This window comes from Paenibacillus popilliae ATCC 14706 (assembly GCF_000315235.1).
GTDB lineage: Bacteria > Bacillota > Bacilli > Paenibacillales > Paenibacillaceae > Paenibacillus_B > Paenibacillus_B popilliae.
Window position 1 is genome coordinate 1 of the sequence record NZ_BALG01000026.1, and the last position, 55,738, is coordinate 55,738.

At 54.5% G+C, this 55,738-nt stretch carries 65 protein-coding genes and 1 pseudogene; 10 read left to right on the top strand and 56 right to left on the bottom strand.

The window, feature by feature from the left end; all coding sequences use genetic code 11:
• Positions 1 to 81 precede the first annotated feature (81 nt).
• From PPOP_RS02920 to PPOP_RS03135, 46 genes are all read right to left on the bottom strand, one after another.
• Positions 82 to 501: a hypothetical protein gene (locus PPOP_RS02920; RefSeq protein WP_006284546.1), complete on the bottom strand. Its 420-nt coding sequence runs from the start codon at positions 499 to 501 to the stop codon at positions 82 to 84.
• Positions 502 to 504: 3 nt separating this feature from the next.
• Positions 505 to 798 carry a hypothetical protein gene (locus tag PPOP_RS02925; protein ID WP_006284547.1) on the bottom strand — a complete coding sequence of 98 codons (294 nt, stop codon included), beginning with the start codon at positions 796 to 798 and terminating at the stop codon, positions 505 to 507.
• Complete coding sequence (locus tag PPOP_RS02930; protein WP_006284548.1) at positions 799 to 1,689, bottom strand: putative phage tail protein; 891 nt, start codon at positions 1,687 to 1,689, stop codon at positions 799 to 801.
• On the bottom strand, positions 1,686 to 2,801 hold the full coding sequence (locus PPOP_RS02935) for a baseplate J/gp47 family protein (protein ID WP_006284549.1): 1,116 nt from the start codon (positions 2,799 to 2,801) through the stop codon (positions 1,686 to 1,688). Before PPOP_RS02935 ends, PPOP_RS02930 begins: the two co-directional genes overlap by 4 nt.
• Entirely contained in the window at positions 2,794 to 3,237 is a 444-nt protein-coding gene (locus tag PPOP_RS02940) for a DUF2634 domain-containing protein (RefSeq protein ID WP_006284550.1), read from the bottom strand. The genes PPOP_RS02935 and PPOP_RS02940 overlap by 8 nt, the downstream gene beginning before the upstream one ends.
• A complete protein-coding gene (locus PPOP_RS02945; protein ID WP_006284551.1) occupies positions 3,230 to 3,655 on the bottom strand; it encodes a hypothetical protein in 426 nt (141 codons plus the stop codon). The genes PPOP_RS02940 and PPOP_RS02945 overlap by 8 nt, the downstream gene beginning before the upstream one ends.
• On the bottom strand, positions 3,652 to 4,644 hold the full coding sequence (locus PPOP_RS02950; RefSeq protein ID WP_006284552.1) for an XkdQ/YqbQ family protein: 993 nt from the start codon (positions 4,642 to 4,644) through the stop codon (positions 3,652 to 3,654). The genes PPOP_RS02945 and PPOP_RS02950 overlap by 4 nt, the downstream gene beginning before the upstream one ends.
• An 11-nt stretch (positions 4,645 to 4,655) precedes the next feature.
• A complete protein-coding gene (locus PPOP_RS02955; RefSeq protein WP_006284553.1) occupies positions 4,656 to 5,297 on the bottom strand; it encodes a LysM peptidoglycan-binding domain-containing protein in 642 nt (213 codons plus the stop codon).
• A gap of 12 nt (positions 5,298 to 5,309) precedes the next feature.
• Entirely contained in the window at positions 5,310 to 9,020 is a 3,711-nt protein-coding gene (locus PPOP_RS02960) for a tape measure protein (protein ID WP_006284554.1), read from the bottom strand.
• A 197-nt stretch (positions 9,021 to 9,217) separates the two neighbouring features.
• Positions 9,218 to 9,715, bottom strand: a complete 498-nt coding sequence (locus PPOP_RS02965; protein ID WP_006284555.1) for a phage tail assembly chaperone — start codon at positions 9,713 to 9,715, stop codon at positions 9,218 to 9,220.
• Between the two features lie 62 nt (positions 9,716 to 9,777).
• A complete protein-coding gene (locus tag PPOP_RS02970) occupies positions 9,778 to 10,224 on the bottom strand; it encodes a hypothetical protein (RefSeq protein WP_006284556.1) in 447 nt (148 codons plus the stop codon).
• Between the two features lie 16 nt (positions 10,225 to 10,240).
• The gene (locus PPOP_RS02975) at positions 10,241 to 11,662 is read right to left on the bottom strand and encodes a phage tail sheath subtilisin-like domain-containing protein (protein WP_006284557.1); all 1,422 of its coding nucleotides are present in this window, start codon (positions 11,660 to 11,662) and stop codon (positions 10,241 to 10,243) included.
• Between the two features lie 3 nt (positions 11,663 to 11,665).
• Positions 11,666 to 11,866: a YqzN/YkzM domain-containing protein gene (locus PPOP_RS02980; RefSeq protein ID WP_006284558.1), complete on the bottom strand. Its 201-nt coding sequence runs from the start codon at positions 11,864 to 11,866 to the stop codon at positions 11,666 to 11,668.
• Between the two features lie 2 nt (positions 11,867 to 11,868).
• Positions 11,869 to 12,693, bottom strand: coding sequence for a hypothetical protein (locus PPOP_RS02985; protein ID WP_006284559.1), 825 nt, complete (start codon positions 12,691 to 12,693; stop codon positions 11,869 to 11,871).
• Positions 12,693 to 13,139: a hypothetical protein gene (locus tag PPOP_RS02990; RefSeq protein WP_006284560.1), complete on the bottom strand. Its 447-nt coding sequence runs from the start codon at positions 13,137 to 13,139 to the stop codon at positions 12,693 to 12,695. Before PPOP_RS02990 ends, PPOP_RS02985 begins: the two co-directional genes overlap by 1 nt.
• 1 nt (position 13,140) lies before the next feature.
• Positions 13,141 to 13,530 (bottom strand): hypothetical protein, encoded by a 390-nt coding sequence (locus tag PPOP_RS02995; protein ID WP_042227226.1) that lies wholly within the window; start codon positions 13,528 to 13,530, stop codon positions 13,141 to 13,143.
• Positions 13,530 to 13,895: a hypothetical protein gene (locus PPOP_RS03000; protein ID WP_006284562.1), complete on the bottom strand. Its 366-nt coding sequence runs from the start codon at positions 13,893 to 13,895 to the stop codon at positions 13,530 to 13,532. The genes PPOP_RS02995 and PPOP_RS03000 overlap by 1 nt, the downstream gene beginning before the upstream one ends.
• A gap of 69 nt (positions 13,896 to 13,964) precedes the next feature.
• A complete protein-coding gene (locus PPOP_RS03005) occupies positions 13,965 to 14,996 on the bottom strand; it encodes a phage major capsid protein (protein WP_006284563.1) in 1,032 nt (343 codons plus the stop codon).
• Between the two features lie 6 nt (positions 14,997 to 15,002).
• Positions 15,003 to 15,428 carry a DUF2190 family protein gene (locus PPOP_RS03010; protein WP_006284564.1) on the bottom strand — a complete coding sequence of 142 codons (426 nt, stop codon included), beginning with the start codon at positions 15,426 to 15,428 and terminating at the stop codon, positions 15,003 to 15,005.
• 14 nt (positions 15,429 to 15,442) lie between these two features.
• Complete coding sequence (locus PPOP_RS03015) at positions 15,443 to 16,492, bottom strand: hypothetical protein (protein WP_006284565.1); 1,050 nt, start codon at positions 16,490 to 16,492, stop codon at positions 15,443 to 15,445.
• A gap of 135 nt (positions 16,493 to 16,627) precedes the next feature.
• Complete coding sequence (locus PPOP_RS03020) at positions 16,628 to 17,635, bottom strand: hypothetical protein (protein ID WP_006284566.1); 1,008 nt, start codon at positions 17,633 to 17,635, stop codon at positions 16,628 to 16,630.
• Positions 17,632 to 17,925 carry a hypothetical protein gene (locus tag PPOP_RS03025; protein WP_006284567.1) on the bottom strand — a complete coding sequence of 98 codons (294 nt, stop codon included), beginning with the start codon at positions 17,923 to 17,925 and terminating at the stop codon, positions 17,632 to 17,634. Before PPOP_RS03025 ends, PPOP_RS03020 begins: the two co-directional genes overlap by 4 nt.
• Positions 17,922 to 19,424: a hypothetical protein gene (locus tag PPOP_RS03030; RefSeq protein WP_006284568.1), complete on the bottom strand. Its 1,503-nt coding sequence runs from the start codon at positions 19,422 to 19,424 to the stop codon at positions 17,922 to 17,924. Before PPOP_RS03030 ends, PPOP_RS03025 begins: the two co-directional genes overlap by 4 nt.
• A complete protein-coding gene (gene terL, locus PPOP_RS03035) occupies positions 19,415 to 21,145 on the bottom strand; it encodes a phage terminase large subunit (protein WP_042227230.1) in 1,731 nt (576 codons plus the stop codon). Before terL ends, PPOP_RS03030 begins: the two co-directional genes overlap by 10 nt.
• Positions 21,146 to 21,254: 109 nt before the next feature.
• Complete coding sequence (loaP, locus tag PPOP_RS03040; protein WP_006284570.1) at positions 21,255 to 21,755, bottom strand: antiterminator LoaP; 501 nt, start codon at positions 21,753 to 21,755, stop codon at positions 21,255 to 21,257.
• Positions 21,752 to 22,321 carry a phage protein Gp27 family protein gene (locus PPOP_RS03045; RefSeq protein WP_006284571.1) on the bottom strand — a complete coding sequence of 190 codons (570 nt, stop codon included), beginning with the start codon at positions 22,319 to 22,321 and terminating at the stop codon, positions 21,752 to 21,754. Before PPOP_RS03045 ends, loaP begins: the two co-directional genes overlap by 4 nt.
• Complete coding sequence (locus tag PPOP_RS03050) at positions 22,321 to 22,644, bottom strand: hypothetical protein (RefSeq protein WP_006284572.1); 324 nt, start codon at positions 22,642 to 22,644, stop codon at positions 22,321 to 22,323. The genes PPOP_RS03045 and PPOP_RS03050 overlap by 1 nt, the downstream gene beginning before the upstream one ends.
• A complete protein-coding gene (locus PPOP_RS03055; protein WP_006284573.1) occupies positions 22,631 to 22,906 on the bottom strand; it encodes a hypothetical protein in 276 nt (91 codons plus the stop codon). Before PPOP_RS03055 ends, PPOP_RS03050 begins: the two co-directional genes overlap by 14 nt.
• Before the next feature lie 3 nt (positions 22,907 to 22,909).
• Positions 22,910 to 23,365 carry a hypothetical protein gene (locus PPOP_RS03060; RefSeq protein WP_006284574.1) on the bottom strand — a complete coding sequence of 152 codons (456 nt, stop codon included), beginning with the start codon at positions 23,363 to 23,365 and terminating at the stop codon, positions 22,910 to 22,912.
• Positions 23,366 to 23,399: 34 nt separating this feature from the next.
• Complete coding sequence (locus PPOP_RS03065; RefSeq protein WP_006284575.1) at positions 23,400 to 24,137, bottom strand: glycoside hydrolase family 73 protein; 738 nt, start codon at positions 24,135 to 24,137, stop codon at positions 23,400 to 23,402.
• Positions 24,138 to 24,405: 268 nt separating this feature from the next.
• Positions 24,406 to 24,576, bottom strand: coding sequence for a hypothetical protein (locus PPOP_RS22505; RefSeq protein ID WP_159101805.1), 171 nt, complete (start codon positions 24,574 to 24,576; stop codon positions 24,406 to 24,408).
• Between the two features lie 111 nt (positions 24,577 to 24,687).
• On the bottom strand, positions 24,688 to 25,026 hold the full coding sequence (locus PPOP_RS03075) for a Mor transcription activator family protein (RefSeq protein WP_006284577.1): 339 nt from the start codon (positions 25,024 to 25,026) through the stop codon (positions 24,688 to 24,690).
• A 27-nt stretch (positions 25,027 to 25,053) separates the two neighbouring features.
• The gene (locus tag PPOP_RS03080; RefSeq protein WP_006284578.1) at positions 25,054 to 25,800 is read right to left on the bottom strand and encodes a peptidoglycan recognition protein family protein; all 747 of its coding nucleotides are present in this window, start codon (positions 25,798 to 25,800) and stop codon (positions 25,054 to 25,056) included.
• Positions 25,801 to 25,975: 175 nt separating this feature from the next.
• Positions 25,976 to 26,929, bottom strand: a complete 954-nt coding sequence (locus tag PPOP_RS03085) for an SUMF1/EgtB/PvdO family nonheme iron enzyme (RefSeq protein WP_006284579.1) — start codon at positions 26,927 to 26,929, stop codon at positions 25,976 to 25,978.
• A 2-nt stretch (positions 26,930 to 26,931) separates the two neighbouring features.
• Positions 26,932 to 27,264, bottom strand: coding sequence for a hypothetical protein (locus PPOP_RS03090; protein WP_042227235.1), 333 nt, complete (start codon positions 27,262 to 27,264; stop codon positions 26,932 to 26,934).
• Positions 27,261 to 28,100, bottom strand: a complete 840-nt coding sequence (locus PPOP_RS03095; RefSeq protein WP_234399656.1) for a DnaA ATPase domain-containing protein — start codon at positions 28,098 to 28,100, stop codon at positions 27,261 to 27,263. Before PPOP_RS03095 ends, PPOP_RS03090 begins: the two co-directional genes overlap by 4 nt.
• Entirely contained in the window at positions 28,000 to 28,380 is a 381-nt protein-coding gene (locus PPOP_RS23805) for a hypothetical protein (protein ID WP_006284581.1), read from the bottom strand. The genes PPOP_RS03095 and PPOP_RS23805 overlap by 101 nt, the downstream gene beginning before the upstream one ends.
• Positions 28,364 to 28,537, bottom strand: coding sequence for a hypothetical protein (locus tag PPOP_RS23265; RefSeq protein ID WP_199898934.1), 174 nt, complete (start codon positions 28,535 to 28,537; stop codon positions 28,364 to 28,366). The genes PPOP_RS23805 and PPOP_RS23265 overlap by 17 nt, the downstream gene beginning before the upstream one ends.
• Positions 28,530 to 28,961 carry a regulatory protein GemA gene (locus tag PPOP_RS03100; protein ID WP_006284582.1) on the bottom strand — a complete coding sequence of 144 codons (432 nt, stop codon included), beginning with the start codon at positions 28,959 to 28,961 and terminating at the stop codon, positions 28,530 to 28,532. Before PPOP_RS03100 ends, PPOP_RS23265 begins: the two co-directional genes overlap by 8 nt.
• Positions 28,958 to 29,599 (bottom strand): hypothetical protein, encoded by a 642-nt coding sequence (locus tag PPOP_RS03105; RefSeq protein ID WP_006284583.1) that lies wholly within the window; start codon positions 29,597 to 29,599, stop codon positions 28,958 to 28,960. Before PPOP_RS03105 ends, PPOP_RS03100 begins: the two co-directional genes overlap by 4 nt.
• Positions 29,596 to 29,886: an AbrB/MazE/SpoVT family DNA-binding domain-containing protein gene (locus tag PPOP_RS03110; protein WP_006284584.1), complete on the bottom strand. Its 291-nt coding sequence runs from the start codon at positions 29,884 to 29,886 to the stop codon at positions 29,596 to 29,598. The genes PPOP_RS03105 and PPOP_RS03110 overlap by 4 nt, the downstream gene beginning before the upstream one ends.
• A gap of 263 nt (positions 29,887 to 30,149) precedes the next feature.
• Entirely contained in the window at positions 30,150 to 30,593 is a 444-nt protein-coding gene (locus PPOP_RS03115) for a hypothetical protein (RefSeq protein ID WP_006284585.1), read from the bottom strand.
• 15 nt (positions 30,594 to 30,608) lie between these two features.
• Positions 30,609 to 31,556 (bottom strand): AAA family ATPase, encoded by a 948-nt coding sequence (locus PPOP_RS03120; protein WP_006284586.1) that lies wholly within the window; start codon positions 31,554 to 31,556, stop codon positions 30,609 to 30,611.
• A 14-nt stretch (positions 31,557 to 31,570) separates the two neighbouring features.
• Positions 31,571 to 33,637 (bottom strand): Mu transposase C-terminal domain-containing protein, encoded by a 2,067-nt coding sequence (locus PPOP_RS03125; protein ID WP_234399657.1) that lies wholly within the window; start codon positions 33,635 to 33,637, stop codon positions 31,571 to 31,573.
• Between the two features lie 169 nt (positions 33,638 to 33,806).
• On the bottom strand, positions 33,807 to 34,022 hold the full coding sequence (locus tag PPOP_RS03130; protein WP_199898935.1) for a helix-turn-helix domain-containing protein: 216 nt from the start codon (positions 34,020 to 34,022) through the stop codon (positions 33,807 to 33,809).
• Positions 34,006 to 34,377: a hypothetical protein gene (locus PPOP_RS03135; protein WP_006284589.1), complete on the bottom strand. Its 372-nt coding sequence runs from the start codon at positions 34,375 to 34,377 to the stop codon at positions 34,006 to 34,008. Before PPOP_RS03135 ends, PPOP_RS03130 begins: the two co-directional genes overlap by 17 nt.
• A 290-nt stretch (positions 34,378 to 34,667) precedes the next feature.
• Here PPOP_RS03135 and PPOP_RS03140 point away from each other — a divergent pair, with 290 nt between their 5' ends.
• On the top strand, positions 34,668 to 35,093 hold the full coding sequence (locus tag PPOP_RS03140) for a helix-turn-helix domain-containing protein (protein WP_006284590.1): 426 nt from the start codon (positions 34,668 to 34,670) through the stop codon (positions 35,091 to 35,093).
• Positions 35,094 to 35,261: 168 nt separating this feature from the next.
• Positions 35,262 to 35,480 carry a hypothetical protein gene (locus PPOP_RS03145; protein WP_042227243.1) on the top strand — a complete coding sequence of 73 codons (219 nt, stop codon included), beginning with the start codon at positions 35,262 to 35,264 and terminating at the stop codon, positions 35,478 to 35,480.
• 467 nt (positions 35,481 to 35,947) lie between these two features.
• Here PPOP_RS03145 and PPOP_RS03150 read toward each other — a convergent pair whose 3' ends face one another.
• Positions 35,948 to 36,190: a transposase gene (locus tag PPOP_RS03150; RefSeq protein ID WP_006284594.1), complete on the bottom strand. Its 243-nt coding sequence runs from the start codon at positions 36,188 to 36,190 to the stop codon at positions 35,948 to 35,950.
• A gap of 305 nt (positions 36,191 to 36,495) precedes the next feature.
• Positions 36,496 to 36,648 (bottom strand): annotated as a pseudogene (locus PPOP_RS25720) (SMI1/KNR4 family protein); the annotation flags it as partial.
• A 370-nt stretch (positions 36,649 to 37,018) separates the two neighbouring features.
• On the opposite strand from PPOP_RS25720, the gene PPOP_RS03155 reads away from it, so the two are divergent.
• A complete protein-coding gene (locus PPOP_RS03155; protein ID WP_006284597.1) occupies positions 37,019 to 37,315 on the top strand; it encodes a type II toxin-antitoxin system RelE/ParE family toxin in 297 nt (98 codons plus the stop codon).
• Between the two features lie 43 nt (positions 37,316 to 37,358).
• Here PPOP_RS03155 and rsmG read toward each other — a convergent pair whose 3' ends face one another.
• The 7 genes from rsmG to rpmH all read right to left on the bottom strand — a co-directional run bounded on the left by rsmG (position 37,359) and on the right by rpmH (position 44,008).
• Entirely contained in the window at positions 37,359 to 38,081 is a 723-nt protein-coding gene (rsmG, locus tag PPOP_RS03160) for a 16S rRNA (guanine(527)-N(7))-methyltransferase RsmG (RefSeq protein WP_006284599.1), read from the bottom strand.
• Between the two features lie 53 nt (positions 38,082 to 38,134).
• Positions 38,135 to 40,042 (bottom strand): tRNA uridine-5-carboxymethylaminomethyl(34) synthesis enzyme MnmG, encoded by a 1,908-nt coding sequence (mnmG, locus tag PPOP_RS03165; RefSeq protein ID WP_006284601.1) that lies wholly within the window; start codon positions 40,040 to 40,042, stop codon positions 38,135 to 38,137.
• A 37-nt stretch (positions 40,043 to 40,079) separates the two neighbouring features.
• Positions 40,080 to 41,456: a tRNA uridine-5-carboxymethylaminomethyl(34) synthesis GTPase MnmE gene (gene mnmE / locus PPOP_RS03170; protein WP_006284603.1), complete on the bottom strand. Its 1,377-nt coding sequence runs from the start codon at positions 41,454 to 41,456 to the stop codon at positions 40,080 to 40,082.
• A gap of 166 nt (positions 41,457 to 41,622) precedes the next feature.
• Positions 41,623 to 42,339: an RNA-binding cell elongation regulator Jag/EloR gene (jag, locus tag PPOP_RS03175; protein WP_006284605.1), complete on the bottom strand. Its 717-nt coding sequence runs from the start codon at positions 42,337 to 42,339 to the stop codon at positions 41,623 to 41,625.
• Positions 42,336 to 43,109: a YidC/Oxa1 family membrane protein insertase gene (locus PPOP_RS03180; protein ID WP_042227245.1), complete on the bottom strand. Its 774-nt coding sequence runs from the start codon at positions 43,107 to 43,109 to the stop codon at positions 42,336 to 42,338. The genes jag and PPOP_RS03180 overlap by 4 nt, the downstream gene beginning before the upstream one ends.
• 94 nt (positions 43,110 to 43,203) lie before the next feature.
• Entirely contained in the window at positions 43,204 to 43,545 is a 342-nt protein-coding gene (rnpA, locus tag PPOP_RS03185; RefSeq protein WP_006284607.1) for a ribonuclease P protein component, read from the bottom strand.
• Positions 43,546 to 43,873: 328 nt separating this feature from the next.
• On the bottom strand, positions 43,874 to 44,008 hold the full coding sequence (gene rpmH / locus PPOP_RS19955; protein ID WP_006284608.1) for a 50S ribosomal protein L34: 135 nt from the start codon (positions 44,006 to 44,008) through the stop codon (positions 43,874 to 43,876).
• Between the two features lie 786 nt (positions 44,009 to 44,794).
• Here rpmH and dnaA point away from each other — a divergent pair.
• The 6 genes from dnaA (at position 44,795) to gyrB (ending at position 51,186) form a co-directional block, all read left to right on the top strand.
• Positions 44,795 to 46,150 (top strand): chromosomal replication initiator protein DnaA, encoded by a 1,356-nt coding sequence (dnaA, locus tag PPOP_RS03190; protein WP_042227246.1) that lies wholly within the window; start codon positions 44,795 to 44,797, stop codon positions 46,148 to 46,150.
• Positions 46,151 to 46,357: 207 nt separating this feature from the next.
• On the top strand, positions 46,358 to 47,500 hold the full coding sequence (gene dnaN / locus PPOP_RS03195) for a DNA polymerase III subunit beta (RefSeq protein WP_006284610.1): 1,143 nt from the start codon (positions 46,358 to 46,360) through the stop codon (positions 47,498 to 47,500).
• Positions 47,501 to 47,554: 54 nt separating this feature from the next.
• Positions 47,555 to 47,779 (top strand): S4 domain-containing protein YaaA, encoded by a 225-nt coding sequence (yaaA, locus tag PPOP_RS03200; protein ID WP_006284611.1) that lies wholly within the window; start codon positions 47,555 to 47,557, stop codon positions 47,777 to 47,779.
• Positions 47,780 to 47,782: 3 nt separating this feature from the next.
• Entirely contained in the window at positions 47,783 to 48,895 is a 1,113-nt protein-coding gene (gene recF, locus PPOP_RS03205) for a DNA replication/repair protein RecF (protein ID WP_006284612.1), read from the top strand.
• A gap of 13 nt (positions 48,896 to 48,908) precedes the next feature.
• A complete protein-coding gene (gene remB, locus PPOP_RS03210) occupies positions 48,909 to 49,154 on the top strand; it encodes an extracellular matrix regulator RemB (RefSeq protein ID WP_042227249.1) in 246 nt (81 codons plus the stop codon).
• Positions 49,155 to 49,275: 121 nt separating this feature from the next.
• Positions 49,276 to 51,186 (top strand): DNA topoisomerase (ATP-hydrolyzing) subunit B, encoded by a 1,911-nt coding sequence (gene gyrB / locus PPOP_RS03215; protein WP_006284613.1) that lies wholly within the window; start codon positions 49,276 to 49,278, stop codon positions 51,184 to 51,186.
• Positions 51,187 to 51,263: 77 nt separating this feature from the next.
• Here the strand turns inward: gyrB and PPOP_RS03220 are convergent, their stop codons facing one another.
• Entirely contained in the window at positions 51,264 to 52,031 is a 768-nt protein-coding gene (locus PPOP_RS03220; RefSeq protein WP_006284614.1) for a YheC/YheD family protein, read from the bottom strand.
• 373 nt (positions 52,032 to 52,404) lie between these two features.
• Here PPOP_RS03220 and gyrA point away from each other — a divergent pair, with 373 nt between their 5' ends.
• Positions 52,405 to 54,942, top strand: a complete 2,538-nt coding sequence (gene gyrA, locus PPOP_RS03225; protein WP_006284615.1) for a DNA gyrase subunit A — start codon at positions 52,405 to 52,407, stop codon at positions 54,940 to 54,942.
• Positions 54,943 to 55,738: the final 796 nt, after the last annotated feature.

Consider the following 55,738-nt stretch of genomic DNA (forward strand, 5'->3'; position numbering starts at 1 on the left):
GGGTGGTGAGAACTTTCATTCTACACGAATCCGGCCATGAGCCTTTTGTTTTTTTATTTCCAGAAGGTGTCGCACTTCATTTTACAATCCGTCATATACAATCAAATCACCCACCCGCCCCAAATCATCCGAAACGGTTGGGGTCAGTATCACATCATAATTCGGTGTATTGATCTGCGGCAAACCTTTCGGATTGACTTCAACAAAGGGTTCGAACTCTCGGAAATACCCGTTTGTCTGGTTAGCTGTTATCGTGGCTTCACCCTGGAGAATGCGCTGTCTTTGCACTTTCTCCATTTCTTGCCGCAAAGCTCCAGCGAGCTGCAAGGCTGCTACTGCGGCCAGCCCAACATCGTAATGCGAGGTCAGTATGCCGCTTTCCATTCGGTTGAGATTGGTTTCGTTGACCGGCGTTCCGGGAACCAGGACATCACCCGTTTGCTGGTCGATGACCCTGTCTTCCCATTCGAGCGGCTCATATACTTCATCGCGTAATGACATGTTTTACACCTCCTGAATAACGAACTTGAATTCGAGTAGCAAGCCTTTGTCCGCGCTATGCGGCTGAGCATCGGTTCGTTCGGAGATCATCTCGCCGGACGCCCCCAGCAGACGCGAACGGGTGACGGTCCCGTAAGGTTCATTTGTCAAATAAATATGTTTTCGCACCGTTGCTCCCTCCAGGAAGGACCGGCGGATGCTGGCCGGGTAGGTCACGCCGTCGATCTCCACGTCCGCCGCCACGATCCGCTTGTCCAGATAGTCGGCAAATTCTTGCAAAATGATCGGATTTAGCATTTAGGCCACCTCTTCCCCGCAATGATAAACGCCGCAAGGGAAGGGGGATCTGTAGCCCGTTGCGACGCTGTGATCAGAATAAATGTCAAAATTCCGGCGTTGGCCGCTGGTTGTAATGCTCGGGCGTTCCCCGACCTTGAAGGTTCCAGCTCGGGAATAATCCGCAGCTCCGATGACCGGATGGGAAATAATCGTCGGTTTCGTCGCTTGCGAAACGCCGATGTTCTCGCGATCGCGTATAGGCCCACTATAAAGGACCCCGCTAGGATCATATAATCCTTTCCCTTGGATCAACCGGCTTTGGACGGCGATTCCTTCCTGGTAGATCAGGCCGGAGGTTGACCACCAAGGCCAGCGGCCAGCGTGAGCCGTTCCGGCTAGCAACTCCATCCTAATCCGATTACGCCGATAGTGATTGGCGTACACTGTGTACCCCGATTCCGGCAGCACCGGATCGATGCGGAAGGAGTAACCGACATGTGCCGGTTTGTGCTTTTCCAGCAAGGTGATCAGCGGCCCGAAGTCGTAGCTGTCTTCCTCTGAAACCAAGGTGAACGGGATAATCAAGCGCCCCCAGGCTAGGCTCAATGAAGGCTCGACCGTCTGGAGAATGCGAAGAAGGCTGTTCCTGCCTCGTCGCTTCTTCGCCATAATCAGCCTGCGGCGCAGTTCGAGGTCGAGATCTTCATTAACCGGCAACCCGAACTGTTCTTCGTAGTACCGCAGCCCCCAGGTCGCCCGCTCGATGAAGTATTGCTCCAGAATCTCGTCCAGCGTAAGGATCAGCCCGTCAATTTCCACTCCTTGCGTTTGATAAACGGCCTGCATAACCCTGTCCCGGTCATATTGCCCCGGCTGCAAATACGAATGCATGCGATCTTTAGCCGTCATGTATAGGTCACACTCCCAAGCTGGGCAAGCTCATTGACTTCCAGGAGGATGTCCTGCCTTGAGCCTTCCAGGAGGATGTCGCCGACGTTCTCTATACCGAGGGTATAGATGACGCTGGCCGCAGCTTCTTGTATTTTGATGACGCCGCCCGGATTGACCTGGAACAGATAGGCGTTCAGCGCAGCCTCCGCATTGACGCGGGCTTGTTCCAAGGTGTAGCCCGGCTTTGGCACCAGTCCGGGAATCGTGGCGTCGATATAGGTCGTTGTGGCCGCGTGAACCGTGACCTTGGCGCTGACAGGGGCAAGCCCTTCGCCGCGTCCGCGACTTAGCGGGTCGATATGCTCTTGAACGGCGTCAATGGTCGGCTGCGGAGCCGGTCGCCCATCCAAATCCAGTATGATGATGCGGACCGTTCCGACGCCTTGCCAAAGCGGTTCGACCAGGACGTTACCAACGCCCGATACCTGTTTGGCCCAGGCCACATAGTCCGAGATATTGCCGTCGCCTTCTTCTCGCCGGTTCTCTTCGAGGATACGCTGGCGCAGCGTTTCGTCTTCTTCTTCGTCCACGCCGCCATGTAGGGGATTGAGGTTCGTCACAGACCGTATGCCGGGCAGCGGCTCGGTTAAATGGCGAACCGCTCCTATCGGCACGTTGCCGATAAGGCCAACGTCAACCGCTTTTACAGCCACTCGCCCCTTGCCAGCATTGTCCAGCACCATAGCGGCCAGCGTTCGATATAGCTTGGCTGGCGTGGAATCCGTGCTTTCGGTACTAACGAGATAACCTTCAGGAACAGGGGAACCCGGATCGCCAGTGAACAGCACATCATCGCCGGACGTTCGAGCTGCCACCGCTGGGCGTCGCTCCAGTCCGTTCTCCTGCGCCTTGTAGGTCAGGTAGTCGCCGAATGTCGTCTGTACGAATGCGCGGCGCAGCACTTCCTTAGCCCATTCCGAAGCAAGCACCAATTCAATAGCAACCGGTGCGATGGCATCCCAGGGGATGGAACCTTCCGTTTTATCCAAATCAGCAGGCATCCGGTCAAGCATCCGCTGCCGGATCACTTCTTCGAGCTGATCTTTAAGGAAAGGGGGGAGGTCATCCATTCATTTTCACCTCCAACCGTTTAGGATCGCCGATCACCGGAATGGCCGTGAACGAAACCAGCAGCTCGTCGCCCGACCAGGTAAAGGCAAAATCTCGAACCGTATCCGTGCGCGGATCGACGATTAGCGCTTCCGTTATGGTTCGTTCCAGTTCCGATTCCGTAGCCTTTCGCGTTGGCTGCCGCCACGCCCCTTCACGCTCCGTCCCGAAATCCGGGCCATAGGCTAAATGAGTAAAGCGCAGCGTGGAGGCGGCTTTGATGCACCATTGCGCCCAGGCTGTCAGTCCATCGACCATGACGGCCCGCCCCGATCCGTCCATGACAACGCGCTTATTTTCAAAGTCATAAAGCCAGCTTTGCGGGTATTGGACTTGATTGTCGGCGGCGGCGTTCACCAAGGCCGGAACGTCGAAGGTAGGGAATAGATCAGGCATCCGCAGGCACCACCTTGCTGATTACGATAGGATCGTCCCGCACCCATAATACCAGGACGCGATCCCCCGGCTGAAGAGCAGGGGAGAAGCGCAGCTCCACGAAAGGGACATGCCCGCCGTCACCGCCTCCAGCAAAGTCCAGACGAGCCACCGGTGAATAGGCTGTCCCCGGCACATCCTCGCCAGCCGATCCGACGGGCGAAGCCGTCCGATAGATTCGAGATTCGGTCGGGAACTGCGCGTCCACTACCCATTCCGCCACCAGGTAGCCGCTGCGCGGAATGACCGGCCCGAACTGATCCAGCTTCAGGCCGTCGTCCGTGATGGTGCCCAAGTCCATCGCCGGGGCGGAGGCTGTCCGCTTCCCCGTCCGATTGTCAATCGCTTGTGCGAGTCGATTCACTCCTTTTCCGCTCATATCGTTTCCACCTCCATTGTCATGCTGTGCGTATCCGCATCATGCTGGATGCCCACGACAGCAAAATGACCTTCAATCGTCCCGACCGATGCGAAGATTTTATCCCCTCGCCGCAGGAATGGAAGGTCAGGAGCGGCGATTGTCCGCCGTTTTCGCGGAGCGCCGCGCTCGTTTAGAATCTCTTGCGCAGCCGCTTTTGCTGCTGCCGCCGTATCGTATTGCTCGTTATAGATCACGTCTTGCAGGATGCCGAATTCCGTCTTGCCGTCAAGCGTGGCGACAACCGGAGCGCGCCAGGCCTTGTCTTCTTTGCCAATTATTTTGACACGGGTAACGAGGTCTTCTATGTCCTGCTTATCCGTCATCCGGCGAACGATCTCCCCTTCAAAGCGGTATACTGTTTCGTTCTGCCCCTGGCGCAAGACGTTGATTTTTCCGCCACTCGCGCGAATAACGTATTTGCCGCCGCCGCGCTTTTGGACTTGCTCCAGCACCTTCCCGAGCATTGCCCCGAGGGTATCCCCGCGAAACACCTGTTTCGAGAGCGCCATGTCCGGCAAATCGTTTTGCCCGATAGGAATGTTCCAAGCTTTGGCGATGTCCTCGACAATGACGCGGGCCTTCGTGCCGTTCGGGTAATATCGGTCATCCTTGCTGCGCAAGAGATAGATCAGGATGTCGTATGCCTTCACGTTGAGAACACCGACAGAATCGTTTTCATATTCCCAGTCAAAGACGATCCCCTGATGGATTTCTTGCCAGCCCTCGCCCCAGTCGGCCCGCAGCAGCGTCCTGGCTCCCAGGGGGAGCTTTTGGTGCAGCCAGCCATCACCCAACCTTTGATTCAGGATGCGGAATTGCAAGCTTGCCGCCAGCTCGCCCGATTGCTCCGACCAACTCAAACTATTGGCGACATTGGGTAAGGAAAGCCGTTCTCCCTGGGGCAGAAGAACGGCAGTGTCGTACTTGACTTGCGCAATATTGATCATGCAGAACCACCCTAACCAGGCAGGCGCAACACTTGATCAGGTTTGATCTTGTTCGGATCAGGCCCGATTAGCGCCTTGTTCAGATTATAGATTTCCATATACCGCGCGCCGTTGTAGAGACGTTTCTTTGCGATTCCCCACAGCGTGTCGCCGCTGACAACGGTATGCGTCTTGGCTGATGCGGGCAAGGAACGGGAAGCCGAAAGAACTTTCGCTTCGGCTTTGGATTTAGCCTGTCCTTCAGGGTGGATCAGGATGTCCCTTGCCTGCACCAGCTCCAGCGAATAGCGCATATCCCCATGACCGCCCGACCAGGTGTGTTCAAACGTATGCATGAATACATCATGGTTGAATGGGGTTTCTGTCACCAGGAGCCGCAGTTTTGCGCCTGCGTTTCGCCAGCCGGACAGTTCCCCGGCAATGGCCCGAGGATCGCGCCACGACTTGACCAGCGAGGTATGCTTGCGCGTCGCTCCTGGCAGCAGACCGTCAAAGTTCATACGCACCAGCAGCGTACCTCGCGGCAAAGCATACTCACCCAGCTCGATGGCTTCGAACGTCTGAATGCGGGTGGTCGTGACGGCGGTTATGCGTTCCGGGTTCATCGGGAAATGCAGTCGTTTGCCGGTTTCATCTGTCAAATAGAAGTCCATGCTTCACCCCACCTATACACTGTTGTTCGTCGATTCATCAAGCCGCACGCCGATCTTCTCGGCGATCTCATCGGCGATCTCGTCGCCATGCTTACGGATTGCTTCGAGAACGCTTTGGCCGTCGCCACTTTCTACAGTAATGGAGAAATGAATGCCGCCCAGTTTGATGGTCAGTCCCGCCCCAGTTCCAGCCGGGGCCATTGGGGCGACCGGTGAAAACATAGGCGCTTCAGGCGCGCTTATGGCCCCGACGATGCCGCCAAAGGCGTAAGGGCGAACGCCCAGCATGCGCCCGGCGCGCTCCCAAAGCTCAAGCCCCCGATCCCGTTTGCCAGCCGAAAGGGGAATGATCGCTTCCGGGCCTGCCTCACCAACAAGGCCGATATGGGGAGTGGTGACAAAGCCACCTCGGGCGTATGCCCTGGCACCGGATGCCGCTTCCTGACCGGCTTCCTTGCCTTCCTGGAACGCGCGGGTTTCAGGTGCGCTTATGGCCCCGACGATGCCGCCGAAGGCGTAAGGGCGAACGCCCAGCATGCTTCCGACGCGTTCCCAAAGCTCAAGCCCCCGATCCCGTTTGCCAGCCGAAAGGGGAATGATCGCTTCCGGGCCTGCCTCGCCAACAAGGCCGATATGGGGGGGGGGGACAAAGCCACCTCGGGCGTATGCCCTGGCACCGGATGCCACTTGCTGACCGGCTTCCTTGCCCTCCTTGAACGCGCGGGTTTCAGGCGCGCTTATGGCCCCGACGATGCCGCCAAAGGCGTATGGGCGAACGCCTAGCATGCGCCCGGCGCGCTCCCAAAGCTCAAGCCCCCGATCCCGTTTGCCAGCCGAAAGGGGAATGATCGCTTCCGGGCCTGCCTCGCCAACAAGGCCAATATGGGGAGTGGTGACAAAGCCACCTCGAGCGTATGCCCTGGCACCGGATGCCGCTTCCTGACCGGCTTCCTTGCCTTCCTGGAACGCACCGCCGACTTTATCCCAAAACTTGCCCCAGCCGCCTTTAATGCTTTCCCAGGCGCTACTTGCCCTGCTTTTGACGTTGTCCCATTGGGATTGCCACCATTCACCATCGAACAGCGTGTCGTTGATGGCGTCACGCGTGCTGTTCCAGATGTCTTTCGTACTCTCCCAGGTGCTTGCCGCCCAGTCCTGCACCCCTTGCCACTTCTCGGCCCACCATTCACCGTTGAAGATCGTGGATTCGATGGCTGCAACGGCATTGTTCCAGGTTTCTTTCGTGTTCTCCCAGGAGGCGGCGGACCAGGCTTCGACCGCGCTCCATTTTTCATTCCACCATTCGCCGTTGAACAAGGTTTCGCCGATGTACCCAACCGCAAAGCCCACGCCTTTAGCAATGGCTTTCGGCCCGGTATCGGAAATCCAAGTCCAGGTCGCATTTGCGCCGTCTTTCAGCGACGGCCACAAGGTCGATTTGAACCACTGGGAAATGTCTTCGCCTTTGGAACCGATCCAGTCACCGATTGCACCGCCGCCCAGACCGCCTAGAATACCACCGATCAGGCCGCCGACTGCTGTTCCAATTCCAGGAACGACCGAGCCAATTGCCGCGCCACCAGCCGCTCCGGCTGCAAATCCACCCCACCCGCCGACTGCTCCGCCGATGGCGCGGTTCCGTTCGGCCCCCGGGGAGGCAGTCGCGATATTCGCCACGTCTAAGCCGATGGATAGCGGAAGCGCCAGCTTCCCCGCTGTTTGGGACAAGAGGCCAAGCCCCTTGCCGCCGCCTTTGAACAGGCTTTTCCACCAGCTTGTTTTCGGTGCGGAAGTCGGTCCGCCGAACGCTTTTTCCAACTCGTTGAAACGCTGAAGATGGCCGCTGTTTTTCATGAGAACCACTTCGTCGCGGCTATACGTCCGATCCAGCGGGATGTTGTCCCAGAACTTTTTGCCCGCCGGGCGATAATTGCCGGGAAGGTGTGCCGCCGGTCCTGCGGTCGTTGGGGCTGAGGTGGCACCCTTGGAGCCGCCGAACCAACGCTGATACCACGGAGCGCCCGCTGCTGTCTCGGCGGTTGTCGCCGCCCCGCCCTTAGAGCCGCTGAACCAGCGCTTATTCCAAGGTGAGCGCGTAGCCGTCTCGGCGGCGGTGGCCGTTGTCCGAGTGGCTGCTGCGGCTGCTGAACCGCCTTTGAGCCACTTGTTAACTGTCCGACCAGCTTTGAACGGTCCTTTCAGTATTTTTATAACTTTTCCAATCAACCAGGCGTCCATAGCCAACGCTAACGCCTGCCCCATCAGGCTGCTTGTTTCGCCACCAAGCCATGTCGGTTGCAAATTCAAAAATGCATCCTTAGCTTTGGCGGCGATCTTCCCCGCGTCAAATGCTTCGAGGAAGGCTTCGAGGAACGAACGTCCCGCTGTCGCGCCCGCTTGAATAAATGGCGATTCATTCAGATTGGCGTCGGGATCGGCAGCGCCGAGGGCGCTCATAATGAATCCGCCGAGCCCCCCGCCAATCGCAGCGCCAATTTTCCCGGAAATCTTTTCGACTTGAGCCTGGCCGGTGCCTTGCCACCATTTCATGAACAAATTATTCAGGTCGGTGAAGATGAACCGGATTTTACCGGCGAAATCCAGCCGGTTGAATTCCGGGTTATCCAAATATCGCTGCTGGATGTACTCAAAGGCATTCTCCAAGCGCCGCAAAACCCAGTTCGCGCCTTCCTTGGCGGTTTTCTCCAACGTAGCGCCCCAGCGCGCCAGCTTGTCGTCGTTATTCTCCAGCCACTCATTGACTTTTTGCAGCCGAGGGATAACAGCGCTTTGCAAGCCCTTTCCCCAGCGCATTAAAATCTGGATGCTGAACGCATCCTGAATTTGACCGGTCAGCCCGCGCGCGGTCAAATTGGCCGTCTTGCTCATCATGCCGTCAAATTCGCCCATCCCCTTGAGGATGTGCTGAATTGCCTGATCGGCAGGGAGCAGCCCTTGCTCGGACAATTTCCGCACTTCGGCAACGGACTTCCCCATACTTTCAGCGATGGATTTCCACGCCTGGACACCTGCATCCGTGAGCTGGTTCATATCCTCGGCGCTGACACGGCCCAGGGCGCGCATTTGCCCTAGCGCATAGACGATCCGTTCGATTGTGTCCGATCCGCCGCCCATCGCCGCCGCGACATCACCGATCCGGGTCAGCATGGGGATGATTTCTTCAGCACCGAACCCCCGGACAAGCAAAGCCTTCGCCTGTTCGATGACTTCTTTCTGGCCGAACGGCGTATCCTTGGCAAATCGTTGAACTTCCGCCATTAGCTTTTGTGCTTTGTCCACGCTATTGAGCATGGTTTCAAAACCAATCTGCGCCTGGGTGAAGTCGTCGCCCAGGCTAACCGGTATGATGATCCCGCCGATCCCGCCCGCGCCAAGGCCGAGCAGGCCGAGTGTTGAGGTCATCCCCCGGACAATTGCCCGCAAGGGGCGCGTTGCAAGGTCAAGCACCCGCACCGTAATGCGGTAGGTTCCGCTTCCCATGCGCCGGGCATAGCTTCCGACTTGTCGAATTACATTGGATGCCCGGTCCACCGCATGGATCGCAAGCTGCCACCGGCTGCGATTCATGCCGTCAAGTCGCTTCCTCGTTTTCTCCACCGTTTCATCAAAGCGACTGACTTTCTTCTCCGCATTGGATAGACCCGGTTCAGAATGATCCTCGACCGTTACCGGTATTTCAATGCGGTAAACTTCTTCAGCCACCAGCGATCACCCCTTTTTGCCTTGCTTTGTCAAGAATGCAGCTTGCTTGCGTTCTTCGGCCTCCGCTTCCAGCGCTATTTTTGTGGAGACAAGACAAAAAAGCCGCTCGCCTTCGGACAGCTTTAATATTTTGCTAGGGAGAATCCCTTGGCGCTGAAAGATATGGTGCAGGAGGGTTGCTTTTCCCCCTGCCTGAATCAGTTTTTTACGACTTCTTCGGCCTCTTCGCTTTCATCGTCAAGATCATACCCGGACAGGCGGTCGATCTGCTCGATCACCGCTTCTTTTTCTCCGGGCAGCAGTACCTTGTCAATGAGCTGCACACCACTGATGACATTGAGCTGCTCCCATGCCGCTTTGTTGTTCCAGACTTTTTTTTGATCTTCGGGAACTGTAGCTTCGTAAATCAGGAATGAGCGGTAACGAGCGGCGTCCGTGTCATCCGGCATCTTGATGCCGCCTAGGCGGCGATTTTTCTTGTACTTGGTGGCCTTGTCGCGGCAAGCGTTGTATTCCGCCTCGGACAGCGGTCGAATGCTGAAACGGAAGAACACTTTGCCTTTGCGGGCAATTTCAATGACCTTGCGTTCTTCTTCCGTGCTGGCCGCTGCATCGAGCAGGCCGCGCAGGATGTCTGGTTCATTGTCCAGCAGTTCCTCCGGCGTTGTACGGTTGTATTCGTTGTTTTCACTCATGGCAATATGCCTCCTGTTTATGGGTTTGGGGAAGCGCCCACGGATTCCCCAGGCGCAGTTTGTTACCTTGCGGCGCGAATAACACCGGTGAAGTTGAACACCGCGTCCGGTGCCTGGGAGCGCAGGCTGTCGGTCAGCTTCTTCAGCAGGATCGAATCCCGGATGACGGTTTCCGTAAACGTGAGTGTCATACTGTAGCTCTGCATGATCCCCCAGGTTTGTTTTTGCCCGGCAGGCTGATAGTCCGAGTTGGTGACGCTGATCTGCGCTTGCCAGGTGTTGACTTCAGCTAGGAACGTACCGTCGCCGTCGTACAGCTCGCCCGAGTAGCCCCGCGAAATATTGCGGAAGTCCAGGACGCCGTAATCGAGCATTTGTTGGATGTCCGGCGGGCTGTTCACCCGGAAGGACCATGCGCGCTGCACGATCTCCCCGACCTGGATGTTCGCCACGTCGATGGAGCCATCCGAGACGCAATCCCGGAAAATATACCTTGCATCTGTTGCCATCGCTGTTTAAGCCTCCTTATGCCGTTTGCGGCGTGAATTGGAACCCGAAATCCATGTACAGCTTTTCGATGCTGTCCAGGTCCACCAGGTCCGTGAACCGGAACCATGCCGAATCGCCTTGCGGCGGTTTGTCCGGGTCCACGATCAATTGACCGCCTTCCAGTCCACCCTCGCGGATCATCATTTGAATGATCCCGTTCGCAATCGTGATGACGAAGGCGCGGCCATCTGCATTGTTGTTCCATTTGCCGAGGTACGGGTGGAGCGTCAGGACAATCCGGTCGATCAGTTCGTACCGGGTTCGCGTCCGGCGGATTTTTTTCCAACCTTCGTCCTCGTCGGCCAGCAGCGTGACTTTGGTATTAATCCCATAGTCGATCTGCGCGAGGCCATCGGGGTTGAGCGAAAAGGTCAGCATGCCAGACCGGATTGCCTCTTTGTATTGCGCGTTTGTCAGCTCACCCACGATGCCAATCGAACCGGTCATCGGGACGTGAGTCATGCTGGCGTTGTAGGCGCCGGAGGCAATGACCCCGGCCACGCGGGCCGCAGCCTTCGCGCCTTTAATCGGGCCGCTGGCGGTATCGAAGCCGTTTCCGACATAGACGATAGCGAAGTCGTTGAACGCCTTGGCGTTGGTCTTGCGCGTGGCGAACGGGACGCTGGTCGATTCGCCGACCACGCCGATGATCCGCCCGCCGCCCTCGGACAACATGCGGCCCACGAACGACTGGAGGGAGGCGTGAACGCCTACGTCCTCGGAATCGGCCGTGACCGTGTCGAAGAATTTGCGCTCCAGCAGCTCGAAGGCGTCGGCGTAATCCTGGCCGGTGACAGCCGGATCGGCACCGCCGGTCAATGCGCCGTCAAGCAGCGCGTCAATCTCTCCGCTTCCTGCGGCCAGCTTCGTGCCCGTCAGGTATTGGCTGCTGGCGTTGACCGCAGCGACGAGCTGATCCGGCTCGTCCGAGCCTTTCGCAAACGTCAGTCGCTCAAGCTGGCGAGTGCTTTCGTGCAGCAGCAACTCGCGCAAGGAAGCGTCCTCCAGCGAATCCCGGATCGTCACGGTAAACGCCCGCGTCGTCGGGTATTTCGTTACCAGTCGTACTACCTTGACCGCCGTTGTGGCGGTATCGTCCAGCTCCAATTGTGCCGGGGTGCCGCCGGTTCCGACGCGCACGGCCAGCACCGTGCTGGCACCGCCGGAGAAGATTTCCCGGACGCATTCCGGCCCGGCGCCGCTGCCGAGCTTGCCGGATAGCTCTCCCGGCGTTTCCACCGTGGTGACCGCGCCGAGCGGTCCCCAGTTCGCTTTGACGGCGGCTGCGGACACGCCGACCGTTCCCGTGACGACGCGCGCGCCGCCCGCATTGTGCCAGCGGACGTAGACATCTGGTCTAATTTTCTGTTCGCCCAAAATAAATGTTTCGCCTGGCATTGGTTACACCTGCCTTTTCTTAAAGTCCTGAATCGCCTTCTCCGCTTCGGCGCGGGTCAGCGTGTCTTTCTCCACCCGGCGCAGCGCTCCGGCCAGCACGTCGGGGGAGACGTTAAACCCGGCGGCTGCGGCCATAATCTCGCGCTTGCTGTAGGCGGCTTCAGGCTTCGCTTTTTGTGATTTAGTTTCTTTGGCTCCCGCCATATCTAGGCACCTCCGTTAAGTGTGATCTGGTTCAGCGGCTGCGCTGCTGCGCTGGTCCGCAAGATGCCAAAGCGCACGTCCAGGGCAATTTGCCCCGTCCGAAAAGGGTCCAGCGTGCTATCAGCGGACACGCGCTGAATGATCATGCGCGATTGGTCCAGCATGGTGACGTGGCCATCGAAGGCGAGCTGCCGAACGGTTCGGTCCAGCCAGGTATTGCGCAACGGCACACGCGGAACGAGCATATGGCCGCGAACGGTCGCGTCGATCCACGCGCCCCAGGGCATCGTTTGTACGCTGCGGATCGCAGCGATCCGCCAGTACAGGGCGGGCGTTTCGTCCGATGGATTCCAGCATCGCGGGTCCGTCTGCATGTTCGGGAACCGCTCTGCCGTCCAGACCGATAAAGCCGATACGGGATCTGGCTCCACCGGTTCATGCAGCAGCCAGCCAAGCGAGAACACTTCAAACTGAATGCCTCGCGTGATCGCGTCGAATTTCTCGTCCAGCATGTCCGCGCTGGTGCTGCCAGTAAACCGGCACAAAACCGCCTCGCCAGTAACGCTATCCGTAAGCAGCCGGTGATCGAGCGCGTCAATCGTGGCCGAGACAAGGGCGTCCACATGCTTGAATTGTGTGTGTGCCACATACGGCCATACTTCGATCAGTGTACTGTTTCCCGCCCAGTCGTTTTCATCGGACTCGGAACCTTTAGTCATGACCAGGTAGGGCTTTTCTTCGTCCGCTGCCGCTGCATCCGTCTCGAAAACGCGCCCGTCGATTTCAGGGATATGGTCAATGAGCTGCTGACGGATCAGTCCGCGCATCACGTATCCCTCCAGACATCACGCACCGCCTTGCGCAGCGTCCCGATATGGCGCTGCACCGTCGGCTTGATGATTGGCCTTGGCTTCATCCCTTTGACGGACCTAGCAACCACATATTGACCGCCACCGACCGGGAAGCGGAGCGCCTTTTTGTGCTTCGGTCTAATCTCCCGGCGCTTTGGCCCGTACAAGCCGGTTCCGGTTTCAAGATAGCCGCCGGATCGCATCGTGTGCGCCAGGTATACGACGGCCATTCGGTCGTTTTTTCCGGACTGGCGGACATCCGCGCCGCCTTGGATGCCTTGCCGAGTGTGACCGGTGCGATCTTCCCAGGAAGCTCTCTGCCGAGCTTCACCTTCCATGATCTTGCCGATGTGCTTGGCGACAAGCAGCGTCGCCACTTTGCGGCGTTCAATCTTGGCTCGCACATCATCCAGGATCACCATATCACTTCACCCTCTCCAGCTCGGCAACGTACCCGCACACTTCGTTTTGCACGATCTGCGGGTGAACGGATGTGATCCGAAATTTCCCGTGCGGGTAGGAATCGAATTCCTGGGTGACATCCGGCCCGCTGCTGGGGAGGTTGACCATATAGTCGGCCAGCAGGGAATAGCTCTCGCTGACTTCCTTCCGGCCTGCCCGTTCGGAGACGGTTTCCGCCTTCAGCGGGCGCGATCCGACAAATACCCGGACTGTCAGTGGCCCGATCTGCGACTTGACTTCCTCAAATCCACCGCTCGCCTTCACGCGCTGCGTCACGCGAATGGTGATGTCCGTCGGGTTCTGGCGGATATTCCATCCGATATGTGCCTTTCTTACTGCTGCGTCGATCATCATAGCACCCCTGGTCGCTTCACATTCAGCAGGAACGAGCCTGCCGCGTTGGACGGGGGAGCTTGCACCATGCTGTCGAATGTCTCGGCCATTTTGAGCGCTGCGGCCAGCGCCTTGGATAGATCAACCCGTTCGTATTGCTCCGCACCCGTCTGATAGGATGCGATATCACCCAGCCGCTTTTGAATCCGTGCCGCCTTGCGCCGCCATCCCTCGGCGGCTGCGGCGTACAAGTTTGACGCCGACTGGATCAGCCGGTCCAGCCGGGCGTCGGTGAAGGCGGTGTCCTGATCGGTTCCTCCCTCGGGGATTTCCTCGTCGAGCAGCTCCCGCAGCTCTTCGCGTATGTCTGCCGTCGACGTCATGTGCAACCCTCCCACGCCAAAGAGAGCCGAGCGAACCCGGCTCCTTTGTCAATTATTTTGATAATAACGTTATTGCAGCGCGATCTCCTGAACGTTTTCCTCGACGGCGGCGAACGCGCCGCGATAGGCGTAACCGATCATCTGCGCTTGCACCAGGCGGGACAAATCACCTTGCGTCGTTTCGATCTGCAAATCCCGTTTCAGCAGCTCCTTGAATCCGCGCTTGCCGCGAATCAGGTACGCCTTGCCAGGCGCAACGCCCGCATAGGTATGTTCCTTCTTGCCGACGGTGACGGAATAGCCATCATAGTAAATGACTGTCGTGATGCCGCTGATCGCGGCGTAGGTTGTCCCGTTGTAGGTGAAGCCCTTCAGCGCCGTTTCAATCGCTGTCTGATCCGCGCTATTGGCAAGTAGGATGCTGCCTTGGCGCTTCGCGGTTCCTGCTGCGCTGCGGGCCGCGTCAAGCGTTCGCCAGATGGACACCCAGCGCTCTTCGCCTTCTTTTCCCTGGTACGCCGTTTTGTTCGCCGGTTTGTACGTGTACGAGACGATAGGGGAAAGGTGGATATGATTCAGCAGGGCGTTGTAGCCTTCGCCCATTCCCCGGTTCAGAATGTCAATTTCAAACGTCCGGTTGAAATCAACCATTTGCTTGGTGTATTCGAAGGCTGCGCTATACGTCACGATCCGAGCGGTCGGACCTTGTTCCGCGCGCAAGCTCCCGAACTTGACTTCCTGGCCTTCCAGGTGTTCGGCGAAGATAACCGCGCCGGACATCGCCCATTTTGCGTCCAGCAACTCCGGCAAGTTCGTATCTGAAATCAGTTCATAGATTTCCTTGTACAGCAAAGGTACCTTCTCGCGCCCCAGTTCCACATCAAGCGTCACTTTGCCCAGTAGCTCCTTGAAGCTTTCGGTGCTGCCCAGCGACAGCATTTCGCCCAGCGGCTTGGTCCAGCGAGGGATCGACATTTCCCCGTTGACGATCTTCTTGATCGACTCGAAGCGTTGGCCGTCCAGAACGAAAGGCACCCGGCTTTCGATGGTTCCCTGCCGACGTTTCGCCTTTTCACCTTCAAACGATATGACCTTAAACATAGTTCATTAACCCCCTTGTTCCGGCTGCGACTTGGCTTGCGGGCCGAGCAGGAACCAAATGACGTTGTTGGCATCTTTACCGCTGGAAACACGTCCGACAGGGCGGTTCCCTTCGGCGGTTTCCGTGAATTTCTTGGTCGTAGCGTTCCAGTAGATCGCCGTTCCCTTAGCGAACGCCTGACTGGTGCTGATCTGATCCGTTTCGTACTCGGCTTGCTCAATCGTCAGCACAATGTCTTTCGTTTCGCCTGCGCCGGTGACGGCGCTTTGCATCGCCAGGCCGAAGAAGCCGTCCAGCAAAGCCCATTCTCCGGCATTGACGGTCGTATTCTGCGGCACCGTCACCGTAATGGACTTGCCGTCGCCGACCTTTGCGCGCGCCAGCCCATGGACGGTCACTGGCACCGGATTGCCTTGGTATCTCGTATCCATCGCGTTTTCCCTCCTTAGATCGGCACGCTATCCGTTTGCACGGACGCGCTGCCAGGCTGCTGGCGGTTATCCTTGGCGGATCCGCCGATAAATGACGGCGTCCCGACTTTCATTTGGCTGATCATAGCCTTGATGGATTCATCAGCCAGCAGGCCGTCGATCTCGCCGACAATCGTTTCTTTCGTTTGGCCTTGCTTCGGTGTAATCATCTTCGCAATCAGGGTTTGCGCCATTTCACCGGACACTTTTTCCCGGACCTCGTCTTTCACTTCTTGACCGAGCGCGGCTTGCTGGCTTTCCTTGAGCGCCTTTCCGGCTTGCTCCACGCTTGCCAGCAGTTGTCCGTCCTCGGTCACGCCAAGCACTTGCTTCACCTTGGCGAGCAGCTCCAGCTTGGCGGCGGTGTCCGCGTCCAATGCGGCGATGATTTCTTGCAAGGTCGCCTCGCCAGCGGCCAGCTTGGCCTTGATCTGCGCGAGCAGTTCTTTCCAGTCCATGGCGTCGTTTCCTCCTTCGATGTCATCCATTTCTCCCAGAGCCACGATCCGCGTCGGCATGCCGGAGCGGTCGAGCGGCGTCCAGTCGATGGACAGCGGTTTGTAGTCGATCACCTGGGTTTCCCCGGAGACCGTTTGAAGCTTGGGCATTCCAAAAATGCTAACCTGTTTGATTCTTCCGGCGCGAATCCATCGTTTGAGGTCCTTTGCCGCTGCATCCACCACGCCCCGGAAGTAAGCCTTTGTCCCTTCCATGCGCGCCCCGACCCAGTGGGTGACGGGCGCTTCGAACGTGTTGGCGACCTCTTCGGCCTTTTGGTGTCCGAGAAAACCGGAAAGGGTGTCCCGGTTGACGTGTTCGACAATCGCCTGCAAGCTTTCGGGCTTGTAGTTCCAGCCTCGGGTCGATTTGCCCGCAGGAACTTCGACGACAACTTCCAACGGGTCCTCGTCGCCGGATTTGATCGCGTCAAGGTCAACGCCGGGGGCCAGCGGAATGTCTTGCGGCTGCATTTCGCCGGTAAGGGACGCCGGGAGCAAAATGAGCTTGTTTTTCGCCTTTGCCATCTCTTTTCCACCTCCTTATCAGGGTGGACCCGTCCAACAGGCCCGGAAACACCGTTATAACGCGTTATAACGGGGGTGTAAGCCGCCCAGCATAGATTCGAGCGGGCAAATCTTCCAACGCCTACAGACGGCACTCTAGGCCGTCCCCAGGTATTCGGTGGCGTACCAGTTATTTAGGTCCGGCTGACTGGCCGGATTGTCGATCCAGGACCGGAGCTGCCGTACGAAATCATCCACCGGCTGATGCACCTCAACGAGATAGGACAGCGTGTTCGGATGGGCCGGGTAGGGCGGGGGATCATCCAGCGGGTACACGCCCGGACCCAGTCCGACATCATGCCGCGCCAGCTCGTCGCAGACATCCCTCACCCGGTGCGCTGCCGACAAGCAAAATTTAATGCCGGTGCAGCTCGGCGACGCCCGAGCCGAGGCGATGTTGCCTTGCCCCAGGGCGGCGGTCGTTTCGGTCCGAGCTGTCCGCAGCGCCTGGTAACTCAAATCGTCTGGCACCCGGCCTTTCATGCGCTCCTGCATGCCCTCGTAATACTTGGACATGACATTCGCATCGCTGCGAACGTACCCTTCCAGAGCCCGGGCCGTTTCGATGGCATCACGTCCGCTGGCGATACCGTCCTGGATGATGTTGCGAATCACCTCCCCAGCGCCGTTGGATGTGTTCCAGATGCGATCCGACAGCTTCAGGCCGTAGCTGGTTCGTTCGATATGAGCGCGGACCGCTTCTTCATTGACCCTGACAAACATTCTTTCAATCCCGCTTTTGGTGACGCGGGGAATGGAAACCTTTTGCGTTATCAAATCAATGGTTACGGCTCGGTTATACCGGCTGCCGATTTCCACCGCCGCCGTGATATGGCCGTGCAGCGTCTCGGTCAGATTGTCCCGCAGCTCGTTAACCAGGAATCGGAGCTGGCCTTCAATGGCATCAAGCAGCCATTCCTCCGCCGGGCCGGAACCTCCGGGCCGGAGCGTGTCGGCGATCTCGTCAGCCAGCCGGGTGAACAGCTTGCGAACTTCCGGGTCTTGCCGCAGCCGCAGCTCTAGCCAGGCTTGCCGGGCCTTGAGCGCCTCGGGTGCATATTCGCCGGTGATCCGTTTGATCTGATTGATCTCGTCGGGCTTCATTCCCGTTTCGCCCCTTGTCGGGCCTGCGCCTCAAACAGCGCCTTGTTGCCGGTCGCCAGGGCGAAGTCCATCAGGGCGTCGCTTTTCTTGGCGATCCAGTCAGCGGCAGGCTCCAGGTCGCATTCCGGCGACCAGTATTCCTTTTGCTCAGATGGCACCCGGATGAAGTAGGGCGTCCCGAAAAAGCCGCGCGGTTCGATCATGGTCACATAGGCAAGCGAACCGACGGGCAGGGCGTAACCCAACGTGTCGGACACAATCATGACCGGCTGCATCAGATGGTATTTCATGCGGCACCGCCTTTCTTCAGCTCTTTTTTGATCGCGTCGATCTCCCCAAGGCCCAGCGCGCCGTCAGCTAGGCGCTCGCGCTCCACCTGGTTCATAAGGATCCGCTGCCGCTCGGTGTCGGCGTCTGGATCGTCGGAATCATACTCCCGCATGGTCGGGATGTAGGTCCGCAGGAATTCGGCGGCAGAATCGGCGCTCAAGAACCGGCCTTGAATGGCCGTGTTCAGCCCTTGCGTCAGGGCGTTGATTGTGTCGGCCAGCTCCTTCTCGTCGCGTGGGTCGATCTCTTCCCATTCCAGCGAGGTTTCGAACGTTTCGAATTCCTGTCCGGTGTCCGCTTTAACCATCGCCAGCACCATGCGGGCAAGATGCTGCCAGTTGCTTGCGAAGTCGGCTCGCTTGCGGCTGATGTTGCGGACGAATACCGGCATTTGCTCCTGGACGCTGGACAAGCTACTGGGCGTGTGTACACCCAACACAAACTCCGGCGTCTCCGACACGGCCACAATGCAATAGAAAATCAGCTTCAGCAGGCTGGCCGCGTCACCGGTGGAGCTTTTTACCTCAATGAAGCTCGCGTCCTCGCCGTCGGTCATGATCAGAAATTCCTTGCCGTCCAGGGTAATGGTGCGCCCCTCCTGGGCGTACTTGGCCGGGTCCTCGATCCCGAAGTTATTGCGCAGGAATGCAGCCACGTCCTTGAGGTTGAATTTCAGGCGCGGGGTGGAGTGCATCTTGCTGCCTTGCAGCGCATGCAGCATGACATCGTGATAAGCCTTCAAGAACGGCTCGATGGCTTCCAGCTCGCTTTGCCCGAACAGGCGTGTTTCGTCCATTTCGTTGGCGAAATGCTCAATCGGAATGAAGCCCAGCAAGTTCGGTTCTTCATGCTCTGCCGGGAACCCAGGGATCGGATCGCCCTCCAGGCGAATCTTGCGCCGCTCGGCGCTGATCCATTGCGTGACCTTCGTATTCCGGCGGCTTCCGGTTTCGTCCGTCCATTCCATGTTCGATACCAGGACATATTCTTCGACCCGGCCCGTCATCGGATTGCGATTAATGGAATCAACTTCCTCGTTCGGGATGATCGTATACACCAGGCGCGATCCTGTTTCGGGGTACAGCGCGGCGTCCGTCGTTTCCCGCCTGATCCAGACGAAGCAATCACCTTCCAGCAGCGCCTTCTTATGCGTCCGATTCATCTTGGAGGTTTGACCGGCAAAGAAGGCATTGACGACTTCCTTCGCCGCGTCATCCTCCGAGCGGAAGGAAGGGACGCTCATAAAACCGGCTTTTACATTAATGATCGGGCGGCAGAAGCCAGCGCCTAGTTTGTACGACTCTGCGTCGTTGTCGTATAGGCTGCGGGTCAGGGCATAATCAACCCGGCGGCTGTCCAGCTTGTAGCTGGAGAAGCCCAGGCCGACCATTGCGCCAACCCGGCGGCGCAGCTTGGAGATTTCGCCAGTAGCTCGCCGCCACCATGTGCCTAACCCCATATTCTCAACCTCCTAAACACGCCAAGCAGCTTGTTGTCCAGAACGCCCGTGCTTTTCGCAATCGTCCGACAAGCCTCAAGGGCGTCTGGTCCGTCGTCATGTGCGCCCATTGGAAATTGTTTAAGCTGCTCTAGCAGCCGCTTGTGACGTGAATCAAATTTGATATATTTATTCTTCACATCCGGCTGGAGCGTCTGAATGCGCATCGTTTTATCGGTGTGCTGATTCACTTCCACGATAGGGAGATACAGCCCCAGCTCTGCCGATTTCTCAGCGATTTTTTCCTTGAGGAACCATTGGAATTGGTTCGTCTCGCAGCCCAGTTTCGTATAGCCCCGGCCATAGCTCATGCGCAGCCAGCGCTCTTTCTCCATGACATCGGTTATGATCGCGTCGGGGTGTCGCCGCTCAATGTCGGCGTCCAGCACGTACAAGTAACCGGTGCGCATATGCTTGGCAATCGTCAGGATGGTTGAGAAGTCGCTTTTTTTCGTCTTGCCAAGTGATGGATCGACGAAGCCGAAAAACTCGAATCCGACGGTGTAGTCCAGGGCCAGCGGGTTGTAGAAATCGAGCCATTCTTCATTGAACAGGCAATCCTCCGGGTTGATCGGTTCGTTCTGTTCTTCACTGTTAAAGCTTGCTTCGCCCTCGACCACTTTCATGACCATTAAATCGTAATAGGAGAGCTTGGCTTCCCACAGCACCCGAGTTCCGGCCAGCATATCCTCGCGCCGATCCTGGAAGAAGGCGAGGGCGTCTTGCTCCCGGCTCTCGTTGTCCAGGTCGGTCAGGATCAACTCCCACTCGTCCCACAGGTCTTTGCGCGAGCTGAAGGAGAGGACCGCTTTATATTTGCGCGTCTGATAGCCCGGATTGCGCAGGATGTTCGCCAGCAAGCTGTCATAGTGGAGGATCGTCCCGATATAGAAAATGTCCGTGTATGTGTCGCCGGACTTGGACACCGCCTTGAAGAACCAGCTTGACAGCTTCTTGCGCTGCTGCGGCGTCAGGACGTTCTCGTCGTTCTCGATGTCATCGAGCAGGATCAGGTCGGGACGCCAATTTTTATGTTTCCGGCCCCGAACCTTCTTGCCGCTGCCGATGGCCTCGATCTTGATCCCGGTGCTGGTCAGGATGACATCGTTCCGCCAAACCTTGCCCTTCAGCTCGCCGAAGTCCTCGCGGATCGCGGCGTTCTCTTCGAATTCATCCCGGATCAGTTCCAGGAAGCCCTCTGCCTGATCGGAGCTGTCGGAGAGCATCAACACATACCGCTTGTACTCGTAGAGCGTCGCGTGGGCGGCATCCTTGAACGTGACGTTCGTTGACTTGGCGTGACCACGTGGCGCGGCAATGGCTTGCTTGCTGCCCGGCTGCTGGTTGATCTTCTTGGCCGCTTCGGCATCCATCGGAACGACGCCCTTCAGGACACCCTTGGTCCAAAGTTCGTCCAGCTCGCGGTGAAACTCTGGCGTTTCCCGGTTAAAGTAGTGACCGAAATACGCTTTGCCGAAATACTCCAGGTCGAGCGCTCCGAGCTTCCGCCGCAAACCTTGCTTCCCGGTCAGCGGCTTGCCGTCCCGAAACTGCTTGCGCAGCTCCAGGCGCTCGGGCGATTCGTCCCGATACAAATACACCTCCATGAGCTGCCGAGCGGCTTTCGTCTCCTGGAGGGCGGCGTTATCAGTTTTCTTGGCAAAATCTTTTAGAATACTCATGCGTCACCTCCGGCGGGCATGCTTCGCCACCCGGTCGCCTTGCTCGGCGCTGGTTGGCTATCACATGTGTTCCCGGTGATCCCCGGCCCTGCCGTAACAAGGTGCCGCTTCATTCCGGTGCCTGTTCAATCATTTCGATGCTAAAATCAATTTCCTTCGGTTCCCCGAACAACGTCATCCGCACCCGCGCCCGGCTTTTTCGCCGATCCACGCGAACGATCTGACCTTCCATGCTTTTTAGTGGTCCGTCGATGACCGTGATTCGGTCGCCGTCGTTGACCTTGGACACCCCGATCAGCTCGCTGTCCTCACACCATTTGAGGACGTGGGCCATTTCCTTGACCGGCACAGGGGCGGGGTCCGGTCTGCCCAGGACTTCGATCACACTGTCCGGGCCGATCATTTTGTAATAGCTTTCATTGTCCAGCAATGTGTAGGCGAACACGTACCCCGGAAACAAAAGGCGAGACACTTCCTTGATCTTTCCCTGGTGCCGTTCCTTCAGCGTCCGCCGAGGGATCAGTGTTCGAATGTGCGGCGCGGTGCGGGCAAGCTTCTTCTGCACGTTCAGCTCTTCGCCGGTCAGGACGTGGAGGACGTACCAGTTCATTCCTCGTCCGCCTCCAGTCGTTCGGCCACGCGATTGGCGACTTGGCTCAGCCGTTCGCACAGCTCCGGCTCGATGCCCTCCAACTCCGCGTAAACCTCTTTCTTGAATTCATCCAGCGCAACCTTCGTTTTCTCGGCCAGGTCGGCCTTGATCTTGTCCTTGTAAATCTGCGTCCGGGACAGGGACACCATGACGCGGGCCGCTTTGTCCAGCGGCATTTCGTCCCATTCCTCTTGCGCGGCAGCGAACTTCTTCGTCAGCTCACCGGCCATGATCTGCAAGCCGCCCTCGGTGTAATCCGCGTCTGGGTTTTGCTTGATCAACTGGATCAGCGCCTTGGTCTGTTCCTGCGCCTCCTGGAGCCGCTGCGTTGCCCGGCCTACACGGAGCGCATAGCGCCCGACGGAGCTTTTCGAAACCTCGAAGCCCTGGTCATACAGGAATTCAGCAATCTCGTTATAGGTGTACTTGGTGTCCAGCAGCATGGCGTCCGCCTGGTCCTTGAGGTGGACCGGCAATTCGTCCACCTTGGAGCGCACACGCCGCTTCTTGTGCTGATCTCCCATTAGATCGCCACTCCCGGATCGTCGGGAACGGAACCTTCCAGGAGGTCAATACCTTCCACCGTCAAACGGATCACGGCATCATTGGCGTAGGCGTTATAGGAATTCACCCGTTCATTCGTGAATTCGGCGTACCCTTTTCCGACCAGGTAATCCAGGTGCTTCGATATGTCCGGGCTGATGATGACGCCATCGTTCACCATCACGTTTACAAGCTGTCGGCACAACAACGAATTGTTGTGCCCTTTCGCCAGGCTCCGCATGATATATCCGCGCACTGCTTTGTTATGCTGCGCACCCCGATGGGCTTGTTCATCCATTACCATGACGGACACCTCCGATCAAACTGTCTTGAATTTTGTCCAGCTTCTTGTCAACGTTGTTCATCGTCCTGATAAAGTCTTCCCTCGTCGTATAGATGAAAGGAAGATCGGACCGAAGGTCGTCCAGCTCCTTTTCGAGAGCGGAAACCCGTTGGGCGTTTTCTTTGATTTGCCCCTTAATCTCGGACATGGACGTTTTGAGAAAATATCCGATGGCACCAATCCCCAGCATGGTGATCGTTTGCAGCGCCCAATTCAAGTCCATCCGTTAACCCTCCCGCAGCTCCAGCGCCTCGGCAATGGCTGCGTTCTGCTTCAGCTCCAGTACCTTCGCTTCGATTGTGGTCTTGATATACTTGTCCAGGTCGCCAAGCGTGGACTTGAGCGCGTCGAGATAGTCCGGCTCCATCGTGCGCACGATTTCGTCATAGGCTTGCTTGGCGAGGGCGGCAAGCTCTTCCTGGGCCGCCTGTCCGTTCTTCACGGCGCGTCGCAGCTCCTTGGCCGTTGTCTGTTCGATGGTCTTGACCGTCTTCGTCGCCACGTCATCCAGCCGAGTGATTGCCGCCTGGGCAAGCGCTCGCTGATCGTCATTGGAGATTTTCGCCGCTTCGGCGGAAACCTTGGCCGTCGCCTTGCGGATGTAGTACAGGGTGTAGGACGACAACAGCGTCAACGCTGCCATCACCAGGCTGGATAGGATGTCTTGCGCCATTTCTTGCATGCGATCATCCCTTTGTGAAAAATTTGAAAAAATGTCAACCTAAACGATGATTCCCTTTTTCCTTGCGATACTGGATCGTAAGGGTGCGCCAAAAGTCGTAGCTGCCGGTTTTAGGGTTCATGTGCGGGTAGTAGTATTCCGCCGCCTCCTGCGCCCATTCCGGGGCCGGAATGTCCCGCTGGTTCTCCAGCTTCTCGATGCGCTCGGCCTGCTTCTCGATATGATCAACTTGCTTCTTGACGGTTTCCTGCAATTCCTCGAATGCTTTCTTTTCAGCTGCTGTCATGGGTTGAACTTCCTCCTTGATGTCATATTGATATAGATTCCAGTCGTCCATGAGACGGATCAACTTGTCGGCATAGGCCGGGTCGGTGGCGTAACCGGCTGCGGCCACTTCGTGCGCTGCCGTCTGCCCATCCGCGCCCAGGACTTTGTGATAAAGCTTCCGGTTCCAGCTCACGCCGTTCTGGATGAGCGCCGAGTGGTCGGCGACCGATTCGCCCCAGTTGTTATATTTGCGGAATTTTGCATCAATCGTAATCCACTTTCCGCCAGAATACTCCTTTGTAGCCATGTACACGAATCCCGCTGTGCCGCTGCCCTTAATCCCGAATAGGTTATTCGCCTTGACGGTCAGGCCGCTGTTGCCGTCGGCAGATTCGAGTATCCCTTGTGCGATGGTTATCGATGCAGGAACCTTGGTGATGTACATATCCGCGATGGCGTAAGGGGCCAGTTTGCGGATGAATTCAGCTCGCGTTAATTTTTCCACTTTCCGATCCCTCCTTGGTGAATGTAAAGCCGTACATGATCAGGATTTGCCGATCCGTCGGGACGCCCTCGAAGAATTCCGAATTTGCGGAAATTAGCGTGTCCCGGATCAGGCCGACCAGGCGCTTGATGCTTAAGCTGGCGGACAATCTCCGTGTACGCTTGCTGGGCAAGCTGTGTCAGTTCATCTTTGGATGTCCATCCTTCCTTGACGGACTGGCGCAGTTCCCACGCAATGGTCTGTTCAAAAGACTGGACAGTTTTCGTCGCTACGTCATCCAGGGGGTCGAGAGCCGCCTGCGCCTGCGCGCGTTTTGACTCCGCATCAATCTTAGATGCTTCCGCCGCAAGCTTGGCGCTCGCCCGACGTATGTAGACACTAAAGTCAATCCCGCCAGCGCCACATTCAATAACATCTCATTAATTGCGTCTTGCATCATGTAAGAGCCTCCTTTTTGGCAATAAAAAAACCAGTAGGGCCTAAGCCTCTACTGGTAGAATAGCGCAGTTTTTTTGTTAGTTCTGGAAGGGGTTCCCCGACTTTTCGACCCTCATTTCAGTACATCATCGTCGAAAAGCTGGAGCTGATTTTCATCCCGTCGAGCTATTCGTCGAGCTATGGGATGGACACCCTCACATATCTCCCTAATACGCCGCTCACTCAGATTATACTTGCGAGCAAGCTGCCGATGATTATATCCGTCGTACTCCTCTATGATGCGTCTATCCCGCGCCGGGCGGAGAAAGAAGTCTAAGGTAGGGATGTATACATGATCCCCGCCGCTCTGCTGAGCAAGCTTGATTAAGTTAACAGTTCCGATCAATTTCGCATACTTTCGGTATGGTTCTGGGAGCATATCTGGCGTAAGCTCTTCGATCCAGTCCAACATCCGGTGATCGCCTCCTCAAGCAGATAATCAAGAATGACCATGCTCATTATGCTGAATGACCTTTTTCCGGTATTGGATGGTTAGCAGCCGCCAAAAATCATAGCTGCCTTTCTTGTTTGACATCTCCTTCTCGTAATAGTCCGCTGCTTCCTTTGCCCATGTTGGAGGATCAATTTCTTGTTGTCCTTCCAATTCCTTCAGACGTTTATTTTGTTCCTCTACCGTTTTCTTCAGCTTGTCAACCGCACCCAAAACTTCTCTTGTCGTCTGTTCTTCATTCTTACTCGTATACGACTTGACCATCCCAATGAATGAGCACCATCCTGTCCATTTGCCTCCATCGTACATAAGGCGTGGGCAAATTTTTCCGCTCCAATCGAAATGGCGCCGAAGTCGTTCAACTCCCCAACCCCTTTCCAGGAGCATCTTGGCGACGAGATGGGCGGCGTTGTGCAATGTTTGCTGATATTTCCCGGATTCGCATATTTCAATTGCGATAGATGTCCGATTGCCGCTTGCAGCGTTGCTGCCATCACCCGCATGCCATGCATTTTCGTTGAGGGGTATACATTCAATAGCTTCGTGCTCGTCCACCACAATGTGGTAGGATGCTGTCCGATTATTTTCCGGATTCGTCAGCCACCCCCGTTCGTTCTTGGCACTGCTTCCGGAATTTCCTGTATTATGAATGGTGATGGTCGTCGGCGTCATGTCAAGCCCAGACCGACGATTGCATGATGTTGTTTTGGGGATGTGATCAAGACGATAGTTCATGTGTCAATACCTCCTGCGAATATAGGCTTTTCAACTTGCTCTCGATATCCTTCCAGCCCTGGGCAGTGATCACCCGCGTCGTGACTTTCCTTTCGCTTTCGTTTCTTGCATATCGAGTTTCGCTCCTTTCGAGGGCGCGCTGTCACGCGCCCCAGCAGATGCCAGCATTCAGATTTCAGATTCCCGGCACAAAAGCGGAGCGGAAGCCAATGTACGAAAACGAGTTCGACCGCGCGTTGTCCAGGCCGAGCGCGAAAACCCCGGCATAGGAGCCAGCGTTCCAAGTGCCGCCGCGAATCGGGAGTCGTTCGCTTTCCTCGGCATCCATCCAGAACCCGTCCGTCAGCGGATCGTCGTTAGTAGGGAAGAGCGCGAGGGCTTGCACCAAGAACGGAACTTCGGCGTCAGTCGTCAGCTCGGAGAAAAAGCAGCCGCCATATCCTCCGGCAATTCCGACAGTCAGTTGAATCTCGTCGTCCACTTCGGCATATTTCACGCTGTAGCCGTCCGACGCGATGGCCGTCCATTCCTCGCTAGTGGGCGACTGATCCGGCTGCAAGGCGACATCGTTGCCGGGGATCACCTGGATTGTACCTTCAGCCAGGCGCAGTCCGGACACCCACTCCCATACATTGCCGTTCAGGTCATAGACGCCTTCAGGCGTTCCGTCATGCGACCAGGAGGCCGGTCCGCTGCCGGTTAGCACCTTGCGCCCGTCGAACGCTTCGCCGCACTCGTCATCGTGCGAATGGTCGCCGCCCCAGTTGTTGTTGCCGCGCGGCAGCGTTCCGTTCTTCTTGGCCCACAGGGCGATAGCGGCCCATTCGGCGTTGCTGATCAGGTGCCAGCCCGGCCCCTTGCTCTCGCATGCCTCCCGCGCCTGGTCATAGTCCACGTTGACGGCAGGCTGCTGGAAGGGGAGGCTGTAGGCTTTGCCTCCTACGATGATGTTCTGATACTTGCACACCCAAATTTCCGGCACTTCCTTACCGCCGACGATAAAGGCCGGGTGTGGGGTGTCCGGCGCGCCGTTGATCACGTCCGACAAGTTGAATTTCGGGATGCGAACCATCATGCTGGGCTTGCCTGCGTTATCAAAAATCATGTCATTATTCCATTTAATGGTCATTTTCAGTTCCTCCGTTTGTCATTTATTTTGAGAATTTGGGGCGAATCGAATGTCAATGCGCCGAGCTTCTGAATCGTTTGTTCGCCTTGGTCGGCTCCCGGGTGGCAACGCCCGAACGGCGAGCAGTTCGGCGAATCGCTTCTTTGCGAGCATGGTTTCGCCTCTTTGTCACTGGATCGGTAGACGATCAGGACATGGCAGCGAAGGTTCATGCTCCAGCGGAGCGCCCGGCGATCCAGGCGCAGCCGGTTGCACAGTTCGTACAGCAGATAGCGGCGCTCGGCGGTAACATGAGTTGCTCCTGCCGAATCGGTTATGACATTGTGCCGCCTCATAGATGCAGCTCCTTGAAGCGATAATCCAGCGCCAGTGGGTCCTCGCCGTCGTCCAGCAGCATCTTTCCCAGGAAATCCCTTCCCTTTGTGCTTTTGGTTTTCTCGAACAGCCTGCCCGCCGTCGCCTTGGAAAGAAAGCCAATCAGTTGATGAAAGTATTCGCTGGTGTACACGATAGGTAGCTGCTTGCGGTATCGGTAATCGACAATGCCGTAAAATTCCTTGATCCAAGTGTCTTTTTGACTTTCCTTGCAAATGTCGTCTACGACCAGCAAATCGCAGTTGTAAATCTTCTGTCGGATTCCCTCCACCATGTATGCCTCGTCCGCGCTACTGTAGTAGGCGAACCACTCGGTAAAGCTTTGCACCCAGTTGAAAAACAGGGGGTGAACGCCCAGTTCGATCAGTGGGGCGACTGTGGCCGTAACCAGGTGCGTTTTCCCGCTGCCGGAAGTGCCGAGCAGGCCGAACCACGGAACGCCCTTCAGTCCTTGGCTGCGCTTGATCCGGGCGACCAGGCCGTCCGAATATTCGCGCGCCAGCTCGTAGGCATCGACGACGCGCTTGTCCGCGCCATCCAGGATGAAATTGTCGAACGTCTTGTACAACGCATCCTCGCTCATATTCGTGGACTTCATAAGCCGTTTCAGCTTCTTGCGCTCCGTGCATTCGCACCGATACCCAATGTTTCGGGCGGGGTCGAAGATGACCCCTTCGTCCTGGCACTTCGGGCAATCATAGACCGACAAGGCGTCGGCGGAAGGCTTCTTCGGCGTTGGCGTCTCGTTTTTGGCCCTGTCCCTGTCCGCTTTTACCCGTTTGGGCGGCGACGGCATGACTTCTTTCAGGCTTTGCATGGGTAGCCCCCCCTTTCATGCGCTTCCTGTTTCGCATGATGCCCCTGGTATAATCCTCCCGGTGGGTCGGATAACCCTCGATATGGATTCCCAATGCTTCGATAACGATTTCCGGTTCAAACTTCGTCCAATACTCATATTCGCGCTGCTTCACGCCGTCCGAAACCTTACCTGTACTGCGAGTGAACCGGATCGTCTCCCAGTACGCTTCGATCACTTGATGCTGGGCCGGTGTATACCGTTCAAGTGCATCCGTCATCGGATTTGCCTCCTTTCAAATCTCTTGGATCGTTTTGCCGCCACAGATAGAGCCGGGAGAACAGCTCCATTTCCCGCGTCCACCTGGTCGCAGGGACATCCTTCAGGCGTTCATATAAAACCCGGTAGTCTATGACCTTGGATTCGGATTCAGCCATGATTCCGGTTCTGCTCCGAGCGCAGAACGCCTTTCAGGGATTCAATCAGCGCCCTGGCTTGGCCGAACTGGAGCCACTCCAGCCGGGCGATGCCAGCGCAATATTTCTTCGTGAACGCCTGAAGGCGCTTCGGGTTGTCCGACCAGCCCAATTCACGCTCCAGCGTTCGGATTTTGTGGAGCTGCTCGGGCGTTGTCATGCCAGGGCGGCGCGCTTGCGTCGTCGGCTGCTTGCCACCCAGCCGGTTCATTTCTTCGATCAGACGGTTTGCTTGTTGGACCGTCAGGGAGGATGTTCTACGCTGGCCGGTCAGGCGCTCGACCAGGTCGCGCAGCAGTGTTTCGTCAAAGCCCAATTCTCCGGCCAGCGCCCAAATTTTGCGGTTTTGTTCGGGAGTCCGCTTCTCCGATCCCGACCGGCTCATTTCTCGTACTCCAGGCCGACGCCGACTTGATCCTCGACATATACGGACTTGCGCACCCGCAGGAGCTGCTCGGGCGTCAGGTCAGAGAAAAAGCGGTCGATCAGCTCTGCGTTTTTGATATGACGGATCGCGTCCAGCTCTTCCTCGCATTCGCCGGTGACGCCCACGCTTTCCAGGACCCTTTTGTCCTTGATGTAATCGCCCTTGAGCTTCTTTTTCACCAACTTGACCGCCGCAGCGTCCAGTCCTAGCCCTTGCAGCACACTGTCCAACATTTGGCCGTCGGTGGCAAAGTCGCCTTTGAACAAGGCGATCAGCGCTTCCTTGAACCGCGCTTCTACTGCGTATTTGATTTCTTCCTTGCGAACGATCTTCGCTTTGGCCTTTTCGCCCATGACATCGACCAGGGCGGTGTAATCGTCGATCTCGAACTTTTCCTTTTGGGCGATGTTGAAATGCCCGTTGCTACCGAAAATTTGCAGCCATTTCAGGTTTTTGTTGTCCATGACTTCGACCGCTGCCGCCTGCAATTCGGCTTTGATCGCGTCGAGCAGCTTTCCGGCTTCCTTGATCTTCCTTTCAAGCTGGATGCCTTCGTCCACCAGCTCGGCCAGTCCAGCCAGGCGTTCGTTCGTCATTCCGCAGCGCCTCCTTGCAGTGCCCCGGCCATTCGAGCCTCGGAGGCTTGGGCATCCATGTTTTCCGTGCACGTCGCGCAGACAAAGCGACCGTAATAGACAATCAGTTCCTTTCCAGACTGGCAGAAGAGGCAGCTTCCTTCCGTGCGTTGCAGCAGGATCATGCCGTCTTCGCTATTGACGATGATCTTGAACCGCTCGCCACCCGCCAGGCCGTACTCCCGGCGAAGCGCCGCCGGAAGGGTGACGGAGCCACTTTTGCTGACTTTCTTGTTGAATTCTTTCATTCGTTTTTTCCTCCTTGCTTGATGATAGAATGGTGTTGACAAAAACTAATGAAGAAGGCGAATCCGGTTGAAGAGTGAGAGCGAAGCATCAAGGTTAGCCGAGTATTTTCTGAGCGCCTTTTTCAGCTAGAGCGCAGCCTCGAAAGTCAGCGCCTACTCGTCTAAATATTCCATGTCCCGAACCTTGTCCGAGCAAAGAAGCATGTATCTGGAGCAATCAGAGGAGGCGATTTCCCGGCTGGAAGCACACGGCCACGATATGATCACAGTGGGCGCATTTGGTTTCCGGCTGCGGTTCGGGTGATTCCGACGATTGCGGCAAATCGGGAAACAAATCCGGCTGTTCGGGCAGCACCTTGAACACCTTCTCTTCGCCGCTTGAACGCCTGGTCAAGCAGTTTCTCCGCTTCCTCCAGCGGTTCGGCCAAGAAGCACTCCCACAGAAAGTCGTCCGATAGCACCATCGAACGGCGCGCCAGCTCGGTCAGGCCGATCTGGCTGGACAGCTCGGAGAACTCCAGCAGCGAAACCGATATGCAAGCCGCCTCTAGGGGCCTGAATTCATACAGCCCGATAGGGTCCAGCCCGTTGGCCATCCGCTCGTAAGCCGCTACTGACGGCTGGGAAGCGTCCAGGGCGCGCAAGCGCAAGGCTGCGCGCGCCAGTTCAACCTCTGATGTTACCAGCTCCATTTTAATTTTGGTCATGGTTTAAGCCTCCTTTTACAGCATCATCATGCTGCTGGCCTTCAGGATCGTGTCCAGCGTGATGGTTTCGTCTCCGTCCGAGCGATGGACACGCAGCACGTTGTCGAGCGTCCGGGCCAACAAGCGGAAGCAGCCCGTTTTGCTGTTCGTTCCGCGCGCGATCATTTCTTCCAGGGCGTCCGGCTCGAACGGGAAGCCCTCCAGGTAGTCGCGGACTTCCTTTTCGGTCAGGCCGACTAATGCTGTCCGGGCGTCCACGCGATTGGCGAAGCGCTCCAGATAGCCCTTGATCAAGGATTCCAGCTTCGGTTCCCCGGCGATAACCAGCCCGACGCGGGCGTCGCCATAGATGGAGCGGAGGATTTCCATTTTCTTTTGCGTGTACTTGTTGATCAGCTTGTCCGCCTCGTCCACGATCAGCAGATACCCTTTGTTTACCTCGAAAAATTGAATGATGCCCTGTTTCTTGCGGTAGATGCTGCCGGGGGTTGCCGGGATGCCGAGCGCTGTTTCGATGGCATCGACCAAATCCTTGCAGCCCATCGAATCATCGCATTCGATATACGCCACGCGCGGCATTTTTGCGTAATGCTTGAGCGTGTAGCTCTTGCCGTAGCCGGTGCGTCCGGTGACAATGCCGAGCTGGCCGTGATCCTGGCATTCGGAGCAAAGGCCCAGGATGTCGCGGGCGTCGCGCCCGTCAAAAAATTTCGGCGCTGCCCGCGGCATGGCTACCGTGGCCGCTGCCTGATCGTGTTCATTCAAAAACTTCACGACCGCCGGTTCCAGCTTGGTGGTTTCGGCATCGTACTTGCCCGACAGGAAGCGGGACAGGGTCGGTCTGGATACGCCCATGATCTTTGCCAGTTCCGTGATGGTATCGTTCGTCCGGTTCTTGTAGTCGTTCATGCGGGCGACGATGTCCGTTTTGATCGTATACAGCTTCGTTGCTTCCATAGCCATCTATAATCCCTCCGTTAGCCGAGTTCCTTCAGCTTCGCCAAAGCCTGCTCGGCGCGCTTTTGGTAATAATCGTTTTCCACAGCAGCAGGGCGGGCCTTTTTGCTGCGAACTTCTTCCTTGTATTGCTTATCCTGCGGCAGCGCCACCACTTTGGACGCCTTGCCTTTTGCGGGCTGCTGCCCTTGGATGAACATGCCTGCGATGTTGTCCTGGGCGGCGATATGCTGCCCGATCCGTTCTTCCAGTGGCGTGGTCAGCTCCTTCAGGCGTTGCTTGTCCGCCTTGAGCTGCTGATTTTGCGCCCGCTTGTGTTCCTCCAGCGCTTTTTGCGGAGCGCGCGGCGCGATTTGGAGCAGTTCTTGGCTTTCGGCTTCACAAATCTTGTCGCCGGTGATTCGGTCGTACACAAACAGCCGGGTAACGTCGTTCGCGTCCCACTTGATGTTGACATAGTCGTCGATGTAGGCATCCAGTTCCGGCGCACGGTACTCGTAGCCGAACCGGCGAATGCCGACCTGATAGACGCGCACCTTCTCTTCGGCCTGCATCAGCCAGGTGGCGGCGACCGATCTTGGCGGAACCGCCGTGAAGTAGCGCTCCGCATTCTTGAATACTTCCAGCGGCGTATGCCACGGCTCGCCCTGGCTTTTCAGCCCGCTATGCTTCCGGGTGTGATATTCCTCGTCGCGCCATTTGCGCCACAGGGTGCAAAGCTCGTCCATCGTAATCAGCTCGCCGCGCTCCAGCATGCCCGGAATGTCCTTCTTGATCTTGCTGGATGTGCGCGATGCGGTCAGGGTGCCGGTGTAACTAAGCAGCCACTTCTCGAACCGGTTGACCAGCGTTAGGAAGAACCGTTCAATCGCCGCCTTGCCCCAAGGTTGATAAGGCAGGGATCGGAAATCGTCATGGATGCCGATGGAGCGATAGAAGCCAATTGCTTCGCTGTCCAAGCTGATCCGCTCGGTCCGCTTGCGGCCCGTCAGCGTCTCGGCGGTGAAGTCTTTACCGTTGTCAATCTTGATCCATTGCGGAACGCCTCCGACTTCGTTGTAAACCATATTGATCATGGACTGCTTGATCACTTGTGCGCTTGGCGTGTGACAAATGATGTCCCCGACAATGCAGCGGCTTCGCGTGTCGATCCAAGCAACCAAGATCGGCTTGATCGCGGTTTTCTTTCCGTTCGGATGGGTGTATTCGACCCACACGTCGAAGGTGTGTCCGTCGCCCTGCACCAGCCCCATGACCGGCACCGACTGCATGTCTTGCAGCGCCTTGCGCATCTTCTTGTTTCGGTACATCCGTTCGCCCTTTTCAGCGAGGTAGTGCGCGTTCTTGTATCGCTTAACTTCCATTAAGTAGCCTATGTAACGCGCCACCGTCGGATAGGACGGGTAATACCAGCTATTGGCCGAGGCCACTTGCGCCAGCTTGGTGTATAGCATGTCGATGGTGCCCTGGTTCTCTGCGAACCGCTTATCAAACCAAAGGTTTTCGATCCAGACTTTCATCGCTTCCGAGAGCGACGGGAACGTATAGGTTTCCTTCGGCTTGCGGCATAGCGCCAGCACCTTCAGATAGTCGTAACTTTTGCCGTCCTGCTTACCTAGCTTGAGCGCCCAGGCGCTTGCTTCGAGATAGGCTTGCGAATGGCGGTATAGCGTCCGCTGGCTTATGCCGAGCTGGGCGGCGAATTCTTCTGCAAACTCCGTCCGGTCACGATCAGCGTAGTCGAGAAATTCCTGAATGCTCTTCGCCAGCTCAACCGCTTCATAGTACCTTTTTCCAAATTTTTTGATATAGCCATCCAGGTCGGTGCCGATGTACCACGGTACATCTTCCGAGCTGGTTCGTACTTCGATCACAACGTCCCCTCCCTCGATGCACTGCGCTTCCTTGTAGGCTCTTCGCGCCTTTTTAGAGAGAGAAGAGAGAGAAATGAGAATCCGAGGCTTGCCACCACTTAAAACCGGCTCTTTTCTCACGTTGAATAGAGCTGGGTTTCGTTGAACCTTTTTCTTGATAGCTTCATAGCTGATTCCCTCGTAACCGGCAGCGTCTTCTATTGAGACAAACACGTCTGTCAAGTGGTTTCCCCCTCCTTTCCAATCAACATTGCGCATGTTATAATAAGGGGGAATAGCTTTTTGCTATTCAGAGGACTAGGAGCGGGTACTCTTGCGGGAGGTGCGCTCCTTTTTTGATGTCCTCCTTCTCCTACACATCCTTTATTGCATCTGCTCGCTTTCATGCTGATACCCTCAATTTTTCCAGGTCCAACTCCAACACCCTGGCTATTTTCGGCAGATAATTTCTGCCTGAACGAGCGCCAAACAAGATTGAATTCAAATACTGCTCACTTGTTCCGATTTGCTGGGCTAACTGCCGGTGTGTTATTCCAACTTCGATCAGGCGTTTTTTAACCATCTTGCCGATCGGCGTCAGCTCACGCTTCTTTCTCAAGGCGTTTACCCCTTTCCTCTTCGCCAGGCTCTTCCAGTGCCTCTTTGCTAATCTCATCAAATTGGCGTTGCAATTCCTGCAAATGCTCTTCCAGCTCGACCAAATACATCATCTTGCTGTTGGCACGGGCCAAGAAGTATTTAATCTCAATCTCTAACTGGAGGCGTTCTTTGCGTATCTGTTCAAGCTGCTGCTCGTTTGTCTCCCGATAGGAATCTGACAGAATACTGAAAGACTCCTTGCTGAAGAAATTTAAGCGGTCAACAATGGCTGATACATGCGAAAAACCTTCCTTGTACATGGACATCACTCGTTCGTCTTGTACAAGATTGTGACCACCCTTTTTAACGATCACCTTGTTCACCTCCCACTTGCACGAAGTTGAGTTTGAATCGTTATTGCTGTTCAGTTTTCAAAGAGCATACGGCCTGCCACTGTGCAAGGCGGCGGCTATTTTGTTGCGCCTGTTGCGGGTTCGTAATGTGTGGTAAAATCAGGGGTGTTGGTGTAGTTCTAAATCCTACTTCTATCTTACTGATTAAAATCAATGAAGTCAATACTTTTGCTAATTAAAATCAATATTTTGTATTGATTTTCTTGTTTCCGTTTGCGTCGCATTGATTAAAATCAATGAGGAGGGTATAAATGGGTACAATCGGTCAACGTATCAAGCGTTTGAGAGACGAGAAAGGGCTGTCTATGGACGCCTTCGGAAAGGCGATAGGGACAGATTCGGCAAATGTAAGTAATTGGGAAAAAGATAGACGGGTTCCGGGCGGAAAGTTCCTGATCGAAATGTCCAATTATTGTGGAGTGTCCACAGATTGGATTTTGAAAGGGGAGAGCAGGAGTGATGTCGAGGAAAACCGTTATGACATCAGCCCCGAAGAGTACGACCTGATCGTGAAGTTGCGGGCATTGGACTTTGACAACCAGGCGGAGGCCGTCGAGATCATCGAGCGGAAATATGCCCGTTTGCACAAAAATAGTCAACCAGGACAGAAGCGTTCGACGAACTCGCAGCATGGCGCGAACGGCGAAGGAGCCGCCGCAAGAAGTGAGACGGCATAATTTTGCGTCCAAAATGATTTAGTTTTATATCTTTTTTTTTGCAGTGCCTTGTTTCGGAGTTGGCTGTTTGAGTTCAACGGAAGCAATGCTTTTTTTCTGATCGCAAACAGTGAGGATGTATAGTAAAATTATGGTATACTAGTTTACCGCGTAAGGGGGTATAGGTCAATGTTGTTCATTCTCTTATTCATTCTGCTGGTCATTGTCATCGTTTTCCGTAATGAGATAAAGAATATGATTGCGTATGGTATTATCGTTGTTTTAGCGTTTGGTTTATGGCAAGTGGCATGGTGGGGAGCGTTAATAGTCGTAGCGTTTTTTCTTGTCCCATTCATCGGAGGTTTCTTGTTTGAACATTGGAAGGGGCGTAAACAAGCCGCAAAATGACGGTTTTTTTGTGCAGAATTGTGTCCCATTGATCGAGGTCGATTTCAGGCACTCCGAAATGCCGAAAACCCGCGCCATTACTGCAATGGGACCAATTCTGCAATGATCAAGCGACTTGTCCCATTCAATTCTGCAACTTTTTCACGGAATTCAAGAAGAAACGTTACTAAACTCCAAGGATGCCGTAACACCTAAAACCCTTTGAAAATGCGGATTTTTAGTTTTATTGTAACCTATGCGTCCATCTTTAACACTTTGTAACGCAACGTTCTAACGCGGCGGCGTTTTGGGCCCAACAACTTTGTCCTGTCAATTCTCGATGAAATCACGAAACGCCCAGAATGCCTTTTGTGTCAAGGGTTTCGGGCGTTTTTAGAACAAATCTATCAATTTTCTTTCCACGTTCTTCATTCTCAAGATATTTGTCACGGTCCTTCCTTGTCCATCCCACCTAAACCCGCATAGAATCAGGCTTTCCCGCCATTTCCCACACCTTTTTTGGTTGTACCGTGTTTGTCATTTATTCTGATAACGTACACTTTCCCTTTGGTCCGTGCCCGGTACGGCATGCAGCGACGCAGCACAAAGCCGTAATGCTGGGTAAACCGCGCGAATAACTTATTCCAGATCGCCTCACCGCTTTCGTCCTGCCGATCCACAACCGTTTTCATATTGTCGTACAGGCAGCATTGGTCGAATGATGGTTTCATTCGGCACTGGGTAGCCCCTCCAAAAAAGAAACCTCGAAAGACATAAAGCCAGTCAAGGTTAAGAAGATTCAATCTTTATATTTCATTGGCAAATATTGTTCAACGGCATACTCACTTCTTTCAAGTTTTCCCGTCCCCTTAAACGCTTACCCTTTTCAGGATTTTCACCCTACAGATTAAACTACGAAACTAAGAGTAATACCAAAATTTATCTCCCTGGATCTTAATAAATTTATCAAGCCAAAGCTCAAAATTCATTCCAAGTTCAATGCAATCGTCAAAACCCAATGTTTTTTCTTTTACCATCAAATAATCATTATTACTAAACTATAAAGCAGGGATTCCCCTCCATAATCGATATCATCGAATAATCTGCACCCATTACATACTTTCAAAAAGGTAAGGTAGTCTTCCGGTAGTACAAATTGGGTTTTCCTTGCAAAATCATGGATATCTTCATCAGTTGCAGGTGGATTGAAGGTACAATATCAGCCTAACCACAATACCCTTTTTATAAGCCCCTTTTTCTGGGTTTCTACTAATATATTCGTCTAGATCCTGGCTTATTTTACTACATCCACATCAGTAAGCTTTTTCTCCACCCTGTGCGAGAACAGATCGGTAATGATTATTTGGCGGATCTCCTATTGGAAGACTTGATCAAAGAAGGGCTTTCCGGTGAGCAACTACTGACAACATTCCGCGAAAGGCAAGCCGAACAATGTTGCCATTAAAAATGTAATTGCCGAATCCGGGGAAGCCGCTCGAAAATATAGAACGGACAACGATGAAACGGAAGAACTTTTTGGCGATATCATGGAGGATTAAATGCTTCCCGTTACGTATATAAGTCCTGCCAAAAGATATTTCAAAAAGCTCGTTGAGAAACCGTTAAAAAAAGCCTATCTTGATGCCATTACCACGATTCGGAGGGATCCTTTGATTGGAAACCCAAAAACAGGTGATATAACTGAGGTCTATGGGTATGATCTCTTTTATCAAGGCACCAACTACGAAATTGTGTATCGAATCGAGGAAAATGAGGAAGGTGAGCTGGTCGTCGTTATTTTAGCCGGTTCAAGAGAACATTTTTATGATGAATTGAAGCGCTATCTTAAAAAGTAAATATACGACAAAAAGAGCCGGCACAACCACCGACTCTTTCCTCTTATTGTATCGGCGCCTTCAACGGCATTCCCGGCTTGCGCGGGTACGCTTTTGGCGTCGATCCTTTTTTGGCAATCATGATGATATGGCGCTCCGACTGTTCCACCGGCAGGGTGAGCTTATGATCCGCCAGGAAGGAGCCCTGCAGCACCTGGAGGCTCTTCGCCGCCTCGGCAATCTCCTCGGCCGGATTCGTCCCCTTCATCGCGGCGAACAGGCCGCCCGCCTTCACGAACGGAAGACAGAATTCGTTCAGCACATTGAGGCGGGCTACGGCGCGAGCCGTCACCAGATCGAACCGATCCCGGTATTGCGGCTTGCGCGCCACTTCCTCCGCCCGGCCATGAATGCATTCGACCCCGGTCAGGCCCAGTTCTTGCACCAGATGATTCAAGAACTGAATCCGCTTGTTCAGCGAGTCCACAATCGTCAGTTGGACATGCGGAAAGAGAATGTGGAGCGGAATGCCCGGGAACCCTGCTCCCGAGCCGATATCGGCCATGGTGGCGACATCCTCCAGGTTGACATAGGCCGCCAGCAACAGCGAATCATAGAAATGCTTCTCATAAACTTTATCCCGCTCGGCAATCCCGGTCAGGTTCATCTTCTCGTTCCATTCGATTAGTATATGGAAATATTGCTCGAACTGCTCCCGCTGCCGTTCGGTGAGCGTCCATCCGTGCCCGGCCAGCCAGCCGGCAAACTGTTCTCGTACGGCGTCCATAAGCTTGAATCTCTCCGTCCCATATATGAAATCCCGCGCGCGGCGAGCAGGCTCTAGCCGTTGCGGACTTCCTCCTGCTTCACGGCCGTCACACGGTTGTAATGCTCGAGATAGACAAGCAGGATGGAAATATCCGCTGGCGTCACCCCGGAGATCCGGGACGCCTGACCGATCGAGATCGGCCGCACCTTTTCCAGACGCTGCTTCGCCTCGGACGCGATGCCCTGCACATCCTGATAGTCGATAGCGGCCGGAATCCGCTTCTTCTCCATCTTCTGCAGCCGCTCCACATGCTGGAGCTGCTTCTCGATATAGCCGGCATACTTAATCTGAATCTCGACCTGCTCCTTCATCTCGTCATCCAGCTCATACGGAGATGGGAACAGCTTTTCCACTTGAGCGTAGGCCACTTCAGGACGACGCAGCAGCGTAATCGCATCGCAGCCGTTCACCAGCGGAGCCGAGCCCGCTTCGGCGAGCAGCGCTTGGACCGCTTCATCCGGCTTCACCTTCGTCGCACGCAGCCGTTCCATCTCCTGCTCCACGAGCTCCATCTTGCGTTGGAAGGCCGTATAGCGCTCTTCGCTAATCAAGCCGATCTCATAGCCGAGAGGCGTAAGGCGAATATCCGCATTGTCATGGCGGAGCAGCAGACGGTATTCGGCCCGCGACGTCAACAGACGGTATGGCTCCATCGTTCCCTTCGTCACGAGATCGTCAATCAAGACGCCAATATAGCCTTGGGAACGATCCAGAATGACCGGCGCCTTGCCTTGGATTTTGCGCGCCGCATTTATTCCGGACATAATGCCCTGCGCCGCCGCTTCTTCATACCCAGACGTTCCATTGATTTGTCCGGCCGTGTACAGGTTCTCGACCCGCTTCGTCTCCAATGTTGGCCACAGCTGCGTCGGCACGACCGCATCGTATTCGATGGCATAGCCGGTGCGCATCATTTCCGCTTTTTCCAAGCCCGGAACCGAACGGATGATTTGCAGTTGAACGTCCTCCGGCAGGCTGGTAGACAACCCTTGAACATAATATTCGGACGTATTTTTCCCCTCCGGCTCCAGGAAAATCTGATGCTTCGGCTTGTCGGCGAAGCGGACGATTTTGTCCTCGATGGATGGGCAATAGCGGGGTCCGGTCCCCTCGATGACGCCGGAGAACATCGGCGCCCGGTGCAGGTTTTCGTTGATAATCCGGTGCGTCCCCTCCGACGTGTAGGTCAGCCAGCACGGCAACTGCTCATTATCCGACGATTTGGTCTCATAGGAGAAGAACTTCGGATGCTCATCCCCCGGCTGAATCTCTGTCTTCGTGAAATCAATGAACTGCTTATGAATGCGCGGCGGCGTTCCAGTCTTGAACCGCACCATCTCGAAGCCCAGCTTGCCCAGGCTCTCCGACAGCTTGATCGATGGCTGTTGATTGTTCGGCCCGCTCTCGTACATCAGCTCGCCGATAATCATTTTGCCGCGCAAATACGTCCCGGTCGTCAGCACGACCGCCTGAGCCGCATAGCGGGCGCCGGATTGCGTCTCGACGCCGACGCATTTGCCATCCTCCACGAGCAGCTCCTCCACCATGCCCTGACGAAGGGTCAGATTCGGCGTCGATTCCACCGTTTCCTTCATCGCCTGCTGGTACAGCACCTTATCCGCCTGCGCGCGCAGCGCATGTACCGCCGGTCCTTTGCCTGTATTCAGCATGCGCATTTGAATAAATGTTTTGTCGATATTGCGGCCCATCTCGCCGCCCAAGGCGTCGATCTCGCGCACGACATGGCCTTTGGCCGGCCCCCCGATCGACGGGTTGCACGGCATGAAGGCCACCATATCCAGATTTATCGTCAACAGCAGCGTATGGCAGCCCATCCGCGCCGTCGCCAGCGCCGACTCGCAGCCGGCGTGTCCAGCGCCGATGACGATAACATCATAATGTCCCGCATCGAATGGCACCGTATCCCTCCTCTATTCCCCTCTTCGTCCCGCCTTCTTATTTGCCGAGGCAGAATTGAGAAAATATTTGATCAATCAGCGAATCGCCGGCGGCATCGCCGATAATTTCACCTAACTGCTCCCAGGCCGACCGCACATCGATCTGAATCAAATCGATCGGAATGCCTTGACGGGAAGCGTCTATCGCATCATCAAGCGCCTGGAACGCCTTCTTCAACAGCGCAATATGGCGCACATTGCTCACATACGTCGGATCTCCCGCTTCGATGCCGCCGCTGAAGAGCAGGGCCGAGATCGCCTGCTCCAAGGCGTCCACGCCCTCCTGCTCCTTCGCCGACATGCGGACAATGGCGTCTGCGCCGAACGTATTTTCCAGTTCGCTTATCTCGATAAGTTGAGGCAGATCCATTTTATTCACAATTACAATCACTTGTCTACCCACAAATTCCTTCATCCATTCCCGCTCATCCTCGTGCAGCGGCTCGTTGTGATTCACAACGAACAGGATCAGATCCGCCTCCAGCAGGGCGCTGCGGGAACGCTCCACGCCGAGGCGCTCGACGATATCCGTCGTCTCCCGGATACCGGCCGTGTCCAGCAAGCGAAGCGGTATGCCGTTAATAGTGACGAATTCCTCGATCACGTCGCGCGTCGTGCCGGGAATATCCGTGACAATCGCCTTATTCTCCCGGGCCAGCGTATTGAGCAGCGACGACTTCCCTACATTTGGGCGCCCGACAATCGCCGTAACAATGCCCTCTCTTACTATTTTCCCCTCGGACGCCATCTTTAACAACAGTTCTATCTCTTTTTTGACTTGGCCGCATTGCTCCTGGATGAAGGCGCTCGTCAACTCTTCCACGTCATGCTCCGGATAATCGATATTTACCTCAATATGGGCCAGCGTCTCGATGAGCGTGTGGCGCAGCACATTGATTTTCTTCGACAGATGGCCCTGCACCTGCTTCATCGCCACGGAGAAAGCCCGATCCGACTTCGAGCGGATCAGGTCGATGACCGCCTCCGCCTGCGACAAGTCAATGCGTCCGTTCAGGAAAGCCCGCTTCGTGAACTCCCCTGGCTCCGCAGCCCGAATCTGCTGCTCCAGCAGCAGATCCATGACTTTGCGAATCGAAATCATCCCTCCGTGCGTATTGATCTCGACAATATCCTCCTTCGTGAACGAGCGGGGCCCCCGCATCACGTTCACCAACACCTCCTCAACCCGCTCTCCGGTCTTCGGATCGACGATATGGCCGTAATGAATCGTATGCGTGTCCGCCTCGGTCAGCTTCATCTTAGATGGGAACAGCTTCTCCACTTCGCTTAGCGCACCTTCCCCGCTCACCCGAATCACCGCGATTCCACCCTCGCCCAGCGGCGTCGAGACGGCTGCAATCGTATCATACATCATGTGAACTCCCTCCTGTCTTCGCACATCCTTCTATCCTATACCTATACCGGACATCGAATTTTGTTAAAAAAAAGCAATGATTACCCCCGACATCGGCGCAATCATTGCATTCGTGCTTGAATTCCACGTCTATATAATAATGAATATTCCGATCATACCATACGGATTATTTCACGGAAATAACGATGCACCGATTCGGTTCCACGCCCTTGCTGGAGGTCTTCACTCTCGGATGATCCTGCAGCTTGGCATGAATGATCTTCCGCTCCTGCGGCGTCATCGGCTCCAGCACGACCTCCTGTCGGTTGCGAACCGCCTTGTTCGCCAACCGGTCGGCCAGCGCTTCCAGCGTTTTCTTCCGTCGCTCGCGAAACTGCTCTGCATCAAGAATTATTCGAAGGTGGTGCTTAGAATAACGGTTAGCGACCAGACCCGTCAAATATTGCAGCGAATCCAAGGTCTGGCCCCGGCGCCCGATGATGAGTCCGAGATCAGATCCGCTAAGGTCGAACAATACGGTGTCCTTGCGCTTGCGCACAGATACGTCCACTTCTAAACCCATCGCCCGGGTCGCGTTGATAATGAACCGTTTCGCCTCTTCGATTGGATCGGGGCCTTGCTCCGCAGCTTCTACCCCGGCTTCGGTGCCTGGCAGCGCCGCCTCTTCCTCCGCCTTCGCTCCCGCAGCAGGGCTCGGGGACGGCGGCTTCTCAAGCAGCGTCAGCTCCACGGTGGCCGGGCGCACCCCAATCCATCCGAACAATCCGCGCGAAGGCTTCTCCAATACGCGGACGGTGACGCGATCTTCCGCCACCTTCCATTGCGCCAATCCGTTTTTTATTGCATCTTCGATCGTTTTTCCCGATACAATCAGCGTGTTCATTTCGACGGACTAACCTCCTTATCATTATTGCGATAAAGGAAATAATTTTGAACGATCGTGAACAGGTTGCTATATATCCAGTAGAGCGGCAGCGCCGCCGGGAAGTTTATCGACATGACAAAAATCAAGATGGGGAACACGTACAGCATGAACTGCATCGGATTTGGCCCTTTTTGCTGTGCGCTCATCATCTTCGTCTGAATGAACGAGGTCAATGCAGCGACGATAGGCAGCACGTAGTACGGGTCGCTTTGTCCCAATTTGAGCCATAAAAACGTGTGCTCGCGAATTTCCGAGTTCATATAAATCGAGTTGTACAGCGCGATAAATACCGGCATCTGAATAATCATCGGCAAGCAGCCGGCCAGAGGGTTGACATTATGCTGCTGGAACAGCTTCATCGTCTCTTCTTGCTGCTTTTGCGGATTGTCGCCATACTTCTTCTTAATCTCGTTAAGCTTCGGCTGCAGCTTCTGCATCTCCTTGGAGCTGCGCATCTGCTTCACGGTGAGCGGTAAAATAAGAGATCGGACAATGATCGTAAGCAGCAAAATGGCGAGGCCGTATTCTCCCTTGAACCATCCTGCAAACGTATCCAGAGCGAACGAGAAATAATAGACGACGTTGCGCTCCCAGAAGTTCCCATTGAGCAAGTCTTCTGTCTTCAATGTCGTGGTCGATGTCGTACACCCGGTCAGTACAACCAGCAACAGCACGGATACCGCCACGAAAAGCCATTTACGATTATGAAACAACTTCTTCAGCGACAATAGCAAAAACTCCTCTCTTGATCCATCCGATTCCAAAGTAAATATATCATATTTTAAACGCTAAAGGAAACGGTCCAAGCCGCTGTCTACTTGCCTATGGCTTGAACACCGATCCCTTGCGCATCACATGATATACGCTCTTCGTCAATTGATCGTAATTCATCTCGGTCGCGCCTTTGCGGACGATAAAAATCAAATCGACATGATCGATAATCCGATCGGCCCCCCGTCTCACAATCTCCTTGATCATTCGCCGCATGCGATTGCGCATGACCGCGTTGCCGATCTTTTTACTGGCCGAGACCCCTACGCGGAACCTCTCCACCTGCGGACGTTGGAAAACATATAAGACCAATTGATGATTGGCGAAGGAACGGCCATAACGGTATACCCGTGAAAAATCGGTGCGTTCCCGCAACCGGTACTTTTTGTGCACGCGCTTACTCCTGCCCTTCTCACGAAACCTGCAATAATCTCTGCCGGCATTCCATTAACCAAGTATATGCTTCCGCCAGGCGGAATAAACGATCACCGACTGCCGCGGCAGCAGATGATTCGGAAACAAGCAAAAACGACCCTGTTGCCCCTTGCCGCTGCCGGCCTCTCTGTTAGGACATTCATGGCTTGTTCTATACTGCAGATCGCTATCCTCTTGACCCCTCATATTGCAGATTGAACGGTCTCTATATTATAGAGGTGATTGAATCGCAGCGGTCCCCTTGTAAGAAAAAAAGACCACCGTGGTGGTCTTGCATTCACGCGTCTTATGCGCTCAGTACTTTTCTGCCTTTTTGACGACGAGCAGCAATAACGTTACGGCCGTTTTTCGTGCTCATTCTTTTACGGAAACCGTGAACTTTTTTACGTTTGCTCACATTTGGCTTAAATGTTGGTTTCAACGAGTGCACCTCCTCGAATGAGATATGTCATGGGAGTCCCATTGATTGCGTCAGTTCACACTTTCGCACAAAATTCCTTTTTACATTAAAACAGAATCCCACTTAAAAGTCAATGATGACGTTGGGCCCCTCCTTTCCCAATCATAGAACGGCTATCTCCGGAACTTGTCCGCAACCCGATTTGCATTCCCACCCTGCCACGAAGTTATTCACATGTGCAAAACGGACGAGAAATCGACAGGTTTCCATGACGGCTTGTGCACAACCATTTATGCACAATGTCCACTCATGTCGAATGGCAACAAGTTATAAACAATATCTTGTGGTGTGCATAATTATTGTACACAAGTTATTGAGTTTGTGGATAATTATCGAGGCATCATTGAAAAACAAGGCTTCTTCTGCTATGATTATATTGTTTTTCGGTTGTGAATACCCGCTGTGGATATTTGGTTATCAACATCCTGTGGATAAAGTTGTGAACAACTCGATTATAACGTTTATATACGGTTCGACATCTTCTTGATATTGTGGATAATATAGTATTCGAATCGCTATATCCCGACGTCGTGCCCGTTCGCTTCGCGGCAGCGCGCAAGCCGAACGCCGTCATAACATGTCAGCATAGACCCCGACAATACGCCCTTCCTTATAAGGGCTTTCTGTGCCTTGGAGAGCCCTTATTGCGTCTTGTCGGGGCCCTTGTCCTTTTTTTAAGGAACGGCGAAGCACGCCGGTTATCGCGTCGCCTGACGACGCAGAAGGTTTGAAGGAGTGAAACGATCTGTGGAGCGCCAAGCGAATGAACATTGGCAGGAAATATTGTCCGTCATCCAGACCAAGCTTAGCAAACCGAGCTTCGATACCTGGTTCAAAGCCACGCAAGCGATCAAGTTTACGGACACGCAACTACTGATTACCGCACCGACCACATTTGCGGTAGAATGGCTTGAAAGCCGTTATACGAAGCTGGTTAGCTCAACTATCTTAGAAATTACGGGCAATCAGGTGGACGTCAAGTTCATCATCGAGGAGGCGGCCCACGCGGAACCGGACATTCCGCAGCCACAGAGCCCCCCGGCCCGCCCTGCCGTTCAGGATGAGCCGGCTTCCACCATGCTCAACCCCAAGTACACGTTCGATACGTTCGTCATTGGCTCGAACAACCGTTTCGCCCATGCCGCTTCGCTCGCGGTGGCGGAAGCGCCGGCCAAGGCATACAACCCGTTGTTCCTGTACGGGGGCGTCGGCTTGGGCAAGACCCACTTGATGCATGCGATCGGCCATTACATTTTGGAGCATAATCCGGCGAGCCGCGTCGTATACACCACTTCTGAGAAGTTCACCAATGAATTCATCAATGCGATCCGGGATAACCGGGGGGAGGGCTTCCGCAATAAATATCGGAATGTCGACATTTTGCTCGTCGACGACATTCAGTTTCTCGCCGGCAAGGAATCGACGCAAGAAGAATTTTTCCATACCTTCAATGCGCTTCATAACGAAAATAAACAGATCGTCATCTCAAGCGATCGTCCCCCTAAAGAGATCGAAACGCTGGAGGAACGGCTTCGCTCCCGGTTCGAATGGGGTCTGATTACCGATATTCAGCCCCCTGATTTGGAGACGAGAATCGCGATTCTGCGCAAAAAGGCGAAGGCGGAGAACCTCGATATTCCGAATGAAGCGATGGGATATATCGCGAACCAGATCAATACGAACATTCGTGAGCTGGAAGGGGCTTTGACCCGGGTCGTTGCGTTCTCGACGATGACGAACCAGGATATAACGACCCATCTAGCGGCGGAAGCGCTGAAGGATATCATTCCGTCCAGCCGTCCGCGCATGATTACGATACAGGACATCCAGCAAAAGGTAGGCGAGTTCTACGGGATGAAGATGGAGGATTTCAAGGCGCGAAAGCGGACGAAGGCCGTCGCGTTCCCACGGCAGATCGCCATGTATCTCTCCCGCGAGCTGACCGATTACTCCTTGCCCAAAATAGGGGAAGCCTTCGGCGGCCGGGATCATACAACTGTCATCCATGCGCATGAAAAAATTACTCAAAACATACAGCAAGATCAGGAATTATACAAAGTGGTTCAGAACCTAATCGACAAAATCAAAAATCTGACGCTGTGAACAACATAACAAGCCTATGCACAATCTATACACATGTGGATAGGCTTTACTTTATGCGTATTCCGGATAGTTATCCACATATTCAGCATCCCTACTATTACTATTACTTTAAAAAGATTAATATAGATCATCATATAACGACTAACGACGCGAGCGAATTCCGCTTCTCATGAATCACAGCGCATAATAGCGTTAAGGAGTGACGAGATGAAACTTTCCATATTGAAAAATGAACTGAATGAAGCGATACAAAATGTATCAAAGGCGATTTCCAGCCGGACGACAATTCCGATTTTGACCGGAATTAAGATGGACGTGACCTACCAAGGCGTCACTTTGACGGCCAGTGATACCGACATTTCGATTCAATGCTTTATTCCAGTGGAGGATGACCGCCAGACGATTGTCCAGGTGGACAAGCCGGGCAGTGTCGTGCTGCCGGCCAAGTTTTTTGTCGAGATTATTAAGAAGCTTCCGTCCCAAGACATTGAAATTGAAGTCCAAGATCATTTTCAGACCTTTCTCCGTTCTGGTTCGACCGACATCCAGATGGTAGGCCTCGATCCGGAAGAATATCCGGTGCTGCCAAGCATTGAGGAGAACGAGATCATTCGCGTGAACGGCGATTTGTTGAAGACGATGATCAAGCAGACGGTATTCGCGATTTCCACCAATGAGACGACACCGATCTTGACTGGCGTGCTGTGGAGTTTACAAGAGGGGAACCTCAAGTTCGTTGCTACGGATCGTCACCGTCTGGCCAGCCGCATCGCCGATATTCAAGCCGAAGAAGAGATCCACTTCAACAATGTCGTCATTTCCGGCAAGACGCTTAGCGAATTAAGCAAGATCATTCCAGATCAGAATACGATTGTCGACATCGTTGTAGCCGACAACCAAGTATTGTTCAAGATCGAACGCGTTCTGTTTTACTCGCGAATTTTGGACGGCACTTATCCGGATACTTCCAAGATTATTCCGCAGCAGTATAAAACAGAACTTGTTTTGGATACAAAAAAATTGACGGATGCGATCGACCGCGCCTATTTGCTGTCGCGCGAGGAGAAGACGAACATTGTCCGTCTGCAGACCAAGGAAGACGGCAAAATCGAGATCTCGTCGAGTTCCTCAGAGCTAGGGCGGGTCACCGAGCATCTGGATGTCAAGGAATTCAACGGGGAACCGCTGCGCATTGCGTTCAACTCCAAATATATGCTCGACGTGTTGAAGGTCGTTGAATGCGAGCATATTTTCATCGGATTTACGGGCGCTATGAGTCCGATTATCATTAAACCAACGGAGAAGGTGAACAGCCTTCATCTCATTCTGCCATACCGGACGACCAATTAATCGGAGCAGGCAGGGGAGCGCAGCCGCAGGGAGGCTGCCAAGGAGGATACGATCATGAACGAGATTACGATTCATACGGACTATATTACGCTCGGTCAATTCCTGAAGCTTGCGGACTGCGCTTCGACCGGGGGACACGCCAAGGTGATCCTGGCCGAGAATCAGGTTAAGGTCAACGGAGAGCCGGAATCCCGCCGGGGGCGGAAGCTGTATGCGGGGGATACCGTGAACGTAGAAGGCTGCGGCGCTTTCCGCGTCTCTACCGTGCAGGAGGCATAGCTGGTGTTCGTTACATCCGTGGCGCTGAAGCAGTACCGCAATTATGAGGGCCTGGAGTTGGATACGAACAACCGGGTCAACATCTTCGTCGGCAATAATGCCCAGGGTAAGACCAATTTGCTGGAAGCCATCTTCGTGCTCGCCTTGACCAAGTCGCATCGTACCTCGAAGGACAAGGAACTGATCGGCTGGGAAGCAGATCACGCCTCGCTCAAGGCGAGCGTAGAGCGGAAATACGGCCAGGTCCAACTCGATCTGAGCATTTCCAGGCAAGGCAAGAAGGCGAAGCTGAACGGGCTGGAGCAGAAAAAGCTGAGCGGCTTCATCGGCGCGCTCAATGTCGTCATGTTCGCGCCGGAGGATCTGGAGATCGTCAAGGGCTCTCCAGGCATTCGCCGACGCTTTCTTGATATGGAGATAGGCCAGGTTCAGCCGAACTATTTGTACCATTTGCAGCAGTATCAGAAGGTGCTGATTCAGCGCAACAACTTGTTGAAGCAGATGTGGACCAAGCCCGGTGCACAGTCGGATACGATGCTCGAGATTTTTAACGAACAGCTTGTGGTCAATGGTGTTAAAGTTGTAATAAAGAGGAAACAATATTTACGAAAGCTGCAAGATTGGGCCGAGCAGATTCATGCAGGCATCACCAACGGGCAGGAAGCGCTTCGGATCGAGTATGTGCCTTCCTTCATGGCGGCGGAAGAAGATGACGCTGTTTTATTTGAACAATTTATGTTAAAGTTAACACAAATGAAAGACCAGGAGGTGCGGCGCGGCATTACGCTTGTCGGGCCGCATCGGGACGATCTCGCCTTTTTCATTAACGGCAAAGAAGTGCAAACGTTCGGTTCGCAAGGTCAGCAGCGAACAACGGCCTTGTCCTTGAAGCTGGCCGAGATTGAGCTGATGCATGAAGAAATCGGTGAATATCCCGTGCTGCTGCTGGACGATGTGTTATCCGAGCTCGATTTGCACCGCCAGACGCAGCTCATTGAGACCTTTCAAGGCAAAGTTCAGACGTTCATCACGACGACGGGCATCGAGGGCATCAACATTGGCCGGCTTCAGGATGCAAATATGTTCCACGTGGAAAATGGGCAAGTCATGCGTTAAGGGGGAAGTCCGATTGTATATTCACCTGGGTGGGGAAAAGGTCATTCGTTCCTCGGAACTGGTCGCGATTTTCGATGTTTCGATTCAGAAATCATCGAAGCTGTCCAAGCGATTCGTGGCGAATGCCCATAAGGTCAAAAGGGTAGAGGCGATAGGCGAGGAGGAAGCCAAGTCGATCGTCGTCACGAAAGGAAAGGTTTACTTTTCGCCCATTTCATCTACTACGCTGAAGAAGCGGGCACGTCATTACAACGAGTAGGCATACGACACTTTCGCTTGGCGGATCGTCTGGTGCCGGAGGGCGCCGGAAATGCCTGCAAGCCGCATCGTATAGCGGATGAACTAGCAGCAGAACTGAAAAATAAGAAGTAGGTGAGGGCATGTCATTGAATCAAAACACTTATGATGAGAGCCAGATTCAGGTCCTGGAGGGCCTGGAAGCGGTTCGTAAGCGTCCGGGGATGTATATTGGTTCTACTAGCGTCAGAGGGCTTCATCATTTGGTATGGGAAGTGGTCGACAACAGTATTGACGAGGCGTTGGCCGGTTACTGTACGAAGATTCAAGTGATCGTGCATGAAGATAACAGTATCACGGTCATTGATAACGGACGCGGTATTCCGGTTGGTATCGAGCAGAAGATGCAGCGTCCGGCCATAGAGGTCGTCATGACGGTGCTTCACGCTGGCGGGAAGTTCGGCGGCGAAGGCTATAAAGTGTCCGGAGGTCTGCACGGCGTAGGGGTGTCCGTTGTCAACGCATTGTCGGAGAGCCTTATCGTGACGGTCAAGCGGGACGGCCATATCTATCAGCAGGAGTACCGTCGCGGTGTGCCTCAGTATGATCTGAAAGTGCTCGGTGACACCGACGAGACAGGGACGACGATTCGCTTCAAGCCGGATGCCGAAACCTTTACCGATACGCTCGTCTATGATTATGAGACGCTGATCTCTCGTATCCGCGAGCTGGCGTTTTTGAATAAAGGCATTGAAATGGTGCTCACGGACGAGCGGACCAACCAGACAGAGATATTCAAATACGACGGGGGGATTATCGAATTCGTTGAATATTTGAACCGCAACCGGGAAAGAATGCATGAGCCGCCGATCTATGTTGAGGGGCAGAAAGATTATATTACATGCGAGATTGCCCTTCAGTATAACGATAGCTATACGGAAAATATTTATTCCTTTGCCAATAATATTCATACACATGAAGGTGGGACCCATGAGTCCGGATTCAAGAGCGCACTGACACGGATCATTAACGAATATTCGCGCAAAATGAACCTGATGAAGGATAATGTGTCCAACTTAAGCGGGGATGATGTGCGTGAAGGCTTGACGGCGATCGTGTCGGTCAAAATTCCGGAACCGCAATTCGAAGGCCAGACGAAGACGAAGCTGGGGAACAGCGAAGTGCGCAGCATCGTCGAGTCTTTGTTCGCCGAGCGGCTGATGGAATTTATGGATGAGAATCCAGCCATCTCGCGGAAGGTGGTCGAGAAGGGATTGCAGGCGGCGCGCGCGCGGGAAGCCGCCCGCCGTGCCCGGGAATTGACCCGTCGGAAGAGCGCGCTTGAGGTCAGCTCGCTGCCGGGCAAGCTGGCGGACTGCTCATCCAAGGATGCCTCCCAGTGCGAGCTGTTCATCGTCGAGGGGGATTCTGCGGGCGGTTCGGCCAAGCAGGGCCGGGATCGCCACTTCCAGGCGATTCTTCCGCTTAAGGGGAAAATTTTGAACGTCGAAAAGTCCCGTCTGGACAAAATCTTGTCCAATGCTGAAATCCGGGCGATCATTACGGCTCTCGGCACCGGGATCGGTGAGGACTTCGATCTGGAGAAGGCCCGTTATCACAAAATCATTATTATGACGGATGCCGACGTAGACGGCGCGCATATCCGGACGCTGCTTCTCACGTTCTTCTACCGCTACATGCGGAAGCTTATCGAGGCGGGCTACGTTTATATCGCGCAGCCGCCGCTCTTCAAGATCGAGCGGAACAAGGTCGTCCGGTACGCGGACAGCGAGAAGATGAGAGACGAGATTATTGCCGAATTTGGCGAGGGCGCCAAAGTCAACGTGCAGCGCTACAAAGGCCTCGGCGAGATGAATGCCGAGCAGCTATGGGAGACAACGATGGATCCCGAGAGCCGCTCCATGCTTCAAGTCTCCTTCGAGGATGCGAAAATGGCGGACGAAGTGTTTGACACATTGATGGGCGATAATGTGGAGCCGCGCCGCGATTTCATTCAGCGCCATGCCAAATTTGTCAAAAATCTTGATTTTTAAGCGGCAGCATGCAAGCCCCGCCCGGTCCTGTAAGGACCGGTTTTTTTTGGTACATTGCCCGTCACGCCGCGGGATGATTAAGAGAAGCGTTTGCGTGTGCGGAGTCGACCGTAGGCGACACCATATTTGCGGATGCGGCGGTAATCGCACTGACTGAAATTCATGTTCCGGAACGCGGTGATATCCGGCTTCGTGTTGACTTCGAATATCCACGGATAGCGGTCTTCGTCCAGCCCGACATCCAACCCGATTTCCTTGAGGCCGGGGAATTTTTTTTCTAGTTGGGCCGCCGTCTCTACTCCCAACTGCTTGAGCAGGGCGATCAGGCGGAGCTTTTCTTCCTCCGCCATGTTGTTTTTGAGGAGCGTGTTAATATCAGCCAGCTTGCCTCCGCAACTGAAGTTAGTGACGACATTGCTGGAGCCGGCCACTTTACCGAACACGGCTGTCGATACCCAGCAGCCTTTCGGGCTTATTTGCGTCAGAACACGAATATCGAAATTTTTGCCTTCATAGGTGAGAAGATGAATTCCCTTCTGAATCAAATAAGGATTGGATCCGATTCGTTTGACGAGCGCGCGGTGCAATTCTTCGAACGTGGAATAACGGAACACCTGCGTCTTGGCCATCAGATGATACCCCTCTTCCTTCCGGACCACCCGCATTACGCCATAACCATGGGTACCCCGATTCGGCTTCACATAGACCATGTCATGCGCCTCGAGCATGCTCTGCAGATGGTTATCCGTGAAGGGGTGCGTCTCTGGAATGAACGCATTAAGCTCAGCGGAGCGCTGCAAGACCAGCGTTTTTTTCAACTTACTGGCAACACGTCGTATGGCCATTCAACCACCCTTTCCGATCAAACCTGAGTGCGTCATCTTTTCTAGTAGTCAAGTATGGTATAATAAAGGATATGTTGTCATAAGTCGATTTGAAAAGAACAATAGCCCATTTAGCGAAAGGAATCGTTCGGTTTATGGTTCATTTGGCGTAACGTTTAATTGTACATCTTTTGTGAAAGTAATATAATGAAAATAGCGTGGATATGGACTTGGTGGATAATGGGCAGCTCACTAGGACGGCTGCTCTTATTCATACAGGGAAACGGTTCGATCCCGATCAGGGCAATGGAGCCGTTTTCGCTTGTTAAGCAAACTCATTGCTTTTTGCCATACATTGTGGACGCTGTGAACAAGAATGATGAGGAGGTCCAGCATGGCGGAAGAAAAACAATCGCAAATTAAAGATCGCGACATCGGCATGGAGATGCGGGAATCTTTTCTCGATTACGCGATGAGCATCATTGTTAGCCGTGCGCTGCCGGATGTGCGCGACGGACTGAAGCCGGTTCACCGCCGGATATTGTATGCGATGTCCGAACTCGGCATGGCGCCGGACAAGCCATATAAGAAGTCGGCAAGAATTGTCGGGGAAGTCATCGGTAAATATCATCCTCACGGTGATTCGGCGGTCTATGAGACGATGGTGCGCATGGCGCAGGACTTCTCTCTGCGTTATATGCTGGTCGACGGTCACGGGAACTTTGGTTCGATAGATGGGGACTTCGCGGCAGCGATGCGGTATACCGAAGCGCGTCTGTCCAAGATTGCGGTGGAGCTGCTGCGTGACATTAATAAAGATACAGTAGATTTCGCCCCGAACTATGACGGGGAAGAGAGGGAGCCGATCGTGCTGCCGGCGCGGTTCCCGAACCTGCTTGTCAATGGGGTATCGGGGATTGCGGTCGGTATGGCGACCAACATTCCACCTCATAATTTGACAGAGGTCATTGACGGCGTCCAGGCGCTTATCCGCAATCCGGAAATTATGCCGCTTGAGCTGATGGATTATATCAAGGGGCCGGATTTCCCGACGGCTGGACTGGTTCTGGGCCGCGAAGGGATTCGCCAAGCGTATATGACCGGGCGCGGTTCGGTTACGATGCGGGCGAGAGCAACGATTGAAGAGCATAACGGCAAAGCCCGCATTCTCGTTCATGAGCTGCCTTATCAGGTCAATAAGGCGCGGCTGGTCGAGAAGATTGCCGAACTGGTCCGCGAGAAGCGGGTCGAGGGCATTACGGATCTGCGCGACGAATCGGATCGCAACGGCATGCGGGTCGTGATCGAGTTGCGCCGGGATGTCAATCCGAGCGTCGTACTGAACAATCTGTACAAGCATACGGCGTTGCAGTCGAACTTCGGCATCAATATGCTGGCGCTCGTCAATCAGGAGCCGCGCGTGTTGAACCTGCGGGATATGCTCTACTATTACCTGGAGCACCAGGTCGACGTCATTCGCCGCCGCACCGAGTTCGATCTGAAGAAGGCGGAAGCCCGTGCTCATATTCTGGAAGGGTTGCGCGTGGCACTTGATCATCTCGATGAAGTGATCGCGTTGATCCGCAGTTCCCGAACGGCCGATATCGCGCGCGAAGGCTTGATCAACCGCTTCCAGCTATCCGTTGAGCAGGCTCAGGCGATTCTTGATATGCGCCTGCAGCGCCTGACCGGTCTGGAGCGGGAGAAGATTGAAGAAGAATACGCAGAGCTGATGAAGAAGATTGCCGAATTGAAGGAAATTCTGGCAAGTGAACAGCTGGTGTTGAATATTATTAACGACGAATTAGAAGAAGTGAAACAAAAATATGGTGACGAGCGCCGCACGGAGATTACGATCGGCGAAGATAGCATTCTCGACGAGGATCTGATCCCGCAAGAGGATGTTATTATCACGATTACCCACAGCGGCTACATCAAGCGCCTGCCGGTTACGACGTACCGCAGCCAGAAGCGCGGCGGACGAGGCGTAGTCGGAATGGATACGAAGGATAACGACTTCGTCGAGCATCTGTTCGTCACCAATTCGCATCACTACTTAATGTTCTTCACCGACAAAGGCAAGGTGTATCGCATCAAGGCATATGAGGTGCCTGGCTTGAGCCGCACTTCGCGCGGAACGCCGATTATTAACCTAATTCAGATCGAACAGGGAGAAGCGGTCAACGCCGTCATTCCGGTGAAGGAGTTCGAAGCGGACAAGTTCTTGTTCTTCGCTACTCGTTATGGGATCGTGAAGAAGACGCCGTTGGATGATTATGTTAATATCCGCAAAGGCGGACTCATTGCCATCAACCTTAGAGAAGACGATGATCTTATCGGGGTTCGTCTGACGGATGGGGAGCAGGAGATCATAATGGGGACATCGAATGGGATGTCAATTCGATTCCCGGAAAAAGATGTCCGTTCTATGGGACGCTCTGCTACCGGCGTCAAAGGGATTACGCTCGACGATGATGACTTCGTCATCGATATGGACGTCGTCAGTGAGGACAATGATGTCCTTATCGTCTCCTCCAAGGGCTACGGCAAACGGACCCCAATGAGCGAGTATCGTATCCAGAGCCGCGGGGGAAAAGGAATCAAGACGATTAACGTGACGGATAAAAACGGCCCTGTCATCGGCTTGAAGGTCGTCCAGCCGGAAGAGGATCTAATGATCATCACCTCGCTCGGCACCATTATCCGGATGAGCATGGCAGGCATCTCACAGATGGGACGCTATGCGCAAGGGGTCAAGCTCATTAATATCCGGGAGGATGACAGTGTAGCTACCGTCAGCCGTTGCGACAAGAATGAAGAACAGGATGAAATGACGGACAGCGATGAGGAGCCGGCGGGCCAGAAAAATGGTCCTGATGCAGATGTACCTGTAGCCGATTCATCTGGCGGCGCAGACCATCCTTCATCCTAATTTGACACGAAGGGGCGCATACCCACAAGATGCGCCCCTTTTACATGTATCAGACGGTTATTACACCATGGAAGTGCTTCCTGATGCAGTCTATTATTAACCTCTCCCCTGCGGTCGGTTCCGGAATTTGTCGAAGCAGCTTCCCGCAAGGCGGCGGCTGTGCCGGCCAGAGACAATTCCGAGGATGCGTTCCATGCGATGAGCTGAATCGGGGCTACAAGCGCGCCACTTCTCCCTATTTCGTATCTGGAGCAGTTGCAGGAAGAATCGTTCGGCAAGCTGGACCCGCAGCTCGTGTCGACGTTCATCCAAAAAAGTGACGTACTTGCACAGGGCAGCGCTGTGCAAGTGAACGAGACCGGGTAGGCAAGATTGTCTTCATGGAGGATCGGCATCCTATGCGCCGTGGGTATCGGTGGATGGGCGAGTCGTGCATCTGTTGGAGGAGCGAATCTGTGGATTAAGAAAGTAATGAACGGCTGATTTCAAAATCCTATCGTTTCTGTTCAGATAGAGTTTCTTTTGCAGAGGGACTCTATTCTTTTCTTGATCTCCTTGTTAGGATCAAGCGATATGGTCAAGCGGAGTACGGCAGTACAGGCTGCATCAAGCGCGTGAATAATACGGCGGTAAGCGGGGTATGATATAGATTAAAAATCTTTAAATTTTTTAAAAAAACTTGCATTCGGATTCTAGCCATGTTATATTATATAAGTCGCCGCTGAGAGGCGCGGCACGGCAAGAAAAAATGAGATTGTTCTTTGAAAACTGAACAACGAGTGATGTTTGTGAAGAG

Coding starts and splice junctions, on each gene's coding strand:
- PPOP_RS02920 (WP_006284546.1), bottom strand. CDS start 501: ATGTCATTACGCGATGAAGTATATGAGCCGCTCGAATGGGAAGACAGG.
- PPOP_RS02925 (WP_006284547.1), bottom strand. CDS start 798: ATGCTAAATCCGATCATTTTGCAAGAATTTGCCGACTATCTGGACAAG.
- PPOP_RS02930 (WP_006284548.1), bottom strand. CDS start 1,689: ATGACGGCTAAAGATCGCATGCATTCGTATTTGCAGCCGGGGCAATAT.
- PPOP_RS02935 (WP_006284549.1), bottom strand. CDS start 2,801: ATGGATGACCTCCCCCCTTTCCTTAAAGATCAGCTCGAAGAAGTGATC.
- PPOP_RS02940 (WP_006284550.1), bottom strand. CDS start 3,237: ATGCCTGATCTATTCCCTACCTTCGACGTTCCGGCCTTGGTGAACGCC.
- PPOP_RS02945 (WP_006284551.1), bottom strand. CDS start 3,655: ATGAGCGGAAAAGGAGTGAATCGACTCGCACAAGCGATTGACAATCGG.
- PPOP_RS02950 (WP_006284552.1), bottom strand. CDS start 4,644: ATGATCAATATTGCGCAAGTCAAGTACGACACTGCCGTTCTTCTGCCC.
- PPOP_RS02955 (WP_006284553.1), bottom strand. CDS start 5,297: ATGGACTTCTATTTGACAGATGAAACCGGCAAACGACTGCATTTCCCG.
- PPOP_RS02965 (WP_006284555.1), bottom strand. CDS start 9,715: ATGAGTGAAAACAACGAATACAACCGTACAACGCCGGAGGAACTGCTG.
- PPOP_RS02970 (WP_006284556.1), bottom strand. CDS start 10,224: ATGGCAACAGATGCAAGGTATATTTTCCGGGATTGCGTCTCGGATGGC.
- PPOP_RS02975 (WP_006284557.1), bottom strand. CDS start 11,662: ATGCCAGGCGAAACATTTATTTTGGGCGAACAGAAAATTAGACCAGAT.
- PPOP_RS02980 (WP_006284558.1), bottom strand. CDS start 11,866: ATGGCGGGAGCCAAAGAAACTAAATCACAAAAAGCGAAGCCTGAAGCC.
- PPOP_RS02985 (WP_006284559.1), bottom strand. CDS start 12,693: ATGCGCGGACTGATCCGTCAGCAGCTCATTGACCATATCCCTGAAATC.
- PPOP_RS02990 (WP_006284560.1), bottom strand. CDS start 13,139: ATGGTGATCCTGGATGATGTGCGAGCCAAGATTGAACGCCGCAAAGTG.
- PPOP_RS02995 (WP_042227226.1), bottom strand. CDS start 13,530: ATGATCGACGCAGCAGTAAGAAAGGCACATATCGGATGGAATATCCGC.
- PPOP_RS03000 (WP_006284562.1), bottom strand. CDS start 13,895: ATGACGTCGACGGCAGACATACGCGAAGAGCTGCGGGAGCTGCTCGAC.
- PPOP_RS03005 (WP_006284563.1), bottom strand. CDS start 14,996: ATGTTTAAGGTCATATCGTTTGAAGGTGAAAAGGCGAAACGTCGGCAG.
- PPOP_RS03010 (WP_006284564.1), bottom strand. CDS start 15,428: ATGGATACGAGATACCAAGGCAATCCGGTGCCAGTGACCGTCCATGGG.
- PPOP_RS03015 (WP_006284565.1), bottom strand. CDS start 16,492: ATGGCAAAGGCGAAAAACAAGCTCATTTTGCTCCCGGCGTCCCTTACC.
- PPOP_RS03020 (WP_006284566.1), bottom strand. CDS start 17,635: ATGAAGCCCGACGAGATCAATCAGATCAAACGGATCACCGGCGAATAT.
- PPOP_RS03025 (WP_006284567.1), bottom strand. CDS start 17,925: ATGAAATACCATCTGATGCAGCCGGTCATGATTGTGTCCGACACGTTG.
- PPOP_RS03030 (WP_006284568.1), bottom strand. CDS start 19,424: ATGGGGTTAGGCACATGGTGGCGGCGAGCTACTGGCGAAATCTCCAAG.
- terL (WP_042227230.1), bottom strand. CDS start 21,145: ATGAGTATTCTAAAAGATTTTGCCAAGAAAACTGATAACGCCGCCCTC.
- loaP (WP_006284570.1), bottom strand. CDS start 21,755: ATGAACTGGTACGTCCTCCACGTCCTGACCGGCGAAGAGCTGAACGTG.
- PPOP_RS03045 (WP_006284571.1), bottom strand. CDS start 22,321: ATGGGAGATCAGCACAAGAAGCGGCGTGTGCGCTCCAAGGTGGACGAA.
- PPOP_RS03050 (WP_006284572.1), bottom strand. CDS start 22,644: ATGGTAATGGATGAACAAGCCCATCGGGGTGCGCAGCATAACAAAGCA.
- PPOP_RS03055 (WP_006284573.1), bottom strand. CDS start 22,906: ATGGACTTGAATTGGGCGCTGCAAACGATCACCATGCTGGGGATTGGT.
- PPOP_RS03060 (WP_006284574.1), bottom strand. CDS start 23,365: ATGCAAGAAATGGCGCAAGACATCCTATCCAGCCTGGTGATGGCAGCG.
- PPOP_RS22505 (WP_159101805.1), bottom strand. CDS start 24,576: ATGATGCAAGACGCAATTAATGAGATGTTATTGAATGTGGCGCTGGCG.
- PPOP_RS03075 (WP_006284577.1), bottom strand. CDS start 25,026: ATGTTGGACTGGATCGAAGAGCTTACGCCAGATATGCTCCCAGAACCA.
- PPOP_RS03080 (WP_006284578.1), bottom strand. CDS start 25,800: ATGAACTATCGTCTTGATCACATCCCCAAAACAACATCATGCAATCGT.
- PPOP_RS03085 (WP_006284579.1), bottom strand. CDS start 26,929: ATGACCATTAAATGGAATAATGACATGATTTTTGATAACGCAGGCAAG.
- PPOP_RS03090 (WP_042227235.1), bottom strand. CDS start 27,264: ATGAGGCGGCACAATGTCATAACCGATTCGGCAGGAGCAACTCATGTT.
- PPOP_RS03095 (WP_234399656.1), bottom strand. CDS start 28,100: ATGCCGTCGCCGCCCAAACGGGTAAAAGCGGACAGGGACAGGGCCAAA.
- PPOP_RS23805 (WP_006284581.1), bottom strand. CDS start 28,380: ATGACGGATGCACTTGAACGGTATACACCGGCCCAGCATCAAGTGATC.
- PPOP_RS23265 (WP_199898934.1), bottom strand. CDS start 28,537: ATGGCTGAATCCGAATCCAAGGTCATAGACTACCGGGTTTTATATGAA.
- PPOP_RS03100 (WP_006284582.1), bottom strand. CDS start 28,961: ATGAGCCGGTCGGGATCGGAGAAGCGGACTCCCGAACAAAACCGCAAA.
- PPOP_RS03105 (WP_006284583.1), bottom strand. CDS start 29,599: ATGACGAACGAACGCCTGGCTGGACTGGCCGAGCTGGTGGACGAAGGC.
- PPOP_RS03110 (WP_006284584.1), bottom strand. CDS start 29,886: ATGAAAGAATTCAACAAGAAAGTCAGCAAAAGTGGCTCCGTCACCCTT.
- PPOP_RS03115 (WP_006284585.1), bottom strand. CDS start 30,593: ATGACCAAAATTAAAATGGAGCTGGTAACATCAGAGGTTGAACTGGCG.
- PPOP_RS03120 (WP_006284586.1), bottom strand. CDS start 31,556: ATGGCTATGGAAGCAACGAAGCTGTATACGATCAAAACGGACATCGTC.
- PPOP_RS03140 (WP_006284590.1), top strand. CDS start 34,668: ATGGGTACAATCGGTCAACGTATCAAGCGTTTGAGAGACGAGAAAGGG.
- PPOP_RS03145 (WP_042227243.1), top strand. CDS start 35,262: ATGTTGTTCATTCTCTTATTCATTCTGCTGGTCATTGTCATCGTTTTC.
- PPOP_RS03150 (WP_006284594.1), bottom strand. CDS start 36,190: ATGAAACCATCATTCGACCAATGCTGCCTGTACGACAATATGAAAACG.
- PPOP_RS03155 (WP_006284597.1), top strand. CDS start 37,019: ATGCTTCCCGTTACGTATATAAGTCCTGCCAAAAGATATTTCAAAAAG.
- rsmG (WP_006284599.1), bottom strand. CDS start 38,081: ATGGACGCCGTACGAGAACAGTTTGCCGGCTGGCTGGCCGGGCACGGA.
- mnmE (WP_006284603.1), bottom strand. CDS start 41,456: ATGATGTATGATACGATTGCAGCCGTCTCGACGCCGCTGGGCGAGGGT.
- jag (WP_006284605.1), bottom strand. CDS start 42,339: ATGAACACGCTGATTGTATCGGGAAAAACGATCGAAGATGCAATAAAA.
- dnaN (WP_006284610.1), top strand. CDS start 46,358: ATGAAACTTTCCATATTGAAAAATGAACTGAATGAAGCGATACAAAAT.
- yaaA (WP_006284611.1), top strand. CDS start 47,555: ATGAACGAGATTACGATTCATACGGACTATATTACGCTCGGTCAATTC.
- gyrB (WP_006284613.1), top strand. CDS start 49,276: ATGTCATTGAATCAAAACACTTATGATGAGAGCCAGATTCAGGTCCTG.
- PPOP_RS03220 (WP_006284614.1), bottom strand. CDS start 52,031: ATGGCCATACGACGTGTTGCCAGTAAGTTGAAAAAAACGCTGGTCTTG.
- gyrA (WP_006284615.1), top strand. CDS start 52,405: ATGGCGGAAGAAAAACAATCGCAAATTAAAGATCGCGACATCGGCATG.